Consider the following 57,671-nt stretch of genomic DNA (forward strand, 5'->3'; position numbering starts at 1 on the left):
CGATCGTCGTTTTACCGGTATGGAGGAAGCGCGTAATCTGCAGAATGTTATCCGTTCTTTTTTGGCAATTGCGGCCTGCGGACCGACGTTGAAAGCACCGCAGGCCGAAAATATCTAGATGGGCAGGGATTTCACCGCCGCTGCACCACCCTCTCGGGCGCTTTTCAATGCGGCTACGCCGCAGAGCACGGACATGGCGCCGGCGCGCGAACCCGCCCGCTGCCGCAGCCGGTCGTTCGAACCGGGCTTGAAGATCATGTCGCGCATGCGATTGTCGCCGCCATAATGGCCGCCCGGCTCATGCGGCACCCAGATACGCTCGACACCGCCACCGAAACTTTTTACCAGCAGGATTTCGTCGGCTGGGGGCTCAGTCCACGGCTGCTTTTCATATTGGCGCATCTCGATGCGTCCTTTATGGCCGTTAAACGCGATGTGGTGTCCCTCGATCGGCATATAGGTATTGAGCGAATAGGAGACCTGCACGCCGTTCGCATAGCGAATCGAGGCACTCATCGTGTCGGGGATGTCGATCTCCTCGCGAAAGACGCAGGCGTCACGCATATAGCCATCCACAGTCGACGGGTCCTCGTAAAGCGCGTCCAGGAACGGGTCGGCCCCGAGATCCATGAAATAATCGCACTCGTCCTTGTGCGGACAGGTACGACAGCGCGTTCCGCGGAACGGTCCGTTCTTGCCATAATGCAGCAATTGCCCAAAGCCCTTCACTTCCACCGGGTCGGAATCGAGATACCAGTTCAGAAGATCGAAGTGGTGTGTGGCCTTGTGGACGAACAGGCTGCCTGAATGTTCGGTGAAAGCGTGCCAGCGGCGGAAATAATCCGCACCGTGCTGGTTATCGAGATACCAGTGGAAATCTACCGAGGTAACGGTGCCGATCGCGCCGTCGTCGATCAGCTCCTTGATGCGTGCCGCCGTCGGTGAAAAGCGATAATTGAAGGAAACGTCGACACGGCGGCCGCTTTTGGCCTCCGCCGCGCGGATGCGGTCAATCTTTTCCGGGGTGGTGGTCATGGGTTTTTCGCTGATGACATCGGCACCGCCCTCGAGCGCGCGGATAATGATGTCGTCGTGAGTATCGTCGGGCGTGCAGACGATTACCAGTTCCGGGCGTTGCTCGGCCATCATCCGGTCGAAGTCGTCGTAAAGCGGAGCCGCCGACCCCATCATGGCGCGGGCCCGTTCTGCGCGCATCAGGTTCAGGTCGCAAATGCCGACCAGTTCGACATAGTCGCTCCACCCGGCCAGAAGTTCGCGCCCCCACATGGTGGTGCCACGATTGCCGGTGCCGACCAGTGCATAACGTTTGCGTTTCACCCTTTCAGGCATTTCCTTACTCCCGAACCCAATCAACAAACGGTTTTAAAACGCTCGACGACGGTGGACAGAACCTCGTCCACCGGGCGTGCCTGCCAACGATGCGAAAAAATCTCGACTTCCTGCGGACCGGAAAAGCCGGCGGCCTCGATCATGGCGCGAAATGCCTTCAGGTCAATCACGCCATCGCCCATCATGCCGCGATCGTTGAGCGGATCGGTGGTCGGCACCAGCCAGTCGCAGATATGGTGTGCCAGTATCTGCCCGTTTCGCCCGGCGCGCGCCACCTGTTCCTCCAGCTCCGGGTCCCACCAGACGTGATACACGTCGATGGCCACACCGGTTCCGGCACCCAGCCGGTCGCAGAGGTCGAGCGACTGTTTCAGAGTGTTGAAGCAGGCGCGGTCGGCGGCATAAAAGGGGTGCAACGGTTCAATGGCGAGCGGCACGCCGGCTGCCCTCGCATAGGGAAGAAGTTCGGCCATGCCGTCCTCCACCATCTGCCGTGCACCTTTCAAGTCTCGAGAACCGGCGGGCAGGCCGCCCACGACAAGCACCAGGCAATCTGCCTTCATGGCGGCGGCTTCGTCCACGGCGCGTTTATTGTCCTCAATGGCGCGGCTGCGGCCTTCTGCATCGGGGGCGGGGAAAAAGCCGCCCCGGCAATGGCCGCTGAGACGAAGGCCGTTCTGCTCGACAATGCGTGCTGCTTCAGCAAGGCCTGCAGCGTGAACCTGCTCGCGCCAAGGAGAGATGGTGGTGATGCCATGCGCAAGGCATGCATCCACGATTGCCCCGAAGGAACTCCCCTGCCGCACGGTGGCAAAATTTATTGAAAGGCCCTCAACGCCCATAACGGTACTCCTCCCTTTTGCGAAGGCCTCCAGCCACCTTCGCTCTCGCGCTTAACCAATGCCTCTGACAGCCAGAAACTGCTTCATGCGATGCGTCGCCACATCCGGTTCGGCAAGCACATTGGCCTTGTCCGCTAGCCGGAAAAGCTCGGCGAAATGCCGCGTGGAGCGGGCGCTTTCCTGCCCGCCAACCATGGTGAAATGGTCCTGCAAGCCGTTGAGATAGGCGAGAAACACCACGCCGGTTTTGTAAAAGCGGGTCGGCGCCTTGAAGATATGGCGCGAAAGCGCCACCGTTGGCTCCAGAATGTCGAAGAATTCATTATCCGCACCGCGCTTCAGGCTGGCGAGCGCCTTGGATGCCGCCGGAGCAATGGCATCGAAAATGCCGAGCAACGCGTCCGAATGACCTTTTTCGTCACCGGCGATCAGTTCGGCATAATTGAAGTCGTCGCCGGTATACATGCGAACACCAGCGGGCAGGCGGCGGCGCATGACGATTTCCTTTTCCTTGGATAGAAGCGAAATCTTGATGCCGTCGATCTTGTCTGCATTCTCCTCGATCATGGCAAGGCAGGTGTCCATCGCCGCCATATGGTCGCGGGCACCCCAGTAGCCCTCAAGCGCAGGATCGAACATTTCTCCCAGCCAGTGGATAACCACCTTGTTCTCGGCACGGGAAAGAACCCTGGCATAGGCCTCGAGATAATCGTCCGGGGAGCGGGCGGCAGCGGTGAGCGCCCGGCTTGCCATCAGGATCACGCGCCCGCCTTCTCCCTGAACAAAATCAAGCTGTTCCAGGTAGGAGTCGATAATCTGCTTCAAGTCATATACGCCGCCGTCAAGATGATCCGTGCCGACGCCGCAGGCGATCAGCGCGTCCTTGCGGGTGGCCGCTTCCTTCAGCGAACGGGAGATCAGTTCCTGCGCCTGCGGCCACGCCAGTCCCATGCCGCGCTGGGCCGTATCCATGGCCTCCGCAACACCCAGGCCGAGGTCCCAAAGGCGGTGACGGGAGCGCAGGGTAGCGTCCCAGTCGATGGCGGGCGTCAACCATGGATCGTTGTCAGCGAGGGGATCGGCCACCACATGGGCGGCAGCGAAGGCGACTCGATTGAAATCCGCCGCATTTCGTTTCTCGATGGCGACCGGCGCGCCTGATAGCCTGTAGACCTCGATGCTGCGGTCGTCCTTTGGAAGCTTGAGTTCGCTCACTGTCGCCTCCTCAGGAAAGTGCGGGAACGTCGAGCCAGCGGCGTTCCTTCCATGATCTCAGCCCCAGTTCGGCCAATTGCACGCCCTTCACGCCCTCCATCAGCCCATAGGGCCATGGGTCGTTGTCGACGAGGTGACGCACGAACATTTCCCACTGCGCCTTGAAACCGTTGTCATAAGTGACGTTGTCAGGCACTTCCTGCCAGGTCTTGTAGAAATCGATGGTCTGGGGCTGGTCAGGGTTCCACACCGGTTTCGGCGTATTGGTGCGGTGCTGGGTCCAGCATTTGGTGAGACCCGCCACGGCCGAACCATGCGTGCCATCAACCTGAAACGTGACGAGATCGTCGCGGCGCACACGCACCGCCCAGGAAGAGTTGATATGGGCGATGGCGCCGCCTTCCAACTCGAAGGTGGCGTAGGCGGCATCGTCGGCATCCGCTGCATAGGCGTGGCCCTGTTCGTCGAAACGCTCGGGGATATGGGTGGCGCCGAGGCAACTTACGGATTTCACCGGTCCGAATAGATTATCGAGCACATAACGCCAGTGGCACAGCATATCGAGGATGATACCGCCGCCATCCTTCAGGCGGTAATTCCACGAAGGACGCTGCGCCGGCTGCCAATCGCCTTCGAAAACCCAATAGCCGAACTCGCCGCGCACCGAGAGGATCTTGCCGAAAAAGCCGCTGTCACGCAGCATCGCCAGCTTGCGAAGGCCGGGCAGGAACAGCTTGTCCTGCACCACGCCGTGTTTGATACCGGCGCTTTCGGCCAGTCTGGCAATTTCCAGCGCCTCTGCCACGCTGTCGGAAATCGGCTTTTCGCAATAGACGTTCTTGCCCGCCTTGATGGCTTTTTCGAGCAGGCTGCCACGCATCTGCGTCGTGCCGGCGTCGAAGAAAAGCGTGTCATCCGGGTTCGCAAGGGCGGCGTCGATGTCGGTCGTCCAGCGCGCGACATTGTGCTTTTTAGCGATTTCCTCGATTTTCGCACCGTTTCGGCCGACCAGAATGGGGTCGAGCATGACCTTTTCGCCGCTCTTCAAAACCACGCCGCCCTGATCGCGAATGGCGAGAACGGAGCGCACGAGGTGCTGGTTGTAACCCATGCGGCCGGTGATGCCGTGCATGATGACGCCGATACGTTTCATGAATTTCCTCCCAAGGCGGCCTTTTCCCGAAAGCCGCTTCCGTCAAACATGGCAATTTGTAACCATTTGGTTATTTGTGATCGTGAAGGATGCGATCTGTCAAGGTGTTTTTGGCAGGAAATTCACATGCACTTGCGGCGGCAGAAATCACGGGTTTGTGCCGCGCCGCAAAAGGAAAAGACGCGCTTCGCGGATGCGAATGGCGCGTCGTCGCTGTTGTTAAAGGGAAATTCGGTTTTTACGGCTCAGACCGGCCGCACCGCAGCAAGCAGGGTATCTACGATATGCTGGCCCCAGCGTTCAAGTTCGGCGGGGTCGGTCAGGTCGCGCTGGAAGATCGTCGACAGCGTGAATCGGTTCGAAAGATAAAAGGCGCCGAGCGAGGCGATCGTCAGATAGACGTCGATCGGATCGAGACCGTCACGGAATTCGCCAGTGTCGCGGCCGCGCCGCAGCACGTCCTCAAGCTCGGAAATGAAGTTCGAATGCATCGCCGCAATCGTAGCGGATTGCCTGAGATATCGGGCTTTATTGAGGTTTTCTGTTGCGAGAATGCTCAGAAATTCCGGGTGATCCAGAAAATAATGCCAGGTGAAAAGCGCAAGTTCCCGCAAGCCTTCCGAAGGCGCCTTGCGGGTCAGGTCCAGCCGCCGTTCGGTGTGGCGGATGTGGCGATAGGCGTCCTCCAGAACGGCGAGATAAAGCGCGTCCTTGTCGCCAAAATAATGGTAGATCATCCGCTTGTTGGTGCCGGCACGCCGCGCCACGACATCGATTCTCGCGCCCGCCAAGCCCTTCGCGGCCACCTCGCGGCGGGCGGCTTCAAGAATGGCGGCGCGTGTTCTCTCCGGGTTTCGCACCTGTGCCGCCCCGCGTTTGCGCTTGGGGGCAGGCGTTTCCTCGACGGCCGGATCGGGCAGCTGGTTTTTCGTCGTTTCGTCCATCTTAGCACCCGCTTGACAATGTTGGCGATCGGTGTTCCCATGTAACCAATTAGTTATAAAACGGCAATAGTCGTTTACCCCCATCATCAATTTGGCAGTCAATTAGGGAGGAGTTGCCAATGCCCGTGATGCTTCACAGGAGAAGTGTGCTTTCAGCAGGGCTTGCGGCCCTTTCACTCGCAACATTGGGAGGTGGCTCGGCGCAGGCTCAGGCCGCGCGGCTGCGTATGTTGTGGTGGGGATCGCAGGAGCGTGCGGATCGCACCAACAAGGCGATCGCCGCATATAAGCAAATCAAGCCGGATCTCGATATTGCCGGGGAATTTGCCGGCTGGAGCGACTACTGGCCGCGCCTTGCCACGCAGGTGGCAGGCCGCAACGCGCCTGATCTGATCCAGATGGATTATCGCTACATCTTCGAATATGGCCGGCGCGGCGCCCTTGCTCCCCTTGATGACTATATCGGCAAGGGCCTGAAGATAGAAGATTTCGGCAAGATGAACATCGACTCCGGTCGGGTCGACGGCAAGCTTTACGGGGTTAATCTTGGCGTGAATTCCAGCGCTGTGTTCTTCGACAAGGCGGCCTGGGAAAAATCCGGCGCGACCCCGCCAGCGATCGGGCAGACCTGGGAAGAGTTTGCCGAAAACGCCGCCAAGCTCAGCAAGAACAAGCCCAAGCCCGGCTATTACGCCACGGCCGATGCCAGCGGCGTCGAGCCGAGCTTCGAGAACTGGCTGCGTCAGAACGGCAAATCACTCTACACACAGGATGGCGGTATCGGTTTTGATCCGACCGACGCGACCAAATGGTTCACCATGTGGGCGGATTTGCGCAAGAGCGGTGCATGCGTGCCGGCCGATATTCAGGCGCTCGACCAGTTGAATATTGAAACCAACGCGCTGACGACGGGCAAGGCGGCAACGGCATTTGCCCATTCCAACCAGTTTGTCGGTTATCAGGCACTCAACAAAGCCAAGCTGGCGATGACCTCCTATCCGAAAAGCAAGAAGGATGGCCCTTCCGGTCACTACCTGAAACCATCCATGCTCATCAGCGTCGCCAATGGCAGTGCCGGCATCGAGCAGGCGGTCGGTTTCATCAACTTTCTCGTTGCCGAACCACAGGGCGTCGATGTTCTGGGTGTGGAGCGCGGCGTTCCGGCATCGGAATCGATGCGTAACGCGCTGACCGCCAAGCTCGATGCCGTCAGCAAGAGCATGGTGGAATATATTGCCGAGATTACCCCCGGCGTTGGCGATCTGCCGCCGGCACCCCCTCCGGGTGCAGGCGAATTCGCCTTCGTCCTGAAACGTACAGCGGAAGAGATCGGCTTCGGCAAGATTTCGGCGGCTGAGGGTGGTGACCGGCTCGTCAAGGAATCCGAAACCGTCATTAAACGGAAGTGATGGCAGATGGCCTTTCGATCTGAAACTCTCGTGGAGGAGAGCCGTGGCGCGGCTCTCCCGAAGCGGGCAGGCGTGAAGCGGCTTTTGGACCGCAACGTTCACGCATACCTGTTTCTCCTGCCGTGGCTGATCGGTTTCTTCGGTCTCACCCTCGGGCCTGCGCTGGTGTCGCTTTATCTGTCCTTCACCAATTATGACCTGCTTCAATCCCCGGACTGGGTGGGGGCGGCCAATTATGTGCGCATCGCCACTGCCGACCCTAAATTCGCCGCCGCCATGCAGGTCACCTTTACCTATGTGCTGCTTTCGGTGCCGTTGAAGCTGATCTTTGCACTGCTGGTGGCGCTCGCCTTCAATCGCGGCATAAAGGGGCTCACGCTTTACCGGGCGATCTTCTATCTGCCGTCGCTGCTCGGTTCCAGCGTGGCGATCGCTGTTCTCTGGCGGCAGCTTTTCGCGTCAGATGGCCTCGTCAACATGGTCCTGTGGCAGGTTTTCGGTTATGAGGGGCCGAGTTGGATTTCCAATCCGGACTACTCGCTCTACACGCTGGTGATCCTGTCCGTCTGGCAGTTCGGCTCGCCAATGATCATCTTCCTCGCAGGGCTCCGGCAAATCCCGCAGGATATGTACGAGGCCGCCGATATCGACGGCGCGAGCAAGATGCGGCAGTTCTTCCGCATTACGCTGCCGCTGTTGACGCCGGTTATCTTCTTCAACGCCGTAATCCAGACGATCGATGCCTTCAAGGCCTTCACGCCCGCCTTCATCATTTCCGAAGGCACGGGCGGGCCGATCAACTCGACGCTGTTCTACACGCTCTATCTCTATCAGGAAGCCTTCGGTTTCTTCCGCATGGGATATGCCTCGGCGCTTGCCTGGATTCTTGTGATCATCATCGCGCTGTTCACGGCCTTCTCGTTCCTCAGCGCGAAATACTGGGTGCATTACGATGACTGACGCTGTTACCGCTCCCCGGCCGGGACAAGGCCCGCAACGCTCACCGCTAATGTCGGTTTTGCTGCATGCGGCGCTGATCCTTGCCTCCTTTGCGATGCTTTATCCGATCCTGTGGATGATTTCGGGTTCGTTCCGCCCGCAGGACGAGCTGTTCGGTTCCTCCTCGCTCATTCCTTCGTCGGTTGATTTCGGCGGCTATATTCGCGGCTGGACCGGGCTTCAGGTCAGTTTCGGGCAATTCTTCTGGAACTCGTTCTTCATCTCGGTGCTCGCCACCATCGGCAACGTCGTTGGCTGCTCACTTGCCGCCTTCGCTTTCGCCCGCCTGCGGTTCGGTGGGCGCAATTTCTGGTTCGCGCTGATGCTTGGCACCTTGATGCTGCCCTATCACGTGGTGCTCATCCCGCAATATATCCTGTTTCTGGAAATGGGCTGGGTGAATACGTCGCTGCCGCTGATCGTGCCGAAATATCTGGCAACCGACGCCTTCTTCATCTTCCTGATGGTGCAGTTCTTCCGGGGCATTCCGCGTGAGCTGGATGAGGCAGCGGTGATGGACGGTTGCTCGCCCTTCCGCATCTACTGGAAGATCATGCTGCCCCTCTCTCTGCCGGTTCTGGCAACGGCCGCGATCTTTTCCTTCATCTGGACCTGGGACGATTTCTTCGGTCCGTTGATCTATCTGAACGACATCAACACCTACACCGTGCAGCTCGGCCTCAGATCCTTCGTGGATTCCACCGGCAGCTCGGATTGGACGTCGCTTTTCGCCATGTCCAACCTGTCGCTGGTACCGGTCTTCCTGTTCTTCCTGTTCTTCCAGCGGCTGCTGATTGAAGGCATCGCTACCACCGGAATGAAACGCTGAACGGACGAAACGGGACCGAAAACGAATTGCAGAACATCAACACCGTCGCGGCTGCCTTGTCTGCGGCGCGACGGTCGGGAGAAACAGCATGGCAAGCAGCATTACTCTGGAAAAAATCGTCAAGCGGTTCGGCGCTTTTCCGGTCGTCCACGGCATCGATCTCAAGATCGAGCCGGGCGAGTTCACCGTTTTCGTCGGCCCCTCGGGCTGTGGCAAATCCACACTTCTGCGCATGATCGCCGGTCTGGAGGAAATCTCCGAGGGTGATCTTCGCATCGATGGCGAAAGGGTCAACGAAACAGCCGCTTCCAAGCGCGGTATCGCCATGGTGTTCCAGTCCTATGCGCTTTATCCGCATATGAGCGTTTACAAGAACCTCGCTTTCGGGCTGGAGACGGCGGGTTACAAGAAACCGGAAGTCGAGGCGCGGGTGCAGAAAGCTGCCGATATCCTGCAGATCGGTCCGTTGTTACAGCGCAAGCCGAAGGCGCTTTCTGGCGGCCAGCGCCAGCGTGTCGCCATCGGTCGGGCTATCGTCCGCGAGCCGAAAATCTTTCTGTTCGATGAACCCCTGTCCAACCTCGATGCGGAACTGCGCGTGCAGATGCGTGTCGAAATTGCCAAGCTGCACCAGACGCTCGGCAGCACCATGATCTATGTGACGCATGACCAGGTGGAGGCCATGACCATGGCCGACAAGATCGTGGTCCTGCGTGACGGCCGCATCATGCAGGTCGGCCGCCCGCTTGATCTTTACAACAATCCGGCCAACCAGTTTGTGGCGGGTTTCATCGGTTCGCCAAAGATGAACTTCCTTTCCGCGAAAGTGGCTTCAGGCGACAGCTCCAACCGTACCATCGAGGTCGCCGGCCAGCGCATTCTGCTCGAAAAGCCGGTCGCGGCTGAGGAAGGCGAGCCACTCACTTTCGGCATTCGTCCCGAACACGTAAACCCACAGGCGCAATCGGCCTCGCTTGGCGATGCGTCCATCCAGCTCGTTGAACATCTCGGCGGCTCGACGGTGGTTTATACCAGCACCCCAGATGGCCAGCCCGCTACCCTGCTGCTGGACGGCCAGCGCCATATCCGCATCGGCGAGACCATTCCCTTTGCGTTTGATCTGGCGAAGACGCATCTGTTCGGGGCGGATGGGCGGCGAATATAAGAGGAAAAACCGGGGGGAGGAACAGACCTTCCCTTATTCCTGTGCTTGTCACAGGAGTCCAGCTGACGCGTCTGCGCGGCGATGAAATCAATCAGCCCAAAGACTTGGGCTGGCTGGTTCCCTATAGGGGGTACAGGGATGAGGGCAGTGGGCGGTTGTGATGGATAGCGAATTTTAGTCCGCCGCGTCGGTTTTCGATAAAAAACAAGCGGTTCTAAGAGCGGGCGAGAATCTCGCTCAGCACCGCCGCATCTTCCGAGAACTGGGCGACGTTGTCACCTTTGACGAACTCCAGCATCGCATAAGCCGGTTCTATCCAGTCGCTTGCTGGCAAGGCATCAACGCAAGCCCGCCAATAGTCCGCGCGCTCGCCGAGCGGCAGGCGGCTGGCATCGGCGAGCCAAGCGAAGACGTGCAGGTGGCAGATGCGCGAGCCGAGCGCGGATATTTCCGCAAGGGCGTCATCCAGCGGTAGACCTGGGGCTGGCTGCCAGTAAAAGAACAGGTTAGGCATCGGCAAATCCTGCATGAGCTGCAAGGCCGAGGGCAGCGTGTCGGTCAGCGAATTGGGGTGATATTCGAGGCCGATTGTCATTCCGTAGTCGTCTGCCCGCCGGGCAAGTGCCGCCAACGCGTCGGTTGCCGCACGGCGTTCCTCTGGTGAATAATCCGCGGATGGGCGTTTGCGGCTGCCGGGCCAGATGCGGATATGGCCGGTGCCGAGCGCTTTCGCGGTTTCCAGAACTGCGGTCACATCCTCCGGCGCAAAATCCGGTGCGAAAATGTAGGATCCGTAGGAAGAGACGGTAAGACCGGCTTTCACCGTACGCGCCGCCACATCCCTTGCATTTTCTAAGTCGCCAGGTGGCACATGGATATCGGCACCCCATTCTATCGCCTTGATGCCATTTGCAACGGCAAGGTTAATCACGGCCTGCGGCGTCATGGACCTGAAGGTGACAGAGCAGAGGCCCGGCTCGAAAATTCTCATGCGATCAGTTCCAGATGTTCCGGACGTACCTGCTGTTGCAATGGTTCTGCGCGGCAGAAGCGTTCGATCTCGGCAATCGCCATGTCGCCGAGCCGGGCGCGTTCAAGGCCGACGGCGCCGGCGATATGCGGCGTCAGGAACACGTTCGGAAGGCTGTAGAAAGGTGACTCTGGTGACGGCACTTCCGGATCGGTCACGTCGATGACGGCCTCTATGCGTCCGGTTTTCAGTTCCGCCAGCAGGGCGTCTTCGTCCACTAGCGCGCCGCGGGCCGTGTTGATCAAGGTCGCTCCGTCCTTCATCAGGGCAAGCGCATCGGCGCCGATCATATGCCGGGTTTGCGGCAGGGATGGCGCGTGCAGGGAAATGACGTCGCTTACCGCCATAAGCTCGCGGAGCGATACGAGACGCACACCGAGCTTTTGTGCCTCCACCGCGCTTAAAAACGGGTCGAAAAGGATGAGATCGAGATCGAAGGGCTGCAGCAGATTGATGACCCGACGTCCGATGCGTGACGCCCCGACAATGCCGACGGTCAGGCCGAGATTGCCGATGACCTGCGACTGCAGGCGGTCGACGTTTCGCCGTGCGCGATCCTCTCCGTAGATGCGCCGGAAACCGAAGGTACGCTTGCCGGACAGCAGGATCATTGCCAGCGTAAACTCCGCGACCGGCTGCGCATTCGCCTCGGCCGCGCTGCACACCGTAACGTTTCGTTCGAAAACTGCCTGGGACAGGAAGTATTTCACCGTCCCGGCGGCATGTGAAATCAACCGAAGGTTCGGCATCATTGCCAGTTCCCGCATGTCGATCTCGGGACAACCCCAGCCAGTCAGAAGAATATCTGTTCTCTCCAACTGGGCAGTCACAGCTGGGTCGTGAAAATCGCAGACCGGCCGGGTATCGAGGATGTCGACGCTCTGCGACAGCTTTTCAAGCGCCTGTGGCGTCAGCACATGCTGCGTCCGCTCCGGGTCCATGGCAAGGCTGAGACGCGGACGCGGGCTCATCATTGCGGTTCTCCCGCCGCCGCCATGCTGCTTACCGGAACACCGCGCTCAACAAACAGGCGGTCAAGCGCTTCCCTGTCCGGAAGTGCGGGAACTGTCGCCAAAGCTGTTTCGCTTTCAGGTCCCGCCAGTCCCACAAAGACGGCGCAGGCGAGCAGGGTTTTGCCCGCTGGAATGTCGCCCCGCAATTGCGGCACCGTGGTTTTGGCATTGATGAGATTGGTATTGGGCAGCGCCTTCAACGCCACGCCCTGGCGGGATGCGCTGGAGCCGAGATCGATGATGGCGGATATGTCGGTGCCGCAATCGGCCGTTGCCCGGCCGCTGTCTTCGGTCACCGCATCGCGGTCGCCATCGTTGCGGTTTATCGCAAAGCCGCCTTCGGTGACCAAAAGTGGCCGCGCGGAAGTAATCCGGTGCAACCGGATATGCCACTCTCCCGCGGCAACCAGCGTCGTTTCGACCTCGACATCGGGGAATGGGTTCCAAGTCGCTCGAAGATTGGTGCCAGCCAAGAGCACAGTGCGGTTGGTTTCGCGCACCCGGTAGTGGTGGCCATCTTCGGAAAAGGCCAGCATATTGTCGAAACCATTGGTCTTGAAACCGCGCTCGTCCACTTCCACGCCGAAAGCGTAACGCGAGGAATAGGCGAATTTGGCGTATTTCTCCGGCCCGCCGCGCATGGACAGGTTTTCCTGCCCACTCGTCAGCGCCGTGACGTTGCTCTTACTGCGCATCATCACCATGCCGGGATGAACGAGCGGCCGTGGTTTTGTGGATGTGTCTGGCAGCTTTTCCTCCGCCTGCCAGAAGGGGTGGCTTTCCGGCAGGGCGAGCGGCAGGAAAGCCTTGAAGGCCCAATAGGGCGAACCCGCCGAATTATAGCTTTCCGACATGGTCAGTTGCGGATAGGCGTAACCGATGGAAAGCACGCCGTCGCGGTCGGCAATCGGCTTTCCCGCCCACCAGCGCAGATGTTTCAGATAAAGCCCCTTGATCTCCCCCCAGGGCATCGCTTCCTCATCCGCGAAGGCGAGGGCACCCCAGAAGCCGCCGCAGGCGAAACGGTAGGTCATGGAGCGGCCAAAGGCCAGCGCGCCACCATCCTCATCGAACCAGCTTGCGAAATCCCCGGCAAACAGGCGGGCACGTTCCCGGTAACGTTCGGCGTACGCATCATCCGGTTTGCTGATTTTCGCGTAGATCAGCCCGTAAAAATGCATGGCGAAGGCGATGTAGTGGTCGATGCGGCGATAGTTGCCGTCGCGATACCAGCCGTCGGCGATGTAAAATCCGTCCAGCTCTTTCAGATATGTTTCGGTGAGGCTCCGGTCGAATTCGATACCGAGATGATCGAGCGCCGCATCGACCATCACCCGGAAAAACTTCCAGTTATTGTCGGCATAGATGCGCTCCCGCGCCGCCAGGAGATAATGGCGCACATTCGCCTTTTGCGCTTCGGACAAGGGTTCCCACAGATGTTGCGGCGCAAGCCGAAGCGCAAAGCCGAGGGCGGCCAGTTCCACCAGCCGCTGATCCTTCTGCCGCACATCGCCCCAGTAATCGGCATGGGCGGGATCGGTGCCATTGGCGATGCCTCTGGCCAGAAGCGGCCAATGGGCGAAGGCATCGCCGCTGAGCGCAAGCGGCGCGATGCCCCAGAGTGGTCGCGCAAATCCTTCCAGATCGGCCGCTGCCCGGTCGAAATGCGCGGCGGTGCCGCTTAGCGTCACTCTTGCGCCGCTCTCTGAGAAATAGGGAAGCAGCGGTGCGAAACTGTCGTCCAATGCCCGTCTGACGTCGGCGCGGGTCTTGAGTGGATTGCCGTAAAGCGGATTGAAGCGGGTCATTGGATCATGGTTTGCTGGCTTATGCATCGCGCGCCGCCTTTCCCGTCTTTTTTGCTCGACCGTCGGTCTGTCCTTCCACAAGCTGTACACCCAGCTGAACCTGCCGGGCATTGGCCGATGGCTCCGCCAGCCGGCGGCGCATCAGCTCCACCGCCTCGCGGGCAATCTCGCGGCGGTCTACCCGGATTGTGCTGAGCCGGGGAGTGGAAAGTTCGGCGAAGGGCAGGTCGTCGAAGCCGATGATGGAAAGATCGTCCGGTACCCCGAGGCCAAGCTCTTGTGCTGCTCCCAGCGCGCCGAGCGCGATCGCATCGTTCATGCAGAAAATGCCGGTCAGATCAGGATTTCTGGCCAGCAGCTGACGAACCGCATCACCGGCCTGCCCGAAGCCGCTATCCGCCGTGGAAAGCAGAAACTCCTCATAGGTGGCACCCTCTTCCTCGATGATAACATGCCGAAAGCCCCGCATGCGCTCTCTTATAGTGTGACGGTGTTGCGGACCGATATAGGCGACCTTGCGGTGCCCCAGTTCCAGCAGCCGCCGCGCCGCCATCGCCCCGCCGTAAAAATTGGAGGGCGAGACGCAATCCAGCATCATCGAGGGATCGGCGCTATTGACGAGAACCGGTTGCAGCACACCCTGTGTGATGCGGTGGATGATCTCCTCTTCGGGGTCAAGACCAATGGCGAGAAGGCCATCGACCTCGCAGACCCGCTGTGTAAGGGCGTCGTCGATCTGCCTCTGGTGCAGCAGCCGGATATCGAGTTCGAAACCCTCTGTCTGCGCAAGGCTGCGCAGCATGTCGAAAATATCGTGATAAAAGGCGCCGATATCGCCGGTCGCTCGTTCGGCGGACATGAGGGCGAGGATTTTCTTGCCCTCCAGCGAGATGCCGCCGGTCTGGCTGGTGACTGGCCGCAGCGGATAACCAAGTTCCGCCGCCACGCCCAAAACCTTGGTCTGGATCGATGCGCTGATGCCTTTTTCCCCGGCGAGAACCCGTGAGACCGTGCTGATGGAAACCCCTGCACGCCGGGCGATATCCGACTGGCGCGGGCGGCTGATGTCGGGCGTATCGTTCATGTCTTCTCCTGCGCTTGCAAAAAATTCTATTATGATGCAAATATTGCAAATAATGAAAATTTGCAAGAATTTAAGTGATAAGTGAGAAATTTGCAAAACGCGGGAGGAGCAGATGCAAACTATCGATAGACGTGGATTTTTGGTGACGGCAGCACTGGCAGGTCTTGGCGCGGCGGCGGGCGGTTTCCGCGCGATGGCGGCCGAAACCCGGCTTCGTTGCGTATGGTGGGGTTCGGCTGACCGCAACAAGCGCACCAATGATGTGATTGCCCTCTACCAGAAGGCAGATCCACAAACGGTAATCAGCGGCGAGATGATCGCCGGTTCCGACTATTGGACCAAGCTTGCGACGTCCATGGCGGGACGTAACGTCGCCGATATCTTTCAGCTCGAGCCTTCCACCATTGCCGATTATTCCGGCCGTGGGGCCTGCATGGAACTTGACCAGTTTGTCGGCTCGTCGCTTGATCTTTCCAATTTCGGCAAAAGCGAAGTCGATCTTTGCCGCATCGACGGCAAGCTTTACGGCGTCGGTCTCGGGCTGAATTCGTTCTGCATGATGTATGATGCAGAGACGCTGAAGGAGGCCGGCGTCTCCGTGCCGAAGGAGCAGATCACCTGGAAGGCGCTGGCGGAACTGGCGCGCGATTTCAAGAAGAACGCTCCGGCGCGGCGCAATTATTGGGCGGTGCCCTATGGCGCCCGTTATCACTACGTCTTCGATGTCTGGCTGCGCCAGCGCGGCAAGCTCCTGTTCCAGGACGGCACCATCGGTTTCAACAAGGAAGATGCCAAGGAATGGTTCGCCTATTGGGAGGATCTGCGCGAGAACAAGCTTTGCGTCTCTGCCGATATCCAGACGCGCGATGACAATACCATCGAATCCAACGCGCTGACTCTTGGCAATTCCGCAATCGGCTTTGCCTATTCCAACCAGCTTGTCGGTTACCAGGCGCTCAACAAGAAGACCCTGTCCATTGGCATGCTGCCGGGCGAGGGGGCGGGAAAACCGACCGGGCATTATTACCGGCCGGGGCTTATCTGGTGCATTTCGTCCACCTCCACCACTCCGGAAGCTGCTGCGAAGTTCATCAACTTCTTCGTCAATGATCTGGAAGCGGGCAAGGTTCTCGGCGTCGAACGCGGCGTGCCGCCGGCGAAGAAGGTGCGCGAAGCTGTGTTGCCAAGCCTCAACGAGACCGAACGCAAGACGGTGGATTACATCGAGAGCCTGTCCGGCAAGCTCGATACCTATCCGGAGCCTGCCCCCATCGGCGCCAATGAGTTCGACCGTGGGGTAATGCGTCCGATTGCCGACTCACTCGCCTTTGGCCGCGCCACTGTGGATGAGGCAGCGCAGAATCTTGTCGATACCGGCACCCGCACGTTGCGCAAGCGCGGGTAAGGAAAAAGAGGCAGCGCATGCGGTATCGAAACCGCCTGCGCTGCCTCCATTCGCAATCATTCCTTGCGTGCCTGACTTTGAATATATCGACCCGACAAACAATGCTGGACAGCATAAAATATTTAAGCCAGAAATTCTGATCTAGATCGCTAAATCTGAAGATTAGACAATGGCTCCCAATTTCCTACTTATTGACGCTGAAAAAGAATTCGATGTTTTGAAGGCGGCGGCGTCGCTGATCCGTGTGCAGATATTGAAGCTGCTGCACGAGGCCAACGGTCTCAATGTCAACGAGATCGCGCAGAGGCTGGACCTTCCCCAGTCCACCGTGTCGGCCGGTGTGACCGTTCTTGAAGAGGCGGGGCTGCTGCGAACCGAAACGCGCAAGGCGCGCAAGGGCAGCCAGAAAATCTGTTTTGCGACCTGCGACGAGCTTATCGTTTCGTTTCGAAGCCCCGAGACGCCGGCTGTATCCAACTACATTGCCGTCGCCATGCCGCTCGGCCTCTATACGCAGAGTTCGGTGACGGCGCCTTGCGGCATCTGTTCGCCGGAGGGCATTATCGGACTTCTGGATGTCCCTGATACCTTCATGGATCCCGACCGCATGAAGACTGCACTTTTGTGGTTCACATCGGGTCACGTCGAGTATCAATTCCCCAATAATGCCAAGATTCAGGGCCGAAACGTCGAGGAAGTCGAGTTTTCGATGGAGGTCAGTTCCGAGGTGCCAGGAACGCACAGCAACTGGCCGTCAGACATTACCCTCTCCGTCAACGGCAAGGAGATCGGGGTCTGGACCTCGCCCGGCGATTTCGGCGACAAGCGGGGTACGTTTACGCCCGACTGGTGGAAACTGTCCGGCTCGCAGTATGGAATGCTCAAAACCTGGCGCATTACTGCCAAGGGAACCTATGTCGATGGTACGCGCATTTCCGATGTGACGCTTGCGGATATAGATCTGTCCAGCCACCGCTCAATCCGCTTGCGGATCGAGGTAAAGGCGGATGCAAAGCATCCGGGCGGGCTCAACATCTTCGGCCGGGGTTTTGGGAATTACGATCAGGACATCGTATTGCGTCTGCGCACCGCAGACTGATCGGGCCAATTTCATAAAGTATGATTTTCGCGGTTGACAGGCGCGGCTTCCATTGGCAACTATATTATGAAATATGGTTTATATCATATTTTAAGATATAAATGCGCATGGGAGGAGAGCCTATGAAAGCGCGGGTTTCAGTCCACCGGGACTTCCGGATTGGGCGTATCGACGATCGCCTATATTCCGCCTTCATCGAACATATGGGGCGGGCGATCTATGGCGGGATTTACGAGCCCGGCCATCCGCAGGCGGATGAAAACGGTTTTCGCAAGGATGTGCTGAAATTCGTGCAGGATCTGAAGATTCCGGCGATCCGTTATCCCGGCGGCAACTTCGTTTCGGCCTATCGCTGGGAAGACGGCATCGGCCCCCGTGACAAACGGCCCGTGCGGCTTGATCTTGCATGGCGCTCCAAGGAAACCAACCAGATCGGCGTCAACGAGTTCGCAGACTGGGCGTCGATGGCAGGCATCGAGATGATGCTCGCCGTCAACCTCGGTTCCCGTGGTCTGGATGATGCCCGCAACTTTCTCGAATACGTGAATTTCCCCGGCGGCACCGAGCTTAGCGACCTTCGCCGCAGCCACGGCGCCGAAAAGCCGCATGGCGTGAAGATGTGGTGCCTCGGCAACGAGATGGACGGCCCCTGGCAGATTGGCCACAAGACGGCGGTGGAGTATGGCCGGCTGGCAAACGAAACCGCGAAAGCCTTCAAGGGTTTCGACCCCACCATCGAGGCAATCGTCTGCGGAAGTTCCAACGACGGCATGCCGACCTATCCCGAATGGGAGCGCGAGGTGCTGGAAGAATGCTACGAGAATGTGGACCACATCTCGCTGCATAAATATTTCGGCAATAACAGCCGCGACACGCTGAATTACTTCGGCAAGATCGAAGAAACAGGGCGTTACATTCAGACTATCGCCGGTGTCATCGATTACGTGAAAGCCAAGAAGCGCGCCAAGAACGATGTCTCCATCTGCTTCGACGAGTGGAATGTCTGGTACCATATCCGCGAAGACGACGGTAAACGCATCAAGAGCTGGGACTGGCCGGAAGCGCCTGCACTTCTGGAGGAGACCTACAATTTCGAGGATGCTCTCTTCGTGGCCGGGTTGCTCAACGAGTTCATCCGTCGCTCGGACAGGGTGCGCATCGCCTGCATTGCCCAGCTCGTCAATGTCATCGCCCCCATTCGCGCTGAAAAGAACGGACCGGCATGGCGCCAGACCATCTATTATCCCTATCAGTTCGCCTCGCTTTATGGTCGTGGCGTTGCACTGAACATTGCCGTCGATTGCCCGACCTACGATTGCAACGCGGCCGATGACGTCAAATATCTCGATGTCGCCGGCGTGTTTGATGAGGACGAGGGCGTGGTGACGCTGTTTGTCCTCAATCGTCATCTGACCGAAGCAGCAGAGCTCAATGTCGGTCTCACCGGCTTTTCGCCTGTGTCACTCAGCCTGCATCTTTCCATGGCGGGATATGATCTGAGGATCGGCAACGGTCCGGATCAACCCGACCGCGTCGTGCCGGTGCCGGGCAGCGGCATTGGTGTCGAGGATGGGGCGCTCAAAGGCTCTGTGCCGGCGCTGTCCTATCATGTTCTGCGCGTGAAGGTTCAGTGAGGCGGTGATGGGTGTCCGTCTCAGCAATATCGCCAAGTCCTTCGGCTCCTTTGCAGCCATCCGGGACGTTTCGATGGAGATTCCGACGGGCAGCTTCGCGGTTTTCGTGGGGCCATCCGGTTGCGGAAAATCCACCCTGTTGCGCATGATCGCCGGTCTTGAGGAAACCAGCGGCGGTCACATCGCCATCGACGAGCGCGACGTCACCGCTGTCGAGCCGGCGGATCGCGGCGTTGCCATGGTCTTCCAGAATTATGCGCTTTACCCGCATCTGACGGTGTTCGAGAACATGGCTTTCAGCCTGCGTCTCGCCCGCCGGCCGAAAGCGGAGGTGAATGAGAGAGTGGGGGAAGCTGCCCGCATCCTCCAGCTCGAGGACAATCTGCACAAGAAGCCATCGCAGCTTTCCGGCGGCCAGAGGCAGCGCGTGGCCATAGGCCGCGCGATCGTGCGACAGCCGAAGGTGTTTCTCTTCGATGAACCCCTGTCGAACCTGGATGCGGAACTGCGCGTGCAGATGCGGCTGGAACTGACCCGGCTTCACCGCAAGCTCGGCGCCACGATGATCTACGTCACGCATGACCAGGTGGAGGCCATGACGCTTGCGGACAAGATTTTCGTGCTGAAGGGCGGCATCGTGCAACAGGCCGGCGCGCCGCTCACCCTTTACGACGATCCGGACAATCGTTTCGTCGCTGGCTTCATCGGATCGCCCGCGATGAATTTCCTTGCTGCCGACATCGTCGGGCAGCGGGACGGTATCGTGACGCTTACGCCTGAAGGTGGTGAAAAGCACCTCGAAGCCCGGCTTTCGCATCCGGTTTCCCCCGGTCAGCGGGTCGAAATCGGCATAAGGCCCGAGCATCTGGTGATCACGCAAGAGGGTGCTTTGCCTGTCAATGTCGAGGTGGCGGAGGAGCTTGGCGACCTTTCCTATCTCTATACCCGAACGCGTGCCGGGAAAGAACTTGTCGTGCAGCGGCAGGGCTCGCGCGAGCGGCTGGATGGCCGGTCAGTCTCACTGAGTGCTTCGCCCGATCACATCATGGTTTTCGGCAGCGACGGCAAAAGGTTGCGATAGGCGCGAGGAGGCGCCTTTCGATGCAGTAGTAGACCGCCCCTTGAACGGGGTGTTTCCAACAAACGGGAGGAGTGAACGATGCGACTGATCAAGACATTGCTTGTTGGTACGGTTCTGGGCCTGAGCGCCCTGCCGGCACTGGCGAAGCAGGATATCGTCTGGTGGGACTTTCTGTCGGGCGGCGACGGTGTGCGCATGAAAGCGCTGATTGCTGCCTTCAACAAGGAACACCCTGACATTCAGATCAAGGGAACGACGCTAGAGTGGGGCGTTCCGTTCTATACCAAGGTACGCACGGCGTCCGCCGTGGGTGAGGGGCCCGATGTCATGACCTATCACCTGTCGCGCGCGCCGCTCGGCCTTGATGAAAAAGTAATGAGCGAAATTACCACAAAAGACCTTGATGATGCCGGGTTGAAGACCGGCGACTTTTTCAGCGCACCCGTCGAGGCAGCAACCCATGACGGCAAGCTTTATGCGGTGCCGTTTGATATCCATGCCCTTATTCTCTACTACAACGCCGATCTTCTGAAAGGGTCTCCCTATCTCGATGCCGAGGGTAAGTTGAACGGTATCAAGACGATGGAGGATTTCGAAAAGGCGCTGGCCTGGGCGAAGGACAAGGGCGTTCAGACGCCGGTTACCTATCAGTCGGGTGGCGAAGCCGGTGTCTGGCGTGTCTTTTATACACTGTTCTCACAACAGGGCGGCGAACTGGTCACCAATAACGAGGTGCTTGCCGGCGACAATGCGGAAAAGGCTGCCAAGGCGATCGATACCATGTCGAAATGGCGGGAAAACGGATGGGCGCCCGAGCAGGCGGAATATCCGGCGTCCGTTGCTCTCTTCTCCGCTGGCAAATCTGCCTTCCAGCTTAATGGCGTCTGGGAAGTTCCGACCTACAAGGATCTGGAAAAGAACGGCAAGCTCGGCTTCAAATGGAGCGCTGTGGAAGTTCCGCCTTTCATGGGCAAGCGCGCCACCTGGGCGGATTCGCACGCCTTTGCGATCCCCAACCAGGGTGACAAGACTGTTTCCGGCGAGAAACGCGCCGCTGTCATGACGGTTATTGGCTGGATGGAAAAACACGCCATCAGCTGGGCCGATGCGGGGCATATTCCGGCCTATAAATCGATCACCGAAAGCAGCGAATACAAGGCGATGCAGCCGAATGCCACATATGCCTCGCTGGCGGAGGCGGCAGTGTTCGATCCGAAGACCACGATTACCGGAGTTGCCTCACCCGCTTACGATGCGGCGCTTAATATCATCGCTCCGGCCATCCAGGGCTACATGAGCGGCGCGGATGCGGTCGAGCAGATCAAGTCCGAGCTTCAGGGCAAGCTCAAGTAATCCGAGACTGCCCTCTGGCTGTCAGCCGGAGGGCAGCGTGCAATGCGGGAGGTCCCGGAGGCATTCCATGGCTATGATTGAAAACCGGCGCAAGAAGTCGCTGATCGCACTGTCGATGGTGACGCCATTCATCGTGGTCTTCGCCACGTTCTTTCTTTACCCCCTGATCGAGATGATACGCATCAGCTTCACGGATGCGCCGCTTATCGGCGACGGCAACTGGGTCGGCCTGCAGAACTACATAAAATTGCTGAGCGACCGCCTGTTCGTCACCTCGCTCAAGAATAACGGCTATTTCGTGCTGCTGACGGTGGTGCCAACAACGCTCATCGCCCTGTTGATTGCGCTTGCGGTCAGCCGATTGTCCGGCATCAAGCAGACAATCGCCATGAGCCTGTTTTTCCTGCCTTATGTCCTGCCGGTTTCGGTCGTCACTGAGATCTGGGCCTGGATGCTCGACCTGCAGTTCGGCATTCTCCAACCGGTCATTTCGTTGCTGGCGGGCAAACCCGTCGCGGTTTTCAAGAACCCCAATTGGGTCATGCCGATGGTCGCTGTCGTCACCATCTGGTGGACGAACGGTTTTAACGTTCTGCTCTTCATTGCCGGCTTGCGAAACATTCCGACCGAGCTTTATGAGGCCGCAGCTCTTGATGGCGCAACGACATGGCAAAAGTTTCGGCGCGTCACATGGCCGCTTCTGTGGCCGGTGACCGCGCTGATCCTGACGCTGCAATTGATCCTGCAACTGAAGATATTCGACCAGATCTACCTCTTGAGCGGCGGCGGACCCTTCAATTCCAGTTTCGTGCTTCTCCTCAAGGTCTACCGGGAAGCCTTCCAGATGAACAATGGCGGTTATGCATCGGCCGTGGCGACCGTGCTCTTCCTGTTGATCGTCATCGTATCCGTTCTCCAGTTCCAGTTGCTACGCATCCGGAGGAATTCATGAGCCTGACCAAAAGACTTGAGAACGTCGTCCTGACCCTGCTGACATTTTCGGCAGCACTGGTATGGATTTTCCCGCTTTACTGGGGGTTCGTGACGTCGTTGCGCTCGGACGAGAATGTTGCGGGCAACACGTCGCTACTGCCTGATGAGTTCCAGCTTGGTGCCTATGTGAATGCCATCTTCAATACGCGGCTGTTGACCTGGTACGTGAATTCCATTGGCACTGCCGCGATCGTCACGGTCTCTGTGCTCATCATTTCGATGTTATGCGCCTATGCGCTATCGCAGATCCGCTTTCCGGGACGGCGACTGCTCTATGGCATCGTGCTCGCGAGTTTCATGGTGCCCGCGCAGACGCTTGTCGTGACACAGTTCATCCTGATGAAGAACCTCAACCTCATCAATACCTGGGCGGGCATCATCCTGCCGCAGCTGATCACGCCAATCGTCATCATCGTCTACAAGCAGTTCTTCGACAGCGTGCCCAAGGAGATGCGGGAGGCGGTGGTTCTGGATGGTGGCGGCGAATACACGATCCTGTTCAAGGTGTTTCTGCCGCTGAACTGGGGCATTACGACCGCCATGGCGATCGTGACCTTCATTACGGTGTGGAATGCCTTCTTCTGGCCTTTCCTCGTCATCACGTCCGAAAACATGATGACGATCCCCGTCGGCATCACGCAGGTCAACGACACCTTCGGCATCGTTTATGCACGCCTGATGGCGATTGCCATGCTGGCGGCGCTGCCGGTCATCGTCGCCTACATCATCTTCCAGCGACGCGTGACGGAAGCCATCATGATTTCGTCCGGCGTGAAAGGGTGAGGGCGGCGAAAGATGCCGGCGCCAGTCAGATGACGTGGGCGTTGTGCAGGGCAGTCAGCACCTCGTTCTTGAGGGTGGCGAGTTGCGGCGACCTTCTGTCGCGCGGGCGCGGCTCGTCCACTTCTATCCGCTGCTGGATACGGCCGTCATGGGCACCCATCATGTAAATGCGGTCACCGAGATAAAGCGCCTCGTCAATATCGTGGGTGACGAGCAGGAAGGAAATGCCGCGCTGTTCGACGAGTTTCAGAACTAGGTCCTGCAATCTCATCCGCGTGAAAGCATCGACCGCGCTGAAGGGTTCGTCGAGCAGCAAGATGCGCGGCCGGGTATAGAGCGCTCTTGCTATGGCGACACGCTGCGCCATGCCGCCTGAAAGGGCTTTCGGTAACGCGCTGCCATGGCCGCTCAAGCCCACATCGTTGATCAGTCCTTCTACCCGCTCGACATCATATTTCTTGCCGGCCGCATAACCGATGTTTTCGGCAACTGTCAGCCACGGCATCAGGCGGGGTTCCTGAAAGACAAAGGCGATGGGCGGTGAGTCCGATGCCTGAACTTCCTTTGCCTGCTGAACCTTCACAGCGCCTGAGAAATGCCGATCGAGGCCGGCGGCGATGCGCAGCAAGGTGCTTTTCCCACACCCACTTGGTCCGAGAAGAACCGCCGCTTCACCATCGCCGAGCGTCAGGTGAATATCCTGAAGGACAACCGTGTCTCCGAAGGCTTTTTCGCGAACATCGACATTGAGCAAACTCATCGCAGGCGCCCTCCTTGCTGAAGGGGATAAGTGTCGCGCCATCTGAGGCAACGTTCCTCGACTATCTTGAAGAGGCTGTCGGAAATCTTGCCGAGGACGGCAAGGCAGATAATCGCTATCATCACCAGATCGGGTCGGGAGAGTTCGCGCCCATCGGAAAGCATGTAGCCGATGCCCTCGGAGGCCGCCAGAAGTTCCGCTGCGACAACGCTCAGCCAGGCCAGCGACAGGCCGTAACGCAAGCCCGTGAACAGATGCGGCAAGGAGGCGGGAATGAAAATCCGCCAAACCAGCACTGGCAGCGGCTGGCGATACATCTCGCCCACTTCCACCAACTTGCGGTCGACATTCCTGATGCCGGAGAAGAGGTTGAGATAAACAGGGAAAAACGCGCTTTTGGCGATCAGTACGATTTTCGAGGTTTCGCCAATGCCGAACCAGATCATCAGCAGCGGCACCCAGGCGAGGCTCGGAACCGCGCGTAGCGCCTGAAACGTCGGTTCAATATAACGCTCGGCGGCAACGACCAGCCCGACCAGCGAACCGACGACGATTGCAAGAAGGGAGCCAATGACGAAGCCGACGAAGACACGTGCGGTACTGGCTGCGACATTCGTCCACAAAGGACCCTCGGCGAGCCTTAGAAACGTGTCGTAAAGCTCGGAGGGCGGCGGCAGCACATAGGGGCTTACCCAGCCCACGCGCACAAAGAATTCCAGCAGCAACAATGAGCCGACCGGCACGATCGCGCCGCGCAGGTCGAACCGTCCCAGGAAATTCCCCACTCTTTGCACGAACGGCAGTCGGGCAGGGAGTTGTTTCGTAGTCTGCTTCACGCGCTGAAATTCGCGCGGATGAGAATTCATGCTCCCAGCGCCTTTTTCGCCGGTGCCGGATCGATCAGCGACGAAAGGACGCTGTCGACATTGACGCCAGGACGCAGCACATCGTCGCCAAGCAACGGGGTCACGATACGGATCGAGTTCAGCAGTTCCTCGCCCGGAACTGGATCCTTCCAGTCGCGCTTTTCGATCGTCAGCTTGGTGATCTGGGGATCGTTTCCGGTGACCTTCGTGACGAAATCGATGAATTCGCCGTTGTTTTCACGGATCCATCTTTGTGTCTCGACCCAGACACCGAGGAGGCGTTCGACCGCTTTCGGGTATTTCGCCAGAAACTCCTCGGAAACGCTGAAGACGCTGCCGTCGCGCCAGCTACGCTCATCGAAAATCGCCCTGTCACCGGCAAGTTCTGCCTGGGATGTGTGTGGATCGATGCCGACCCATGCATCAACCTGTCCCTGCTGAAGCGCGTTGAATCCTTCCGGATGCTGCAGGTTCACGACCTTGAGGTCATCGATCGAAAGCTTGTTTTGGGCAAGGGCGCGCAGGAGGGTGAAATAGGGCGCGGTACCCTTGGTGACCGCAATGGTTTTGCCCTTGAGATCGGCGACGGTCTTGACCGGCGAATCCGGGCGAACCTGTATGATGGAAGAACCACCCCAGCTTGCCACATAGATCACCTTCAGCGGCACACCATTGGCGCGGGCCAGAAACGCGGAAAGTGCTGCCGAACCGGCAAAATCCGTCGAGCCGACCTTCAGGAATTCGAGCGAATTGTTGCTTCCGCGGGATTGTACCCAGGTGATCTTGGTGCCGACATCCTTGAACGCTTCCTCAAGCCAGCCCTTGTTCTTTATCAGCAGCGTGTGTGAGGAGTAAAATCCCCAATCCAGCTTCAGCTCAGCAGGAAACTCCTGTGAGCTCTGGGCCTGCGCGCTGCCCGTGGCAAAGGGTGCTGCGAGAGCCCCGGCAATGCTGAGTTTCAGGATCTGGCGGCGAGAATGTTTAGCCTTCATAATAGTGTACCTAATTTATGTAATTTGTGTATTTAAAGGGTATGGGCCGGCGTTTATGAGGTCAATCCAGCCTTCTGGAACCTCATCCCAAACTTCAGGGCGGGCGTGGAAAATCTCCCTACCGCTGGCCGGATCGGCGCGACGGCGCGTTATTCAGGGAAAAAACGATTGGCCGGACGTTGCAAACCGAGATGATCGCGCAATGTCGGTCCCTCATAGTCCTTTCGGAACAGGCCGCGCCTTTGCAGTTCGGGCACAAGCAGGGTCGTGAAATCGTCAAGTCCGGCAGGCAGGAACGGGAAGGTGACGTTGAAGCCATCCGACCCCTCTTCGTATAGCCATTGTTCCATCTCGTCGGCGATGGTTTTTGCCGTGCCGACAAATGCGAGACCCCCATAGCCACCCAGCCGCTGCGCCAGCTGGCGCACCGTCAGCCCCTCGCTCCTTGCAAGTTCGATCACCCTCTCGCGGCTGGATTTGCTTGCATTGGTTTCGGGAATGTCAGGCAAGGGGCCATCGGGATCGAAACTCGAAGCATCGTGGCCGAGCGCAATCGAAAGCGAGGCTATCGCGCTTTCATAATGGACGAGGCTGTCGAGCCTGGCGCGTTTGGCCTTGGCTTCTTCCACGCTATCGCCGACCAGAACGAAAGCGCCCGGCAGGATGACAATGCCGTCGCGGGAACGGCCTGCCGCAACGGTTCTGTCCTTGACGTCCCTGTAGAACGCTTTTCCCGCCGCAAGCGTGGGTGTTGCCGCAAAAACGACCTCGGCAGTTTCGGCTGCAAGCTGGCGCCCCGGCTCTGAAGCCCCGGCCTGAACGATGACGGGCCAGCCCTGCACCGGACGCGCTATATTGAGCGGACCGCGCACGGAAAATTCCGGTCCCTTGTGATTAAGCACATGCATTTTTTCAGGGTCGAAGAACAACCCGCTATCGACATCCCGGAGAAAGGCATCATCGGAAAAGGAATCCCACAGCCCGGTAACGACGTCGTAAAATTCCCGCGCTCTTCCATAACGCTCCGTGTGGTCAGGCTGTTCGTCCCGGCCGAAATTAAGCGCCGCATCCGGATTTGCTGTGGTGACGATGTTCCAGCCGGCGCGACCATTGCTGAGGTGATCGAGTGAGGCGAAACGCCGCGCTACGTGGTAGGGCTCATCGAATGTTGTGGAGGCGGTGGCAACCAGCCCGATGCGGGAGGTGACGGCGGCGAGCGCCGAAAGCAGGGTGAAGGGTTCGAAAGACGTGACGGTATGGCTGCGGCGCAGTGCTTCCGTCGGCATGTTAAGCACCGCCAGATGATCGGCCATGAAAAATGCATCGAATTTCGCGGCTTCAAGCTGTTGCGCAAATCGCGCCAGATGGCCGAAATTGAAGTTCGCGTCCGGGAAGGATCCGGGATAACGCCACGCACCCGTGTGAAGACTGACGGGCCGCATGAAGGCGCCGAGATGCAGTTTGCGATCGTTTGCCATTGGGCTTCACTCTTTCGTTGAAGTTTTGACCCGAGCGTTTTCTCTGTCGGCCGCCAAGGATCGAAGACCGGCTCGGTCCTCATCGCGACGATAGCCTTGCTGGCGGCTCGGTGCGGCAAAGACTATTGCGATTATGATTTCCAAACAGAAAGATTTTTCCTGAAATCATTCATTTCGCAAGATCGCTTTGCCTGCAACGGGTTTGCCTCATCGTGTTGACGTAATATCCGGCAAGCAATGTGCTTCACGTTGTGATCGCCAAGCAAATTTCGACGTATTTCGCGCAATGATTCAAATGAGAAAATGTCGTAAATTCAAAATATTGGTCTATATAGCTAATGTATTGGATGATTTCGAAATCGTAGTTCGAGATCGAAAACGTCGTTTGGAGATCCGGCGTGGTTGGGACACCCCCAAACCGCGCCGGACTGATCCGTGCTCAAACGTCCGCCATCAAACTGCCAGCAGCTTTTCGTTGCCGATGCGGGTTGTCTCGATGGCACCCTCCGTTTCGATGCGCTTGCCGGTGGCCGGATCGAAAAAGTGGAGGTGGGCCGGGGGCAGTTCGAAGTGGATGCGCTGGCCGGGTTTGACCAACAGATCTTCGCCTATGGCTGCGGAGAAAGTTTCGCCGGCGATTTCCGCATGTACGATGCGGCCCGAGCCCAGCTCTTCTACAAAGTCCACGGTTGCGGGCACGCCCGCACCCTCGATGCTGACCAGGCATTGTTCAGGGCGAATGCCGACTGTCACGTCGCGCCCGCGCAGCTCCAGCGCGGTCTCGGGGAAGAGTTTCACCGGCTGGCCGCCCAGCATGACGGATGGAGATTCGACCTCCACCCGCGTGTTGAACAGGTTCATCGCCGGTGAGCCGATGAAGGAGGCTACGAAGGTGCTGGCGGGGCGGTGATAGATATCGAGCGGATGACCGACCTGCTCCACATTGCCCTTGTTCATCACCACCAGCCGGTCGGCCAGCGTCATGGCTTCCACCTGATCATGGGTGACGAAGACGGAGGTGGCCGATAGGCGCTGGTGCAGTTTGCGGATTTCGGCGCGCATCGTCACACGCAGCTTTGCATCGAGGTTGGACAGCGGTTCATCGAACAGGAATACCTGCGGTTCGCGGATGATTGCGCGGGCCATGGCCACGCGCTGGCGCTGGCCACCGGAAAGGGCGGCGGGCTTGCGTTCGAGATAGTCGGAAAGGCCAACGATCTTGGCCGTTTCCTCGATGCGGCGAAGACGTTCAGCCTTGGGAACGCCTGCGACCTTCAGCGCATAACCGATATTGCCTGATACCGTCATATGCGGATAAAGTGCGTAGTTCTGGAACACCATGGCGCAACCGCGCTCGCGCGGCTCCAGCGTGTTGACGACGCGCCCGCCAATGGCGATTTCACCTGACGTGATATCCTCCAGCCCAGCGATCATTCGCAGAAGTGTGGACTTGCCGCAGCCCGAGGGGCCGAGGATGACGACGAATTCGCCGGTTTCGAAAGTGAGATCCACGCCGTGCAGGGTCGGGGTCTTGCCATAGGATTTGCGGACCTGCCGAATATCGATCTGAGCCATGATATTAAGAACCTTGTTGTTGAGAGCCACGCGTCGCGTCGTCACTTGTCGGATGACACTAGACCGCGCACGAACCAGCGTTGCAGGAACGCCACGACGAGAAGCGGCGGCATGATGATGATGAGGGAACCGGCAAGCGTGACGTTCCAGTCCGGCGTGCCGTCCTCCGAAGGCAAAAGGGCACGCAACGACATCATCACCGTCTTGTAGGAGGGGTCGGTGACCATCAGCAGCGGCCACAGATACTGGTTCCACGAGGAGACGAAGAGAATGGTGGTTAGGGCCAGCATGTTGGTGCGCGAGAGCGGCAGCAGCACGTCGAAAAAGAAACGCACGGGGCCGGAGCCATCCATGCGCGCCGCCTCCGCAAGTTCATCAGGTAGGGTCATGAAAAACTGCCGGTAGAGAAAGGTGCCGGTGGCCGTGGCGACAAGCGGCAGCGACAGGCCCGCATAGGAATTGAGCAGGTTCCATTCGATGTTGACTTCGACACCGCTCACCAGCGCTATAAGGTAACGGAACGGCTGGAACACATCCGCTGCCACGGCATAGGTCGGAACGGCGCGAATTTCGAGCGGCAGCATCAGCGTGATGAAGACGGACCAGAAAAACAGGTGTTTCAGCGGCGAGCGGAAAAACACGATGGCGAAGGCGGTCAGAGCGGAAAGGGCTACCTTGCCCGCTGTGACGAGCGAGGCCATCACCAGGCTGTTGAACATGGCGTTGCCCAGATTGGCGCGGTTCCAGGCGGTGCTGAGATTTTTGAAAAGCTCGCCCTGCGGCATGAAGCTGAAGGGCGTGTGGTTCACCTGCTGCACCGTCTGGCTGGCGCCTGCCAATACCACGATGAAGGGGCCGATAAGAAGCAGAAGTCCCGCGACCATGACCACGTAGGTAAAGGCGTCGGCATAGGGCGTGCGCTGTATCATCTCTCAGGCCTCACTTGTAATGGACGCGCCGCTCGATGAAGCGGAACTGGATGAAGGTGAAGACCATGATGAGGCCGATGAGGACGATGGTTTGTGCCGAGGCGCCGGAATAGTTCAGCCCTTCGAAGGCCTCGGTGACGATGCGGTAAACCATCACATCGGTGGCGCGATTGGGGCCGCCCGCCGTCAGCGAATGCACGATGCCGAACGTGTCCTGGCCGACGAAACCCTCGGTCATCATCGTCACCATCAGGAAGAACAGCGTGGGTGCGAGCAACGGCACCTGAATGTCTATGGCGCGGCGGATCGGGCCGGAGCCATCCATCGCCGCAGCTTCCGTCAGCGAACGGGGCACGGATTGCAGGCCGGCAAACAGGAAGATGAAGGTGTAGCCCGCCCATTTCCAGATAAAGATGGCGATGACGAGCGCCAGTGCATGTTCGCCGTATTTCGCCGGGTTCCAGATATCTGGCCAGGCGGCGTTGAGTGAAGCGGCCAACCCGCGTTCCGGCGACAGGATGAAGCGGAAGGCCATGCCTGCGGCGGGACCTGCGATGGCGAAGGGCAGGATATACAGAACCCGGAAAAATCCGGAGCCGGGAAGCTGGCGGTCGACGGAGAGCGCCAGGGTGAGGCCGATGAGGATGGCGACGAAGGGGCCGACGGTCGCGAAGATCAGGCTGACGGTAACGGAATGCCAGTAGAATGGATCAGAGAAGACTTCCTGGAAATTGGCGAAACCAACGAATTCTGCCGCGCCGCCGAAGGGCGGCTGGAGGGTGAAGGCCCAGTTGATCACCGCCGCCACGGGCCAGTAGAAGAACAGGAGGATCAGTGCCAGCTGCGGCAATGCGAACAGCAGCGGCAACCATGTGCTTTTGAAAACGGCGCGCTTTTCCATGAAATATCCGAAACAGAAAATGGCATTAAGGGTTTGCCCGCGCGGAGACGGGCAAACCCAGGCGAAAAGGACCGCTTAGTTCAGCTTGGCGCCGGCATAGGTCTTTTCGAAGCGGCGCAGGCCGGCATTCGAGCGCTCGACAGCCTTGTCGAGTTCGGTCTGAATATCGGCGTTCTGCATGAAGATGGCTTCGAGCGAGGTCGAGACTTCCTTGCGGATCTGCGTGAAGCCGCCGAGGCGGATGCCGCGGGTATATTCGGAAGGCGGCGTAAACGTGAGGCTTTCGATTGCCTTTTCACGGCCCTTGTAGGGCGCCTTGTCGTAGAAGCCGTTGGCCTTCATGGCGTCGAAGCCGGTCTTGGTGACCGGGATGTAGCCGGTAACGGTCGACCACCACTCAACCATATCAGGCTGCGCGATGAAGTTTAGGAATGCGGCCGCACCCTTGTATTCAGCTTCCGGACGACCAGCCATGACCCAGAGCGAAGCGCCGCCAACCAGCGAGTTGTGGCGCTCGGTGCCCTTCCAGATCGGCAGCATGGCGACGTCCCACTTCACGCCCTCAGGCATGGTCTTGCCGACGGTGCCATGGCCGGCAATCGAGGACATGAACATCTGGCAGGTCTGCGAGGTGAAAGCGGGCAGGATATCCATGCCGAGCTGCTTGGTCTTGACGACGAACAGCTTCTCGTCCTGCATCTTCTTGAAGAATTTGACCTGATCAACGAACTTCGTCTTGTTGATCGTCAGTTCGGCGTCGAGGCCCTGATAACCGTTGCCCTTGGTGGCGATTGGCTGGTTGTGGATGGCAGAGAACTGTTCCATCAGCATCCAGGTGTCGAAATTAAAGGCCAGCGGGCATTCGAAACCGGCCGTCTTGAGCTTCCGGGCGGCTTCTTCAACCTGTTCCCATGTGTCGGGCTTGAAGGTGATGCCGGCTTTTTCGAAAGCGGTGACATTGTAATAGAAGACCGCAGTGGAGGAGTTGTAGGGGAAGGAGTTCAGCTCGCCGTCAGCCGTTGCATAATAATTGGCAATGCCGGGGAAATAGTTGTTCCAGTCGATCTTGTAGCCGTTGTCGGCCATCAGCTTCTTGGCGGGAACGAAAGCCTTGGACAACATCATGTCCAGCGTGCCGGCATCGTAGATCTGGGTAATGGCGGGCTGCTTCTTGGCGCGGTAGGCGGCAATGGTGTTCTGCAGCGTGGCGTCGTAGTCGTTCTGCGACGTGCAGACGATTTCGAATTCAGCCTGGGAGTCGTTGAACTTCTTGCAGGTTTCCTGAACGCGGTCGCCGAGATCGCCGGAAAGGCCGTGCCAGAATTCGAATTTGGTCTTTTCTGCGTGGGCAGCCGTGGCGCCGAAGGCGGCGGCAATGGCAACGCCTGCCACGAAAGAGGTCAGAGCGGAAGATTTCATAAGTTGAGCCCCGTTGATGGAGTAATGGCATGACCGGCGAGGACGTCACGTCCCCAACACGAAGCCACGGGCTCTGCTAGCAGCCGTCTTTGACGGATCGCTTACACTTTGTTGAACGTTTTGTGATGAGTGAAGGTACAGGCACGCATAGGCGTCCAGGGAAAATCAGATAAACGGGTTTTATCTGATTTTCCGTTGTTTTTCAGTTCTTTACTTGAAATGTCTTTCTTCGCTACTTGTCGCTGAATGATCTGTTAGCATCAACCCCGACGTGCCGCCTCGATGGTGGCGACGTCGATTTTCTTCATATCCATCATTGCCGCGAAGGCACGTTTGGCCTCGGCGCCACCGGCGGACATTGCTTCCATCAGCACCCGCGGGGTGATCTGCCAGGAGATGCCCCATTGGTCCTTGCACCAGCCGCAGGCACTTTCTTCTCCGCCGTTACCGACGATGGCATTCCAGTATCGGTCCGTCTCTTCCTGATCTTCAGTCGAAATCTGGAACGAGAAAGCCTCGGTGTGCTTGAATGTCGGGCCACCGTTGAGGCCGATACAGGAGACGCCTGCCACCGTGAATTCCACCATCAGCACGTCCCCCTCCTTGCCGGAGGGGTAATCGCCCGGCGCCCGATAGACGGAATTGACGGTGCTGTCGGGAAAGGTCTCGGCATAAAATCTGGCTGCGGCCTCGGCATCCCTATCGTACCAGATGCAGATCATGTTCTTCTTCACGGCGTGTTCCTCCCAAAAGAAAGCCCCATTCGGTAAACAATGTCGCCATGCGCCGATCGTTCCGAAAGGAGGCGGGAAGGTGCAATTTTGCAAAGGAATAAAGGTTGTGCGTCATGACGGTGCCGGCGCGATGATCAAACACGACGCGCATGGATATTTAAATCCAGCGCCTCACCCTTCGGCGATAGGCATCATATGCCGGGCCCAGCCGCGCCCGTTCTGAAGAATAAATATGAAACAATGTCTCTTTGTAACGTGAAGCGCGTGCTTGACCTAATATGCAGATTTTTGCGGCAGGAAGACGCGTATTGCCCAAATTTCGCCCGTACCATCAACTCGCGTGATCAACGTCAAGATTATCCTTAAATATTATTTAATAATGCAATCATATTGTTGGTGAACGATTTTCAGTAGAAACTGTCCAGCTGCCATCGGAGGATCGCGCGTGAGTTTTCTTGATCGTGGTGCCAATGCTTTCGCGGTTCTTGCCGCGCTCTCCAAATCTCAAGCCATCATCGAATTTGATATGGCCGGAAAGATTCTCGCCGCCAACGAGAATTTCTGTCGTGCGCTCGGTTACGAGCTGGCGGAAATAGTCGGCAGACATCACAGCATGTTCGTTGAACCTGAAGTCGTGTCATCGCAGGACTACAAGGCCTTCTGGTCAAAGCTTTCGGCCGGCCAGTTCGATCAGCGGCAGTACAAGCGCATTGGCAAGGGTGGCAGGGAAGTCTGGATCGAGGCCTCCTATAATCCGGTGTATCGTCGCGGCAAGCCGGTCAAAGTGGTCAAGATCGCCACTGATATTACCGAGCGCAAGCTGAAGGCGGCGGAAGATGCGGGCAAGATCGACGCCCTGTCGCGGGCGCAGGCCATCATCGAGTTCTCTCCGAACGGCGAGGTCCTGACGGCCAACGAGAATTTTCTGGCGGCGCTCGGCTATTCGCTCGCCGAGGTGCAGGGAAGGCATCATTCGATGTTCTGCGAACCCGCCTACACACAGTCCCCGCAATATGCGCAATTCTGGAAAAGGCTTGCCGGCGGCGATCTGGTGGCGGATGAATTCATGCGGCTTGGCAAGGGCGGTCGCAAGGTTTTCATTCAGGCCTCCTATAATCCGATCTTCGATTTGTCCGGCAAGGTGTTCAAAGTCGTCAAATTTGCCACCGACGTGACCGGACGTGTTGAAAATGTCGAAAAGCTCGCGCAGTCCCTGACCAATCTGGCTGACGGTGATCTTTCGCAGAGCATCGACAAACCCTTTATCCCCTCGCTTGAAAGATTGCGGTCCGACTTCAACGCAGCCTCGAAAAAGCTCAAGAAGGCCATGACGCTGGTCTCTGAAAATGCCGGCGCCATTTCTTCGGGGTCGAATGAAATAAGGTCCGCGGCCGACGATCTCGCCAGACGTACGGAACAGCAGGCCGCCTCTATCGAGGAGACGGCTGCAGCCCTCGAGGAAATCACCACCACCGTCAATGATTCAAGCCGCCGTGCGGAAGAGGCTGGAAAAATCGTCGGCCGTGCCCGCGACCACGCCGAACATTCAGGTCAGGTTGTGCGCGATGCGATCAGTGCCATGGACCAGATCGAAAAATCGTCGCGTGAGATTTCGAATATTATCGGCGTTATCGACGAGATTGCCTTTCAGACCAATCTGCTTGCGCTGAATGCAGGCGTGGAAGCTGCCCGCGCAGGCGAAGCAGGCAAGGGTTTTGCCGTGGTCGCGCAGGAAGTTCGCGAACTTGCGCAACGCTCGGCGACTGCCGCAAAGGAAATCAAGAGCCTGATCAACGCGTCTGGCACGCAGGTTGAAAACGGCGTTGGCCTTGTTACCAAAGCGGGCTCTGCCTTGCAGGAAATCGCGGAACAGGTGCGCGACATCAACACCAATGTCGTAGCGATCGTCGATGCCGCGCGCGAACAGTCGACCGCGCTCGCCGAGATAAATCAGGCAGTCAACACCGTTGACCAGGGAACGCAGCAGAATGCCGCGATGGTTGAGGAGCAGACGGCTGCCAGCCACAGCCTTGCACGGGAAGCGGCAGCGTTGTTTGAGCTTCTAGGGCAATTCCGGTTCGATGACGCATCGCACTCGACATCGTCGTCGCGGAGCGGCTTCGAGCAGCAGGCTACCTTTGCCACTCCGCGTCGCCCGGCATCCCGCCCGCTTGCGGTGCGCGGTTCCGCTGCAGTCGCCGTCGAACATGAGGATTGGCAGGACTTCTAAGCACACAAGATGGCCTTGCCGACGCGGAAATGCGACCTTTATTCTGGACGCATGGAAGCCTCGGCAAGGCCCAAACCGAAGCTTCCATTGAAGAAGAGCCCTAGGTCTGGGCATATCTTGCAGAATGCCTGATAATCGGCGTATCGGGCGTGGGATTTGCGGGGAGTTTTGCTTGGCGGTGATATCGACACGCTGCGTGAGTCTTGCTCTGTGGTTGCTGGCGCTTGCCAGTGGCACGACCGGGGCCGAGGAGAAGGTCGATGGCAAAGTCTCCTGCGCCTACACCCATGATGTCGCGCCGGAATTGTGCATCCGTGTCGAAAGCTACAATAACGACCTGTGTCACGCCATCGAGGTTCTGGCCGGGCGCCACGCCGTTCCGCCGGATTATTTCGCCCGGCTCATCTGGCGGGAAAGCCTGTTCCGGGCCAATGCGGTCAGCCCGAAGGGCGCGGAAGGCATAGCACAGTTCATGCCTGGAACCGCAAAGCTGCGTGGTCTCAAAGACAGCTTCAACATAATCGCCGCACTCGAGGCCTCTTCCCGGTATCTGTCCGAGTTGAATAAGCAGTTTGGCAATTTCGGTCTCGCCGCCGCAGCTTATAATGCGGGCGAGGCGGGATTGCGGAATTTTATCGCGACCGGTCGGCTGCCGACGGAAACCCGGGATTATGTGTTTGCGATAACGGGATATCCGGTTGAGAAATGGAAGGACAACCCGCCGGAAAAGGCGGCCCCGGCATTGGATGAGACCCGCTCTTTCATCGATGCCTGTCTGCGTCTGGCCGATACGCGAACGATGAACGATCCTGTCCTCATCTCGTCGGCCGACTGGGCGCCCTGGGGCGTGCAGCTTGCCGCGCATTATAATCCGGCGGTGGCGAACCGGCTTTTTACCCGCGCCATTGGCCAACTATCCGGGCCGCTTAATGCCGAGCGGGCTTTGATCGTGCGGCAGCGAGGCGGCAATTTCGGTTCGCGCCCGCGTTATGCCGCCCGCATCGGCCGCGATACACGCGCCCAGGCCAACGAGCTTTGCGGCGAAATCCGCCAGGCCGGCATTCCCTGCACCGTGTTCCGCAACAGATGAGAACACCTGTATGACCCTGTCGATCATAACAAGTTGATCAGCATCTGGGTCGCACCTCCTTTCAGAGCAAAATTATCGAGCCTAGATTGCAACGCTGACGACGGAACGTGTCGGCTGATGGTATTCTGTGAGGGAAGAAAACTGAAAATGAGATGGCTTGAAGCGGGATGTCTGGTCGGCGTGCTGGCCGCCATTTCTGGGTGCGCCACGACCGGGCAGACGGACGCATCGCAAACGGTGGCGAGCCTCGTGGGCCAGCCCCTGGATGCGGCTATCGCCAGACTCGGCCGTCCTAACAAGGTGATCATCGAAAAGGGCGCGACGGAATCCTATTGGCTGAAGGTGGATGTTGAGACCTATGCCGGCCTCTCCAACAAGCGGGAAATCCGCACCTTGAACGGGCAGGTGCGGATATCGGAAACGGAAGGCATGAAGATCAAGGAGCATCGCCGCGACTGCATCATCAAGATCACCGCGGATCCCGCTTCCACCATCAAGACCAGCGAAATCATCGGCAATCCGGCCAATTGCGAGAACATTATCAATCGCCCAAACACCTGAGGCGGTCGCATTCGAGACTGTTGCATCGCTTCGAACGACCGAACCACCGTAAGAGGTGGATTGTGGGCGATCTCCTAATATGCGACCATCCGTGCCGGAGGATGCGTGCATGGTATCGACGCTGTCGCATATACGAGAGATCGAACGTGTCGGCATGGGCGCGGTCAGCCCCCGTGATACGCCGGTCATCCAGTCCTGGCTGCGCTGCCTCAATGACTACAAGCTCGACCCAACGATTGCGCAGGAAGCCTATATCGTGCCCGAGCTGAAGCTTCGGGAGCATCGCGAGCAGGCCGAGGAGCTCATCCGTATCGGCCGCTCCGGTCTCGAAGCCCTGTTCAACCAGATTGCCGAGCAGAATTACGTCCTGCTGCTGTCGGATGCGCGCGGCGTTACCGTCGATTTCATGGGCGACCCGACCTTCGACAACCAGTTGCGGAGGGCGGGGCTTTACCTTGGCTCGGAATGGTCGGAAAACCGGGCCGGCACCTGCGCTGTTGGCGCCTGCCTCGTTTCCGGCGAGCCGGTGATCATCCATCAGGATGACCATTTCGATACCAGCCATATCGGGCTGACCTGCACTGCGGCGCCCGTCTTCGATACGCTCGGCGATCTCACCGCCGTGCTCGACATTTCCCAGCTGCGCTCGCCGACGGCCAAGGCCAGCCAGCAACTGGCGCTGCATCTCGTTGCCTCCACCGCGCGGCGCATCGAGCTTGCCAATCTCATGACCCGCACCCGCAATGACTGGGTGTTGCGTCTTGCACGTTCACCTGAGTTTCTTGACGTCGATCCCGATGCGGCGATCGCCCTTGATGGCAGCGGACGTATCACCGGCATGACCCATGGTGGCTTCGGGGCGCTGGCGCGCTCCATGAACATGCACGGCCTTGCCACCCGCGATTTTCTCGGCCAGCCGATTTCCTCGGTCTTCGATATCGATGTGGACGACCTGCCGCGCTTTATGCGCGGGCGGCCGAATGGCGAGCGGCTTTTGCGCGCCCGCAACGGTCTGGTGCTTTTTGCCAGCGCGATCGCGCCCGCCGTCAGCATTCGCGCTCCTGTCACGCCAGAGCCACGCTTGCCGCGAGCGCTGAGGGACATGAGCAACGGCGATCCCGCGATGGAAAAGGTGCAGGCGCGGGCAGCAAAGCTTGCCGCCCGCGATATTCCCATCCTCATTCAGGGTGAGACGGGCAGCGGCAAGGAATATCTGGCACGGGCGATCCATGACAGCTGCAACAGCGACGGCAATTTCGTCGCCGTCAATTGTGCGGCGATCCCGGAGCATCTGATCGAATCTGAATTGTTCGGTTACACACCCGGTGCCTTCACCGGCGCCAGCCAGAAGGGCAAGCGCGGTCTCATCGAGGAGGCAAGTGGCGGCACTTTGTTCCTGGATGAGATTGGCGACATGCCGCTTTCTCTTCAAAGCCGCCTGCTGCGCGTGCTTTCGGAAAACGAGGTGCAGCCGGTTGGCGCATTGAAAGCCAAGCCGGTGCGTCTGAGAGTACTGTCCGCATCGCACCGCGATCTTGCCGAGCTGGTGAAGGAAGGCCGTTTCCGGCAGGACCTCTATTATCGCCTGAACGCCGCAACGGTGACGCTGCCGGCGCTGCGGGAGCGCGAGGATCTCGGCTGGCTGATCGATCAGTTTCTCCGCCGCATCGAGAAGGAAAACGGCGAGACCTACAGGATCGATAAGGCGGCACGGGCAATTCTGCTTGACCATGACTGGCCAGGCAATCTGCGCGAACTCTTCAATGCACTGCGGGTTGCAGCCGCGCTTTCCGATGGCGGCAAGATCGATCCGGGTTGCCTGCCTGAACACCTCTTTGCCGAAGTCGCGACCGATGATGCTTTGCGCGATGACGACGATCTGCGCCGGGCGCTGAAGGACTGCGGCAACAACGTCTCGGCGCTGGCGCGAAGCCTCGGCGTCAACCGCTCCACCATTCACCGCCGTCTCAAACGCCTGAATTGACTGCGGCCGAACCGGTGCGACCATTGCAACACCTGTTGCACGGAACCTGTTGCATTCTGCCGGCGAGCCTCAGAGCTGAATTTGTAACCAATTGAAAATACGTCAAGATATGGCGCAAGCCAATCTGGCATGCCGCTTGCTGATCCTTCTGTGCAAGAACTACAGGAGGAAATGCAATGAAAGCACTGCGCTTTCACGCCGCCAAGGACCTACGCATCGAGGATGTGGATATGCCGCCCGAGCCCGGTCCGGGTGAGGTGCTCGTCGAAAACAAGTTCTGCGGCATCTGCGGCACGGACCTGCACGAATATGCCTATGGCCCGATCTTCGTGCCGAAGGAGCCGCATCCTTTCACCGGCGCGCACGGGCCGCAAATTCTCGGTCATGAATTCGGCGGTGTCGTCAAGGCCGTAGGCGAGGGCGTTAGCCATGTAAAGCCCGGCGACCGGGTATCGATCCAGCCGCTCATCATGCCGCGCCATGGCGACTATTATGCTGATCGCGGTCTTTATCACCTGAGTAAAAATCTCGCTCTCGCCGGTCTGTCCTGGCATTCCGGCGGCATGGCGCAGGCCGCTCTTCTCAACGACTATAACGTACAGCCGATACCCGATGCGCTTTCCGATCAGGAAGCGGCCCTCATCGAGCCGACGGCAGTCGCGGTTTATGCCTGCGACCGTGGCGGTGTCACGGCCGGCAGCAGCGTGCTTGTGACCGGTGCCGGGCCGATCGGCATTCTCGTCGCCATGGCGGCCAGGGCGGCCGGTGCCTCGCAGATATTTCTTTCCGATCTCAACGACACGCGTCTGGCGCTGGCGCGGGCGGCGCTTGGCGAGGTGCGCACGATCAATCCCAAGACGGAAAAGGTGGGCGATGTCATCCGTGCCGAGACCGAAGGCAATGTTGGCTGCGATGTTGCCATCGAATGCGTCGGCAATGAATATGCGCTGAAGAACTGCGCCGATGCCGTGCGCAAGCAGGGCGTTGTGGTGCAGACCGGCCTCCACCCCGGCGAAAACCCGCTGAACTGGTTCGACGTGACTTTCAAGGACATCGATATCCGCGGCTCCTGGGCCTATCCGACTCACTACTGGCCGCGTGTTGCCCGGCTGATTGCCAGCGGCCAGATCCCGGCGAGCCGGATCGTTACCAAAAACGTTTCACTCAGCGAGGCGGTCACGGAAGGGTTCGACCAGCTGCTCGACCCGGCCGGCAAGCATCTGAAGATCCTGATCGACCTGTCGCGATAGGCCGATTTGAAGTGCGGGGCGGTTGAGGAGCCGTCCCGTTTCCACATTGAGCAGGAGGAGGAATACATGCTCGACAAGACCCCCACCACCCGCCTTCAGGCGCTTCTCGATACGTTCGGGGCAGCACTCGAAGCTGGCCGCATCGATGATGCCGTTAATCTGTTTGCCGAGGATTGCTACTGGCGCGACCTCGTTGCCTTTACCTGGAACATCAAGACCGTTGAAGGTCGCGATCAGGTGCGCGACATGCTGCAGGCGCAGCTTTCGACGGCCAGACCCACAAACTGGCGCATCGCTACCGGCGAGGAGGCAACGGAGGCGGATGGTGTGCTTGAAAGCTGGATCACCTTCGAGACGGCGACAGGGCGCGGCTACGGCCTCGTGCGCTTCAGGAACGGGCAGATATGGACGCTGCTGACGGCGCTTTCCGAACTGAAGGGCCATGAGGAAAAATCGGGCTTCACCCGCCCGCTCGGCGCAAGGCACGGCCAGAACCTTGGTGCCAAAACCTGGATGGAGGAGCGCGAGGAGGAAGCGCGCACGCTCGGTTATGACAAGCAGCCCTATACCGTCATCATCGGCGGTGGGCAGGGCGGCATCGCGCTCGGTGCCCGGTTGCGCCAGCTCGGCGTGCCGACGATCATACTCGAAAAGAACGAGCGGCCGGGTGATAGCTGGCGCAAGCGCTACAAGTCGCTCTGCCTGCATGACCCGGTCTGGTACGACCATCTGCCTTACATCGATTTTCCGAAGAACTGGCCGGTCTTTGCTCCCAAGGACAAGATCGGCGACTGGCTCGAATTCTACACGAAGGTGATGGAACTGAACTACTGGACCCGCTCCACTGCCAAATCCGCCAAGTGGGACGAGGCGGCGAAGGAATGGTCGATCGTCGTCGATCGCGATGGCGAGGAAGTCGTGCTCCGGCCAAAGCAACTGGTCTTTGCCACCGGCATGTCGGGCAAGGCCAATATTCCGGATTTCAAGGGGCGCGAGCGCTTCAACGGCGATCAGCACCATTCCTCGCAGCATCCGGGGCCGGATGGGTACAAGGGCAAGAAGGTCGCAGTGATCGGTTCCAACAATTCGGCCCATGATATCTGCGCCGCACTCCACGAAGCGGGTGTCGATGTGACCATGATCCAGCGCTCGACGACCCATATCGTCAAATCCGATACGCTGATGGATATAGGGCTCGGTGCGCTCTATTCCGAACAGGCGTTGGCGAATGGGGTGACGACGGCGAAGGCCGATCTCATCTTCGCGTCGCTGCCCTACCGGATCATGCATGAGTTCCAGATCCCGCTTTACGACAAGATGCGGGAGCGCGACGCCGATTTTTACGCCGCACTGGAAAAAGCCGGGTTCCAGCTAGACTGGGGTGCGGATGGCTCGGGCCTCTTCATGAAGTACCTGCGGCGCGGCTCCGGTTATTATATTGATATCGGCGCCTCGCAGCTGATCATCGATGGCAAGGTGAAGCTTGCCGCCGGTCAGGTGGACGAGATCACCGAAAATTCGATCAAGCTCGCTGACGGCAAGGAGATCCCTGCTGACGTCATTGTCTATGCGACGGGATATGGTTCGATGAATGGCTGGGTCGCTGATCTCATCGATCAGGAAACGGCAGACAGGGTCGGCAAGGTCTGGGGTCTCGGTTCGGATACGCCGAAAGACCCGGGGCCGTGGGAAGGCGAGCAGCGCAACATGTGGAAGCCGACGCAGCAGGAGGCGCTTTGGTTCCACGGCGGCAACCTGCACCAGTCGCGGCATTATTCGCAATATCTCGCGTTGCAGTTGAAAGCGCGCATGGAGGGGCTTCCTACACCTGTCTATGCATTGCAACCGGTTCACCACACACGCTGACCACGGGTATTTCGATCGATAACGGTAATGCAGAAAGGGGGCGGAACATTCCGCCCCCTTTCTGAATCCGATGCAGGCAATGCCCCCGGTTTCTGTGGATCACGGCAACCGCTGTTGTTAGTGTGAGCCTCTGCGCATATGTTGGAAAACTCAATATCGATTTCCGGCCAAAGCGGACAGAAGAACAATGACCTCCCAGTTGGATTTTTTCGCTTCCGCGACGGCGCGGCTTCCTCAGGCTGAGCGCGGGCGAAAAGCGGGTGGTCGTGAAACGACGCTGAAATCGGTTCCTGATGATGAGGCCTTGGTCGGATATCTCGAATCCACAGGCAATTACCGCGTCCTGCGCAAGTTGCAGCCGCGCGCGATATGCGAGCAGCCGCGACCGGGGTTTCCACGTCAGGGCGTGATCCTCGACACCGAGACCACGGGCCTCAACCACCGAACTGACGAGATCATCGAAATCGGCGTCATTACCTTCACATTCGACGATCAGGGCACGATCGGCGATGTCACCGGGGTCTATGGCGGTCTGCGACAGCCGGGCACTTCCATTCCGGAAGAAATCACGCGCCTGACGGGTATCACCGATGAAATGGTTGCCGGACAGACGATAGACATCGACCGGCTGACCTCCCTGGTTGAAGGTGCTGATCTGATCATTGCCCACAATGCCGGCTTCGATCGTCCGTTTTGCGAGGCCTTCTCGCCGATCTTCCGCAATAAGGCCTGGGCCTGCTCCGTCTCTGAGGTTGACTGGAGTGGTCGGGGTTTTGAGGGCAGCAAGCTCGCCTACCTCATCGGGCAATCCGGCTATTTCCATGACGGCCACCGAGCAGTCGACGATTGTTTCGCTCTGCTGGAGGTGCTGGAACAGGTACGCGCCGGCCAAAGCGGGACGCCCTTCATGGAACTCCATGAAGCCAGCCAGCACTCCCGGGTTCGCATTTACGCGGAGAACAGCCCGTTCGACATGAAGGATCATCTGAAAAAGCGGGGCTATCGCTGGTCTGATGGTTCCGATGGCCGGCCGAAATCCTGGTGGGTGGAACTGGCGGAGGAAAAGCTCGAAGAAGAGCTGCATTTCCTCCGAACCGAAATTTACCGCTGGGACGCCGATCCCACGGTCAAGTATCTGACGGCATTCGACCGGTTCAAAGCCGGCTAGAAAGAAACCGCGACGGCCATACCGTCAAGTTTGCACAGCTCTGCGTTTTTTTTGATGTTTGTCGATTTTCTTGCTCAAAATTTGAGCGAGTAGGCGCGAGCTTTTTCGCGGCATTTTGATTTTAAAACAATATCTGTTCTGGCACGGGCCTTGCTTTCAGTCTTGTATGCAAGATTTACATACCAAGCAGGACCGTCAGATAAACATCGAAGAAGCCATCGTTTCCGGCATTCTTTCGGCGCGCATCCGGCCGGGCACGCGGCTCAGCGAAAATCAGCTGGCTGGACTCTTCTCCGTTTCACGTACGCGGGTACGGGAGGCGATGATGCGGCTGGAAACACGTGGCATCGTCCATGTCAGCGCGCGGCGAGGGTGGTTCGTCGTCGAGCCCTCCGCCGAGGAGGCGATGACCATCTATGAGGCGCGGCGGATTATCGAATCCGGATTGCTTCGCAGCATGCGGATGCTGTCGGAGGAGGGGCGCAAGGTCCTCGTCGCACATCTTGAGGAAGAGAAAGTCGCAATAGCCGCAGGTGACCGCCAGCGCCTTACCTGCCTCATGGGCGATTTTCATATCCGCATCGCCGAGCTTTGCGGCAATGCCGTGCTCATCGAGCTGCTACGCGATCTGACCGCCCGGACAATTCTGATCTCCATGCTCTACCAGTCGGAGTTTCATGCCCTCCAGTCCCATGAGGGGCATTGCCGTATCTTCGACGCGATGGCTGCGGGCGATTTCGTGAGAGCGGCGGAGCTTTCCATCGAGCATCTGGACGAGGTGGAAACCGGCCTCGACCTCACTCGACGCCCCGATCCTCTCGCCGGCCTTCGCCGGTCGCTCGCCCTACCGGAAATGAATGGCGGCGATCCGGATAAAATTCACATGCAACACAATCAACACAAGGAGAATGACATATGATCTTCAGACGGACCCTCATCGCTGCCGCCGCCATGGCTGCCGCCTTTGGTCTTTCCGCGCCCGCCAAGGCGGATGCCCTTGCCGACATCACCGCACGCGGCACGCTGCGTGTGGCCGTACCGCAGGATTTCCCGCCCTTCGGCAGCGTTGCTGCTGATATGACCCCGCAGGGCTATGACATCGACATGGCCAAGATGATCGCCGACAAGCTGGGCGTGAAGGTGGAACTCGTCCCGGTCACCAGTGCCAACCGTGTTCCCTATCTCCAGACCAACAAGGTCGATCTCGTTATCTCCAGCCTCGGCAAGAATGCAGATCGTGAAAAAGTTATTGATTTCTCTGATGCTTACGCGCCTTTCTTCAACGGCGTTTTCGGCCCGGCCGACGTCGCGATCTCCAAGGCCGAAGACCTTAAGGGCAAGACCATCGCCGTCACGCGCGGTGCCGTCGAGGATCTGGAACTGACGAAGGTCGCGCCTTCGGACGCCACCATCAAGCGTTACGAGGACAATAACGGCACCATCTCTGCCTTCCTTTCGGGCCAGGTGGAAGTTGTCGCGACAGGCAACGTGGTTGCAGCCGCCATCCTCGCCAAGAACCCCCCGAAGCGTCCGGAATTGAAGTTCCTCATCAAGAACTCTCCCTGCTACATCGGCCTCAACAAGAACGAGCCGGCCTTACTGGAAAAGGTCAACGCCACCGTAGCTGCAGCCAAGGCCGACGGCTCGCTGAATGCGATCGCCACCAAGTGGCTTGGCCAGGATCTGCCGAAAGACCTTTGATCATCGTTTGCCATGGTCATCCCGGATCCGCCGGGATGACGCCTTTCTCCACCGGCGCAAGGGGACTGTTTCTTGAGCTATCAATTTGATTTCCTGTGGCTTGGCGAATATTGGCCACAAATTGCCAAAGGCATCGCCATTACCAGCCAACTCACGCTGGTCGGCGGCGTGGTCGGCGTTTCACTTGGCATCGCCTGCGCCTGGGCCCGGGCGCTCGGACCTTCATGGTTGAAGCCCATCGTCGGCACCTATGTGGAGCTCATCCGCAATACGCCTTTTCTGATCCAGTTGTTTTTCATCTTCTTTGGCCTGCCTTCACTTGGTTTCAAGCTTACAGAGCTGACCGCGGCAAATCTGGCGATGATCGTCAATCTGGGCGCCTATAGTTGCGAGATCATCCGCGCCGGTATTCAGGCGACGCCGAAGGGCCAGTTCGAGGCGGGCGCGAGCCTTGCCATGACGCGCTTCGAAACGTTTCGCCACGTGGTGCTCACACCCTCGCTGCAACGCATCTGGCCGGCGCTTTCTTCGCAAGTGGTGATCGTCATGCTCGGCTCGGCCGTCGTTTCGCAGATTGCGGTGGAAGACCTGACCTTTGCGGCGAACTTCATCCAGTCGCGCACGTTCCGCGCCTTCGAAGCCTACATCCTGTCAACTGTCATCTACCTGCTGCTCGCCATCCTGTTGCGGCAGGGCATGCTGGCGCTCGGCAGCTTTCTTTTCCCGAGGAGGGCGGCACGATGACTGAATTCACCTTTTGGGACATTCTGCGCAACCTGCTGCTCTCCACCCGCTGGACGCTGTTGCTATCGCTCGTTTCCTTCATCGGCGGCGGTATGGTGGGCATCGTGCTTTTGTGGTTGCGCATCAGTCCGCGCCGGGCTTTGAACCGTGCTGCCCGCATCTATATCGAAGTCTTTCAGGGCACCCCGCTGCTTATGCAGCTTTTCATCGCTTTTTTCGGCCTAGGTCTCCTCGGGGTTGATGTTCCGGCCTGGCTTGCGGCTGGCGTGGCGCTTATCCTCTGGACCGCTGCCTTCCTTGCGGAAATCTGGCGCGGCTGCGTTGAGGCGATTGCGAAGGGCCAGTGGGAGGCGTCCGCCAGCCTTGCCATGGGCCGCCTGCAACAGATGCGTTACGTCATCCTGCCGCAGGCGCTGAAGATTGCCATTCCGCCAACGGTCGGTTTTTCCGTGCAGGTCGTCAAGGGCACAGCACTCACCTCCATCATCGGTTTCGTTGAACTGTCCAAGGCCGGCACGATCGTCACCAATGCCACCTTCCAGCCCTTCACCGTCTATGGGCTGGTTGCTCTCATCTATTTCGCCCTCTGCTGGCCGCTGTCGAAATCCAGCCAGTTCCTAGAAAGGAAGCTCAATGTCGCTCATCGAAATCACTGAAGTCCACAAGAGCTTTGGCGACAATGAGGTGCTGAAGGGCATAAATCTGGATGTCGAACCCGGCGAGGTGATCGCCATCATCGGCAAAAGCGGCTCTGGAAAATCGACGCTGCTTCGCTGCATCAACGGACTGGAGACGATCAGCGCCGGCTCGATCCAGGTGGCAGGTGCGCAGTTGCTGGACGATGAGCTGCATCTGAAGGCATTGCGGCTGAAGGTCGGCATGATCTTCCAGCAATTCAACCTCTTTCCGCATCTGACGGCCGGCGGCAATGTCATGCTTTCGCAGATGGTGGTGAAAAAGGTCACCAAGCCGGAGGCCGAGGTGACGGCGCGCAGGATGCTGGAGCGTGTCGGGCTGGCGCACAAGTTCGATGCCTATCCGGATGAACTGTCCGGCGGCCAGCAGCAGCGCGTGGCGATTGCCCGCGCCCTTGCCATGCAGCCTATCGCCCTTCTCTGTGACGAGATTACCTCGGCGCTCGACCCTGAACTCGTGTCTGAGGTGCTGGCCGTCGTGCGCGAACTGGCAAAGGAAGGCATGACGCTGCTGATGGTGACGCATGAAATGAAGTTTGCCCGCGACGTCTGCTCGCGCGTTGTTTTCATGCATCAGGGCCGCGTGCACGAGATCGGCCCGCCGGAAGATGTTTTTGCCAATCCCCAGACGCCGGAACTCAAGCAGTTCCTTGGCATGATCTAAGCACAGTACCGACGCACGCGACCGGAGCGGTGCGTGCGTCGGCAGTAGCCTTTGTGTTGTGTTTGCCGGGAAAATGTCCGCTATTCCAGTGGTGTCAGCCAGTTCGTTCCGATGGCGCTCTTTTCCCGATTTCATGTTCCCCTGTCGGTCGCTCGGATCGCATACAATTTCCGCACCAAATCGAAAACAATCGATGGAAATTTGAGCAGACCGATGGCGGGACTGGTGGACACATCGAAATTCCCGTTTTATATCAATGGCAAAGCCGATTGGCACGGCTCCTGCATGACAAAGACGTCGCAGGAGAGTGTTCATGAGCAAAGCCGCAGCAATCGACATCGCTTCCGTTTCCAAGATTTATGGCAACACCACCGCGGTGCATGCCATAAGCCTCAAGATACCGGCAGGAAGTTACTGCTGCCTGCTTGGTCCTTCGGGCTGCGGCAAGACCTCGACACTGCGAATGATCGCCGGCCACGAAAGCATTTCAAGCGGCGATGTCAGGCTTGGTAATGTGGTCGTCACCGATCTGCCGCCCGCTAAACGCGGCACGGCAATGATGTTCCAGTCCTATGCGCTGTTTCCGCATCTTGATCTCGTCGACAACGTTGCCTTCAGCCTCAAGATGAAGGGGGTGGACAAGGAAGCGCGCCGCGCCAAGGCGCTGGAGATGCTGCGGCTGATGCAGCTCGAACCCTATGCCACCCGGCGCCCGGCCCAGCTTTCCGGCGGGCAGCAGCAGCGTGTGGCGTTGGCTCGCGCGCTTATCACCGACCCCGAGGCGTTGCTGCTAGATGAGCCGCTTTCAGCACTCGATCCTTTCCTCAAGATCCGTATGCGGGCCGAGCTGAAGAAGCTGCAAACCGCGCTCGGCATCACCTTTGTTCACGTCACACACAGTCAGGAAGAGGCAATGGCGCTGGCCGACGTCATCGTCGTCATGAATGATGGCCGCATCGAGCAGGCAGCGACGCCGCGCGAGCTGTTTGAGCGCCCGGCCACCGCTTTCGTCGCCCGCTTCATGGGCGATCACAATGTCATTTCCGGCCGGTTCAAGGAAAAGAACGGCGATCTCGTCACGCTGGAGGTTGCGGGCGGCGGCACCTTCACGGCAGGCGGCGTTGCCCCGGATGACGGCGCGGTCGATATCGCCGTTCGTACCGACCGTGTGCGCGTCGGCGAGGCGGATCGACCCGGTTTCGGTTTTACCGGCATCGTCTCGAATGTCGAGTATCGCGGTGCAAGCGTGAAGATCGCCGTGACCGGCGCGGGCATTGAGGATTTCAACGCCATCCTCAGCGACGTCGCCTTCTTCGAAAAGCCGGTAAAGACCGGCGACGCCATACCGCTTTCATGGAATGCGGCCGATGCCATCGTGCTCGGCCGGGTAGAGAAGTGACCCCAAAAATAACCAGAGGAGAACTTTGAAATGACCGACAACTCCAACAGCAACAAGGGCCTGTCCCGCCGTGGCCTTCTAAAGGCAGGTGCCGCCGCAACAGGCGCGGCCATCGGCTCCGGCCTTGTCACCGGTTTCCCGACCATATGGGCGCAGAACCCGATCACGATCCGCCAGTTCGGCACGGGTGTTTCGAACCTCAATGCGATTGCCGAAAAGTGCAAGGCTGATCTCGGTATCACACTGGAGATGACGGCGACGGATTCGGATGCGGCCGCGCAGCGCGCCGTGACCCAGCCGAACTCCTACGATATCGCCGATATCGAATACTGGATCCTGAAGAAGGTCTACCCGGCGGGTGTCATTCAGCCGATGGAAATCAAGAAGCTGAAATATTACGACAAGATCGTTCCGCTGTTTAAAAACGGCAAGCTGACGCCCGATAGCGTCGTGGCCCAGGGTACCGCCCCGCACACGGTCGGTTTCGTCGAAAAGCCCGGCGACAAGAAGTTTGCGAAAAGCGAAACCGATTATTTCACCATGGTTCCGACCATCTACAATGCCGATACGCTCGGCATTCGCCCCGATCTCGTCGGCCGCGATATCACCAGCTGGGCCGATATCATGGACCCCAAGTTCAAGGGCAAGGCCTCTATCCTCAACATCCCCTCCATCGGCATCATGGATGCGGCGATGATCATGGAAGCCATGGGCAACATCAAATATGCCGACAAGGGCAACATGACGAAGGAGGAGATCGACAAGACCATCGACTTCCTCATCAAGGCCAAGAAGGACGGCCAGTTCCGCGCTTTCTGGAAGAGCTTCGATGAAAGCGTCAACCTCATGGCGTCGGGTGAAGTCGTGATCCAGTCCATGTGGTCGCCCGCCGTCGCCGCCGTTCGCTCCAAGGGCATCGCCTGCAAATACCAGCCGCTCAAGGAAGGCTATCGCTCATGGGGCGGCGGCCTTGGCCTTGCCAAGCACCTCTCCGGTGCCAAGCTGGATGCGGCCTATGAGTATATCAACTGGTACACCTCCGGCTGGGTCGGCGCCTACCTCAACCGTCAGGGCTATTACTCCGCCGCCATGGATACGGCCAAGGAACATATGTCGGCCGACGAGTGGGGTTACTGGGTCGAAGGCAAGCCCGCGCAGGGCGATATCATCGCGCCTGATGGCAAGGTCATGGAAAAGGCCGGAGCAGTGCGCGACGGCGGTTCGTTCCAGGAGCGAATGGGCAAGGTCGCCTGCTGGAACTCCGTCATGGACGAGGACCGCTACATGGTTCGTCGCTGGAACGAGTTCATCGCGGCTTGATCTTCTCGCCTTTCGCAGACATGAGGCCGCGCCGACGCGGCCTCTCTTTCACAGGCAGCCAGCAGGAGAAAAGCCTTGGTGACAGTCAGATTCATCGGCGTGAGCGAAAAAAAGGACAAGCCGTCCCGCAGCTTCGCCCTGCCGCAGAAGCTTGTGTCCTATATTCAGGCCACACCGCTTTTCCTGATCCTCGGCTTTTTCCTGCTTTTACCGATCGTCATGATCGCCGTCGTCAGTTTCTGGGATTATGATTTTGCCCAGATGTATCCGGGTTTCGTGACCTTCAACTATACCGAGACGCTTGGTTCCTGGGTCACGTGGCAAACATATATCAACACGCTGAAATTCGCCGCCATCGTCTGGGCGATCACGCTGTTCTGCGGTTTCTGGGTCGCTTATTTCCTCGCTTTTCATATCCGCACTACCACCATGCAGATGGTTCTGTTCCTCGTCTGCACCGTGCCTTTCCTGACGTCGAACATCATCCGCATGATTTCCTGGATTCCCGTTCTCGGGCGCAACGGGCTGGTCAACAGCGCGCTGGTCAGCGCCGGCATCGTACCTGCGCCAATCGAATGGCTGCTCTATTCGGATTTTGCCGTGGTGCTGGCCATGGTGCATCTTTATACGCTTTTCATGGTCACACCCATCTTCAACACGCTGATGCGCATCGACAAATCGCTGATCGAAGCGGCGCGCGATGCCGGGGCGACTGGCTGGCAGACCCTCTGGAACGTTATCATTCCGCTTGCCAAACCCGGCATGGCGATCGGCAGCATCTTTGTCGTGACGCTTGTCATGGCCGATTTCTCCACGGTTCAGGTGATGTCCGGTGGGCAGAGCGCGTCGGTGGCACTGATGATGAAGAACCAGATGTCGCTGCTGCAATATCCCGCGGCGGCCGCAAATGCCGTCATCCTGCTCATCCTCGTTCTTCTGATGGTCGCGGGCATCCTGCGCATCGTCGATATCCGCAAGGAGCTGTGACCCATGCATTCGGAAAAACGCGGCCGTGAATTCTATGTCCTCGCCTTCTTTTTTCTGCTCTTCGTGCTGTTCCTCTACGGCCCGCTGTCGGCGATCCTCATCCTTGCCTTTCAGGGGCCGAATGGCGGACTGACCTTTCCACTCAACGGCGTTTCGCTGCACTGGTTCGGAAATCTTTTCGAACAGCAGGCGGTCGGCGATTTTGGCGGCTCGTTCCGCCGTTCCTTCGGGCTTGGCGTCATGGTCATGGTCGTCACGGTGCTCGTCTCGCTTCTGGCGGGTCTCGCTTTCCGGCGCAAATTCATCGGCGCGACGCCGCTATTCTATCTTTCCGTCGCAAGCCTCGTGGTGCCATCGATCATCATATCACTCGGTATCGGCGTTCTTTTCCAACAGCTTGGGCTGGAACCTTCATGGTATACATCAGCATTTGGCGCGCACCTGACCTGGACGCTGCCATTCGGCGTGCTCATCATGCTGGCGGTTTTCAACCGTTTTTCTCCATCCTATGAAGAAGCCGCCCGCGATCTCGGGGCATCCGCCTGGCAGACGTTTGCCCATGTGGTGCTTCCGATGATTGCACCGAGCCTGATCGGCGTCTGCCTGTTCGGCTTTACGCTTTCCTATGACGAATTTGCCCGTACGCTGATGACGTCAGGCACCTACAACACCCTGCCGCTGGAAATCTACGGCATGACCACCAACGTCACGACGCCGGTGCTTTACGCGCTCGGAGCCGTCACGACCCTTTTCTCCTTCCTGGTTATTGCGGCCACGCTTGGCCTGATCGTCACTCTGAACCGTCGCCATTCGCGTTGATGAAAAAACAGAACATGCGCATCCTCGTCATTAATCCGAATACGACGCAATCCATGACAGCGACGATCGCCGACGCGGCGACGCGGGCGGCCAGCTGCGATACGGAAATCCTGGCAGTGACCTCTTCCATGGGGCCTGTCTCCATCGAAGGATATTACGATGAGGTTTTCGCGGTACCCGGCCTGCTGCTCGAGCTTGCCAAGGCGCCGACGCTTGGTGCCAGGGCAGCCGTCATCGCCTGTTTCGACGACACCGGGCTCGATGCGGCCCGCGCGCTCGCCGACATACCCGTAATTGGGATTTGCGAAGCGGCGGTTTCAGCCACGGCATTCATCGCGCAGAGGTTTACGATCGTTACGACGATGGAGCGTTCGCGGCTGCCGCTCGAACATCTCGTTCACCGTTATGGCATGTCTGCCCGCTGCAATGTGCGTGCCGCCGATATTCCCGTCCTGTCGCTGGAAGATCCGGCATCAAATGCCAGGGAGAGGCTGCGGGAGGAGATTTCACTGGCCCTGCGTCAAGATCGCGCCGAAGCGATCGTGCTTGGCTGCGCCGGTATGGCGGATCTGACCGCCGAGCTGCGCAGCGAATTCGGCGTGCCTGTTATCGATGGCGTCGCTGCGGCGGTGAAACAGGTGGAATCGCTGGTATCGATGGGGCTTTCGACCGCCAAGCGCGGCGCCTATGCCACGCCACTCGCCAAGCCCTATCGCGGATTGCTTGAAGCGTTCGGGCCGGACAGGCTTGCCGGGGTATCTGTGGATAGTTGAAACAGCCGTTCCAATGTGTTCGGACGGTGCCGCGGTCTGCCGTAAAGTGCACGCGAATATTTCCCAGAAATCGGCGACGGATTTTGCGCGGGTCTGCGTTAAAGTGGCAAGGTGCGGGACATCCTCACTGAAGCCGCCGTCATTCCGCATGGATTTCGCCCGTGTCCGACAGGACAGTACGGAGACAAACCCCGATACATGGTAAGCGATCCGGATGCAGATTTGGTGACGGATGTCGCTGCGGGAGATGTCCGCGCGATGCAGGCTCTGGTGACGGCCAAACTGCCGAGGATCATGGCGCTTGCCACGCGTATGCTGGGTGATCCGGCAGAGGCGGAAGACATCGCGCAGGAGACCTTCCTGCGCATATGGAAACATGCAGGCACGTGGCGGCAGGGGCGTGCGAAATTCGACACATGGATCCACCGGGTGGCGCTGAACCTCTGTTACGACCGGTTGCGAAAGCGCCGGGAAATATCGGTTGCTGAGCCGCCCGAACAGATTGACGGCAGTGTGCTGCCCGATGCCGCCCTGCCATATGATGGTGACGAGAGCGGTGCCGTGGCGCGCGCCTTGCAGGCCATACCCGCGCGACAAAGGGAGGCGATCGTTCTGGTCTATTATCAGGAGATGTCGAACCGCGAGGCGGCTGATGTCATGCATGTCAGTGTGGACGCACTGGAAAGCCTTCTGGCGCGTGGCCGCCGGGCACTCCATGCGATTTTGAATGAGGGCGACCAATGAACGGGGCGAAGAAGACGCTCATGGATAACAAGGTTTTTTCCGATCTTGTGGCGGCCTATGGTGCCGATCCACAACGCTGGCCGGAAGACCGGCGGCCGGAGGCCATGGCTTATGCGGAGACGGCAGACGGCAGGCGCCTGATTGCGCAGGCGGCGCCTCTCGATTTTACGCTGTCGGCATATCGTCTTCGCGACCCTTCGGCCATGCTCAACGCGAAGATCATGGCGCAGGCAAAGGCGCAGACCACCAGACGCAGATGGATCGTCCGGTACGGGCTGGGTGCGGGCATGATCGGCATCAGCCTTGCGGGTGCGCTGACGGGAGCGGTTGCCGTCATCAACCTCACGCCACCGCCCGCCCTGACATTGGGCGATACGTTGACCGCGTTCGGAAACCTGCAAACCGAAAACGAAATGACCGAGGAGACGAAATGAGCGATCAGAATTTCCGCTGGATAGTCGTTGTCCTTCTCGTCGCGAATACATTTTTTGTCTGCGCGCTTGCCGGTGCAGGGTTCGTTTATCTGCGGAACGACCCGGCCGCTGCCGCTGCCCGCATGCCGCTTGCGGGCGAACAATTGCCAAAGACCGAAAGGGAGGCCTTCCGGCGCAGCCTTAGCGATGCACGCAGGACCATGCGGGAAACCTCCGCCGAGGCGCGCCAGGCGCGTATCGAGGCGGCGTCCCTGATGGGGGCAGAAACGCTTGACCCGGAGGCATTGTCCGCAGCGCTCGAGCGTGCCCGCAAGGCGGAATATGAGGTCCGCGCCGCAACCGAGATGCAGGCCGTGGAGTTCGCCCGCACATTGTCGCTAGAGGCGCGGCGCCGGCTGGCGGAAGGCTTGCTCGCCCGTGAGGCGCCGAAACCGGCCACGAAATAGTCACATTTCAACAGCGACGGATTTTGGCCCTGGCGCCCGTTGAATGGTCGATAACGAAACGGAGTTCGTATCGGCCATGTCAAATTCCAGGGAATTGGATGCAGCACTCTGTCTGTGGCGTTTCGGCCTCGGCGCGCGTGAAGGCGATATCCAGGCGATCAAAGACGACCCGCGCGATCTGTTGCGGCTGGAAATTACCGAACGCGCCACACCAATTCCTGTCGGCGCACAGCTTCATTCCAGCGCCGATCTTCTGATATCGCTGATGGCGTATAACAAGGAGATCAAGGCCGAGCGTGAAAAACCTGCTGTCCTTGCCGTCGCGGCCACCACCGGCGCCGCGGGTGCGACCGCAGGAGCCATGAGCCCACCATCGCCGGCAATGGCAACTGCCGCAAACGCTATGGACAATGCGGGCATGGTGCCGCCTGCCAGTGCTTCACAGGACAAGAAGCCGGACGTGCCGGCCACCAAGCGCCCCTATTTTCCCCAGCAGATACTGCTTGCGGAGGCGGACGCCCGCTTCAACGGCACGATACGCCAGCCGCCGATCGGTTTTGGCGAGCGGTTGGCAATGTTCTGGGCCAATCACTTCGCGGTTGCCACCGGCAAGGGCGGTGATGTGCACATTCTCGCCGGCGCTTTCGAGCGTGAGGCGATCCGTCCGCATGTCTTTGGCAATTTCGAGGATATGCTGGTCGCAGTCGAGACCCATCCCGCCATGCTGTATTTTCTCGACAATCAGCAATCGATCGGACCGAATTCGCAGGCCAACAGGAATGGCAAGCGCGGACTCAACGAAAACCTCGCGCGCGAAATCATGGAACTGCATACGCTCGGGGTGGATGGCGGCTATAGTCAGGCCGACGTTACAGCACTTGCCCGCATCATCACCGGCTGGAGCGTCTATCGCGACGAGAAGCGTCCGGGCCCGCTTGGCCGATTTTCCTTCAACGCCAACAACCATGAACCCGGCGACCATGCCGTGATGGGCATCACCTATGGTGAAGCGGGGGTAGAGCAGGGGCGGCGGGCGCTGCGAGATCTCGCGCATCATCCAGCGACGGCCAGCCATCTCGCTTACAAGCTGGTACGGCATTTCGTTAGCGACCATCCACCACCGGAACTGGTGGCGAAACTTGCTGCCGCCTACACCAAGAGCCACGGCGATCTTTCCGCCACCTATATGGCGCTTATCGAGGCTGAACAGTCTTGGAGCCCGGCGCTGACCAAGCTCAGACCCCCGTTAGATTTCGTGACGACCGTCATCAGGGCGAGTGGAATAGTGCCAAAACCCGAGCAGGTAATTTCAGTGCTCAACGCATTGGGTCAGCCGCTGTGGAACCCCTCCGGCCCGAACGGTTTTGCCGATGTCACCGATAGCTGGGGTTCTTCCGAGGGGCTGGCGACGCGTATCGATGCCGCCAGTCTGTTCGCCCATCAGGTTGCGGGTTCAACCGATCCGCGCGACTTCGTCGCAGACCGGCTGGGGCCGCTTTTGTCCGAGGAGACGAAAAAGGCCGTGCAGCGGGCTGAGAGCAAACCGCAGGGACTGACGATTGCTTTCCTTTCCCCCGAATTCCAGAGGCGTTGACCATGCTGTGTGAACATCTTTCCCCAACCCGCCGCGCTCTTCTTGGCACAGGCGGCGCGCTTTTTGCCTGGGCCTTCATGCCGCGTTTTGCTTTTGCTGCCGGCGGGCGCGACCCACGTTTCGTCACCATCATCCTGCGCGGCGCGCTCGACGGGCTGACCGCCGTGCCGCCCGTCGGCGACCCCGACTATGAGGCGCTAAGGCAACAGATCGCCATGCGCACTGAAGGCGACAATCCAGCCCTCGGGCTGGATGGTTTCTTTGCGCTCCATCCATCCCTTCGCAATTTCCAGCGGCTGTACCGGAAGGGCGAGGCAGCGGTGGTCCACGCCAGCGCAACCGGTTATCGTGACCGTTCGCATTTTGATGGCCAGGATGTGCTGGAATCTGGTTTTCCGACCCCCGGCCATGTCGAGACGGGTTGGCTGAACCGTCTGCTCGAACAGCTGCCGGCGGGTGAAACCATCAATCCAGCTGCGGCCGGGCAGCGGGTGAGCGGCCTTGCCATTGGCGCCAGCGCTCCGCTTGTCATTCGCGGCAAGGCACCGATATTGGGATGGGCGCCATCCGTTCTCAAGCCCGCCGATGGCGATCTCGCCCCGCGCCTTGCCGATCTCTACGGCCAGACGGACCCGATGCTGGCGGCATTGCTTGCCGAGGGCATCGAAACCGGCAGGATCGCCTCCGGCGTCGATATCAAGGCGCGAGGTGGTCCGGGTGATCCTGTTGGCATGGAGCAGATGGCGCGGGGTGCAGCACGGCTGATTGCGCACCCGGAAGGGCCGCGCGTTGCGGCGCTGGCCTTCGAGGGTTGGGACACCCATGCCCATGAGGTCGAGCGTCTTTCAAAATTGTTGAGCGGGCTGGACAATGCGTTTGCCGCCTTCGAGCAGGAGCTGGGGCCGGTCTGGAAGGATACGGCCATATTGGTCGCGACGGAATTTGGCCGTACCGCCCGTATCAACGGTACGGAAGGAACTGACCACGGAACGGCAACAACGGCCTTTCTCGCCGGCGGCAGCATCCGTGGCGGGCGTGTCATCGCCGATTGGCCCGGCCTCAAGCTCGCGCAGTTGCGGGATGGGCGGGACCTTGCGCCCACGACGGATATTCGCGCGATCATCAAGGGCCTCGCGGTCGATCATCTCGGCGCAAGCGCTGTCATGCTCGACAAGGCGGTCTTTCCCGGTTCGGAGGCCATCCGGCCCATGAAGGGACTGATCGTCTGAGGCTCGAAAAGGCGTGAAAACAAATATATGGAGCGCGTCCAACGACCCCGGCCATTCCGGATGCGCTCCCGCCTCTTCATATCCCTGTCATAATAGTGTCTGATATCGATATCGTTTTTGATACGGACATTGTGTAGACGAACAGCCGTTGCACGCTCAGGGAGCTTTTTCGTGAAGTCGTCAACGCAAACCATCCGCACTGAAGCGGCCACCCCTCGAAGCGGCACGCCCGGCGAAGTTTTTACGGCGTTCCTGAAGCTCGGGGTCACCTCCTTCGGCGGTCCCATCGCCCATCTCGGCTATTTTCGCGATGAGCTGGTTGTGCGGCGCAAATGGATCGACGAGGCGGGTTATGCCGATCTCGTGGCGCTCTGCCAGTTCTTGCCGGGGCCGGCCTCCAGCCAGGTCGGTTTTGCACTTGGGTTGCTGCGGGCAGGGCCGCTCGGTGCGCTGGCGGCCTGGACGGCCTTCACCCTGCCGTCCGCCATTCTTCTCTTGCTATTCGCCATGGTTGCGGCGTCCATAGAAGGACCTGTCGGCAACGGCCTGTTGCATGGCCTCAAGATCGTTGCGGTCGCCGTGGTGGCGCAGGCTGTCTGGGGCATGGCAAAGAGCCTTGCCCCAGATAGACAGCGTGCCAGCATCGCGCTCGTCGGCATCATCTGCGTCGTGTTTGTCGCGGGGGCTTTTGGCCAGATTCTGGCGCTTGCCGTGGGCGCCATTGCGGGGCTTGTCTTCTGTCGCACTGATACCGTGCAGGAGGCTACTCATCTCGCATTCCGGGTGCCGAAAAGTGTCGGATACATTGCGCTTGCCACTTTCGCGCTCCTGCTGGCCTTCCTGCCGGTCTTCGTGGCGATGGCCGGCTCGCAAGGCCTCTCATTGTTCGATGCGTTCTATCGTGCCGGCGCCCTTGTCTTTGGTGGCGGCCATGTGGTGCTGCCGTTGCTCCAATCGGCAGTGGTTTCCACGGGCTGGGTGACGGAAGATGCGTTTATCGCCGGTTACGGTGCAACCCAGGCCGTTCCCGGCCCGCTGTTCACCTTCGCGGCCTACCTCGGCGCTGTGGTGGGGCCGCACCCGAACGGTATTGCGGGAGCAGGCATTGCGCTTGTCGCGATTTTTTTGCC

At 59.0% G+C, this 57,671-nt stretch carries 53 protein-coding genes (1 of these 53 only partly in view); 34 read left to right on the plus strand and 19 right to left on the minus strand.

All coding sequences use genetic code 11. The annotated features are described in order from the left end of the window. Positions 1-114: 114 nt before the first annotated feature. The 5 genes from AC5SEO_RS04010 to AC5SEO_RS04030 all read right to left on the minus strand — a co-directional run bounded on the left by AC5SEO_RS04010 (position 115) and on the right by AC5SEO_RS04030 (position 5,504). On the minus strand, positions 115-1,350 hold the full coding sequence (locus tag AC5SEO_RS04010; RefSeq protein WP_025595955.1) for a Gfo/Idh/MocA family protein: 1,236 nt from the start codon (positions 1,348-1,350) through the stop codon (positions 115-117). A 20-nt stretch (positions 1,351-1,370) separates the two neighbouring features. Next, positions 1,371-2,192, minus strand: a complete 822-nt coding sequence (locus AC5SEO_RS04015; protein WP_111804090.1) for a sugar phosphate isomerase/epimerase family protein — start codon at positions 2,190-2,192, stop codon at positions 1,371-1,373. A 51-nt stretch (positions 2,193-2,243) separates the two neighbouring features. Then, the gene (locus tag AC5SEO_RS04020; RefSeq protein WP_495363733.1) at positions 2,244-3,407 is read right to left on the minus strand and encodes a dihydrodipicolinate synthase family protein; all 1,164 of its coding nucleotides are present in this window, start codon (positions 3,405-3,407) and stop codon (positions 2,244-2,246) included. A gap of 10 nt (positions 3,408-3,417) precedes the next feature. Further along, complete coding sequence (locus tag AC5SEO_RS04025) at positions 3,418-4,560, minus strand: Gfo/Idh/MocA family protein (protein ID WP_320187708.1); 1,143 nt, start codon at positions 4,558-4,560, stop codon at positions 3,418-3,420. A 245-nt stretch (positions 4,561-4,805) separates the two neighbouring features. Then, positions 4,806-5,504, minus strand: coding sequence for a TetR/AcrR family transcriptional regulator (locus AC5SEO_RS04030; RefSeq protein ID WP_003517856.1), 699 nt, complete (start codon positions 5,502-5,504; stop codon positions 4,806-4,808). A 119-nt stretch (positions 5,505-5,623) separates the two neighbouring features. On the opposite strand from AC5SEO_RS04030, the gene AC5SEO_RS04035 reads away from it, so the two are divergent. From AC5SEO_RS04035 to AC5SEO_RS04050, 4 genes are all read left to right on the plus strand, one after another. After that, positions 5,624-6,913 carry an ABC transporter substrate-binding protein gene (locus AC5SEO_RS04035; RefSeq protein ID WP_013761393.1) on the plus strand — a complete coding sequence of 430 codons (1,290 nt, stop codon included), beginning with the start codon at positions 5,624-5,626 and terminating at the stop codon, positions 6,911-6,913. 6 nt (positions 6,914-6,919) lie between these two features. Further along, positions 6,920-7,873 carry a carbohydrate ABC transporter permease gene (locus tag AC5SEO_RS04040; RefSeq protein WP_003517854.1) on the plus strand — a complete coding sequence of 318 codons (954 nt, stop codon included), beginning with the start codon at positions 6,920-6,922 and terminating at the stop codon, positions 7,871-7,873. Then, positions 7,866-8,741 carry a carbohydrate ABC transporter permease gene (locus AC5SEO_RS04045; RefSeq protein WP_013761392.1) on the plus strand — a complete coding sequence of 292 codons (876 nt, stop codon included), beginning with the start codon at positions 7,866-7,868 and terminating at the stop codon, positions 8,739-8,741. Before AC5SEO_RS04040 ends, AC5SEO_RS04045 begins: the two co-directional genes overlap by 8 nt. A gap of 88 nt (positions 8,742-8,829) precedes the next feature. Next, the gene (locus AC5SEO_RS04050; RefSeq protein ID WP_003517850.1) at positions 8,830-9,906 is read left to right on the plus strand and encodes an ABC transporter ATP-binding protein; all 1,077 of its coding nucleotides are present in this window, start codon (positions 8,830-8,832) and stop codon (positions 9,904-9,906) included. Between the two features lie 214 nt (positions 9,907-10,120). Here AC5SEO_RS04050 and AC5SEO_RS04055 read toward each other — a convergent pair whose 3' ends face one another. Genes AC5SEO_RS04055 through AC5SEO_RS04070 form a run of 4 tightly spaced genes read right to left on the minus strand, consistent with a single transcriptional unit; the run spans position 10,121 to position 14,841 of the window. Beyond that, a complete protein-coding gene (locus tag AC5SEO_RS04055) occupies positions 10,121-10,897 on the minus strand; it encodes a sugar phosphate isomerase/epimerase family protein (protein WP_038493790.1) in 777 nt (258 codons plus the stop codon). Continuing rightward, positions 10,894-11,910: a hydroxyacid dehydrogenase gene (locus AC5SEO_RS04060; RefSeq protein WP_038493786.1), complete on the minus strand. Its 1,017-nt coding sequence runs from the start codon at positions 11,908-11,910 to the stop codon at positions 10,894-10,896. Before AC5SEO_RS04060 ends, AC5SEO_RS04055 begins: the two co-directional genes overlap by 4 nt. Further along, positions 11,907-13,784: a DUF2264 domain-containing protein gene (locus tag AC5SEO_RS04065; RefSeq protein ID WP_019566452.1), complete on the minus strand. Its 1,878-nt coding sequence runs from the start codon at positions 13,782-13,784 to the stop codon at positions 11,907-11,909. The genes AC5SEO_RS04060 and AC5SEO_RS04065 overlap by 4 nt, the downstream gene beginning before the upstream one ends. Then, on the minus strand, positions 13,777-14,841 hold the full coding sequence (locus AC5SEO_RS04070) for a LacI family DNA-binding transcriptional regulator (protein WP_495363734.1): 1,065 nt from the start codon (positions 14,839-14,841) through the stop codon (positions 13,777-13,779). Before AC5SEO_RS04070 ends, AC5SEO_RS04065 begins: the two co-directional genes overlap by 8 nt. Before the next feature lie 112 nt (positions 14,842-14,953). Between AC5SEO_RS04070 and AC5SEO_RS04075 the strand changes: the two genes are divergently transcribed. The 7 genes from AC5SEO_RS04075 (at position 14,954) to AC5SEO_RS04105 (ending at position 23,189) form a co-directional block, all read left to right on the plus strand. After that, positions 14,954-16,246, plus strand: a complete 1,293-nt coding sequence (locus AC5SEO_RS04075) for an ABC transporter substrate-binding protein (protein WP_080850077.1) — start codon at positions 14,954-14,956, stop codon at positions 16,244-16,246. A gap of 169 nt (positions 16,247-16,415) precedes the next feature. Beyond that, a complete protein-coding gene (locus tag AC5SEO_RS04080) occupies positions 16,416-17,345 on the plus strand; it encodes an ArsR/SmtB family transcription factor (RefSeq protein ID WP_495363735.1) in 930 nt (309 codons plus the stop codon). A 122-nt stretch (positions 17,346-17,467) separates the two neighbouring features. Further along, positions 17,468-18,979 (plus strand): arabinosylfuranosidase ArfA, encoded by a 1,512-nt coding sequence (gene arfA / locus AC5SEO_RS04085; protein WP_013761387.1) that lies wholly within the window; start codon positions 17,468-17,470, stop codon positions 18,977-18,979. Between the two features lie 7 nt (positions 18,980-18,986). Further along, positions 18,987-20,060 (plus strand): ABC transporter ATP-binding protein, encoded by a 1,074-nt coding sequence (locus tag AC5SEO_RS04090; protein WP_003517841.1) that lies wholly within the window; start codon positions 18,987-18,989, stop codon positions 20,058-20,060. 78 nt (positions 20,061-20,138) lie between these two features. Further along, positions 20,139-21,413 carry an extracellular solute-binding protein gene (locus AC5SEO_RS04095; protein WP_495363736.1) on the plus strand — a complete coding sequence of 425 codons (1,275 nt, stop codon included), beginning with the start codon at positions 20,139-20,141 and terminating at the stop codon, positions 21,411-21,413. A 67-nt stretch (positions 21,414-21,480) separates the two neighbouring features. Further along, the gene (locus AC5SEO_RS04100; protein ID WP_162724358.1) at positions 21,481-22,365 is read left to right on the plus strand and encodes a carbohydrate ABC transporter permease; all 885 of its coding nucleotides are present in this window, start codon (positions 21,481-21,483) and stop codon (positions 22,363-22,365) included. Next, entirely contained in the window at positions 22,362-23,189 is an 828-nt protein-coding gene (locus AC5SEO_RS04105) for a carbohydrate ABC transporter permease (RefSeq protein ID WP_112959750.1), read from the plus strand. Before AC5SEO_RS04100 ends, AC5SEO_RS04105 begins: the two co-directional genes overlap by 4 nt. Positions 23,190-23,214: 25 nt before the next feature. Here AC5SEO_RS04105 and AC5SEO_RS04110 read toward each other — a convergent pair whose 3' ends face one another. From AC5SEO_RS04110 to AC5SEO_RS04155, 10 genes are all read right to left on the minus strand, one after another. Next, positions 23,215-23,949, minus strand: a complete 735-nt coding sequence (locus tag AC5SEO_RS04110; RefSeq protein ID WP_112959749.1) for an ABC transporter ATP-binding protein — start codon at positions 23,947-23,949, stop codon at positions 23,215-23,217. Next, positions 23,946-24,815 carry an ABC transporter permease gene (locus AC5SEO_RS04115; RefSeq protein WP_495363737.1) on the minus strand — a complete coding sequence of 290 codons (870 nt, stop codon included), beginning with the start codon at positions 24,813-24,815 and terminating at the stop codon, positions 23,946-23,948. Before AC5SEO_RS04115 ends, AC5SEO_RS04110 begins: the two co-directional genes overlap by 4 nt. Continuing rightward, positions 24,812-25,807 (minus strand): aliphatic sulfonate ABC transporter substrate-binding protein, encoded by a 996-nt coding sequence (locus AC5SEO_RS04120; RefSeq protein ID WP_112959747.1) that lies wholly within the window; start codon positions 25,805-25,807, stop codon positions 24,812-24,814. The genes AC5SEO_RS04115 and AC5SEO_RS04120 overlap by 4 nt, the downstream gene beginning before the upstream one ends. Positions 25,808-25,956: 149 nt before the next feature. After that, a complete protein-coding gene (locus AC5SEO_RS04125; protein ID WP_112959746.1) occupies positions 25,957-27,285 on the minus strand; it encodes an LLM class flavin-dependent oxidoreductase in 1,329 nt (442 codons plus the stop codon). Positions 27,286-27,738: 453 nt separating this feature from the next. After that, positions 27,739-28,860: a sn-glycerol-3-phosphate import ATP-binding protein UgpC gene (locus AC5SEO_RS04130; protein WP_025595982.1), complete on the minus strand. Its 1,122-nt coding sequence runs from the start codon at positions 28,858-28,860 to the stop codon at positions 27,739-27,741. Positions 28,861-28,901: 41 nt separating this feature from the next. Further along, entirely contained in the window at positions 28,902-29,789 is an 888-nt protein-coding gene (locus AC5SEO_RS04135) for an ABC transporter permease subunit (RefSeq protein ID WP_003517820.1), read from the minus strand. 10 nt (positions 29,790-29,799) lie between these two features. After that, complete coding sequence (locus AC5SEO_RS04140; protein WP_003517818.1) at positions 29,800-30,690, minus strand: carbohydrate ABC transporter permease; 891 nt, start codon at positions 30,688-30,690, stop codon at positions 29,800-29,802. A 75-nt stretch (positions 30,691-30,765) separates the two neighbouring features. After that, on the minus strand, positions 30,766-32,109 hold the full coding sequence (locus tag AC5SEO_RS04145; protein ID WP_003517816.1) for an extracellular solute-binding protein: 1,344 nt from the start codon (positions 32,107-32,109) through the stop codon (positions 30,766-30,768). 260 nt (positions 32,110-32,369) lie between these two features. Then, a complete protein-coding gene (locus tag AC5SEO_RS04150; RefSeq protein ID WP_112959744.1) occupies positions 32,370-32,843 on the minus strand; it encodes a VOC family protein in 474 nt (157 codons plus the stop codon). Beyond that, entirely contained in the window at positions 32,809-32,994 is a 186-nt protein-coding gene (locus tag AC5SEO_RS04155) for a hypothetical protein (RefSeq protein WP_019566439.1), read from the minus strand. The genes AC5SEO_RS04150 and AC5SEO_RS04155 overlap by 35 nt, the downstream gene beginning before the upstream one ends. Positions 32,995-33,288: 294 nt before the next feature. Here AC5SEO_RS04155 and AC5SEO_RS04160 point away from each other — a divergent pair, with 294 nt between their 5' ends. The 23 genes from AC5SEO_RS04160 to chrA form a co-directional block, all read left to right on the plus strand. Then, on the plus strand, positions 33,289-35,073 hold the full coding sequence (locus AC5SEO_RS04160) for a methyl-accepting chemotaxis protein (RefSeq protein ID WP_003517811.1): 1,785 nt from the start codon (positions 33,289-33,291) through the stop codon (positions 35,071-35,073). A 196-nt stretch (positions 35,074-35,269) separates the two neighbouring features. Continuing rightward, entirely contained in the window at positions 35,270-36,163 is an 894-nt protein-coding gene (locus tag AC5SEO_RS04165; RefSeq protein WP_112959772.1) for a transglycosylase SLT domain-containing protein, read from the plus strand. A gap of 147 nt (positions 36,164-36,310) precedes the next feature. Continuing rightward, entirely contained in the window at positions 36,311-36,724 is a 414-nt protein-coding gene (locus AC5SEO_RS04170) for a hypothetical protein (protein ID WP_112200858.1), read from the plus strand. Positions 36,725-36,833: 109 nt separating this feature from the next. Next, positions 36,834-38,708, plus strand: a complete 1,875-nt coding sequence (locus AC5SEO_RS04175; protein WP_003517806.1) for a sigma-54-dependent Fis family transcriptional regulator — start codon at positions 36,834-36,836, stop codon at positions 38,706-38,708. 176 nt (positions 38,709-38,884) lie between these two features. Beyond that, complete coding sequence (locus AC5SEO_RS04180) at positions 38,885-39,958, plus strand: 2,3-butanediol dehydrogenase (RefSeq protein WP_035199305.1); 1,074 nt, start codon at positions 38,885-38,887, stop codon at positions 39,956-39,958. A gap of 66 nt (positions 39,959-40,024) precedes the next feature. After that, complete coding sequence (locus tag AC5SEO_RS04185; protein ID WP_003517801.1) at positions 40,025-41,824, plus strand: NAD(P)/FAD-dependent oxidoreductase; 1,800 nt, start codon at positions 40,025-40,027, stop codon at positions 41,822-41,824. A 187-nt stretch (positions 41,825-42,011) separates the two neighbouring features. Beyond that, entirely contained in the window at positions 42,012-42,992 is a 981-nt protein-coding gene (locus tag AC5SEO_RS04190; RefSeq protein ID WP_013761373.1) for a 3'-5' exonuclease, read from the plus strand. A 166-nt stretch (positions 42,993-43,158) separates the two neighbouring features. Continuing rightward, entirely contained in the window at positions 43,159-43,911 is a 753-nt protein-coding gene (locus AC5SEO_RS04195; RefSeq protein WP_003517798.1) for a GntR family transcriptional regulator, read from the plus strand. Then, entirely contained in the window at positions 43,908-44,693 is a 786-nt protein-coding gene (locus AC5SEO_RS04200; protein WP_060642688.1) for a transporter substrate-binding domain-containing protein, read from the plus strand. Before AC5SEO_RS04195 ends, AC5SEO_RS04200 begins: the two co-directional genes overlap by 4 nt. Before the next feature lie 72 nt (positions 44,694-44,765). Further along, positions 44,766-45,437 carry an amino acid ABC transporter permease gene (locus AC5SEO_RS04205; RefSeq protein WP_003517793.1) on the plus strand — a complete coding sequence of 224 codons (672 nt, stop codon included), beginning with the start codon at positions 44,766-44,768 and terminating at the stop codon, positions 45,435-45,437. Beyond that, positions 45,434-46,093 carry an amino acid ABC transporter permease gene (locus AC5SEO_RS04210; protein ID WP_019566432.1) on the plus strand — a complete coding sequence of 220 codons (660 nt, stop codon included), beginning with the start codon at positions 45,434-45,436 and terminating at the stop codon, positions 46,091-46,093. Before AC5SEO_RS04205 ends, AC5SEO_RS04210 begins: the two co-directional genes overlap by 4 nt. Beyond that, positions 46,071-46,796 (plus strand): amino acid ABC transporter ATP-binding protein, encoded by a 726-nt coding sequence (locus AC5SEO_RS04215; RefSeq protein ID WP_019566431.1) that lies wholly within the window; start codon positions 46,071-46,073, stop codon positions 46,794-46,796. Before AC5SEO_RS04210 ends, AC5SEO_RS04215 begins: the two co-directional genes overlap by 23 nt. A 313-nt stretch (positions 46,797-47,109) precedes the next feature. Next, positions 47,110-48,195, plus strand: coding sequence for an ABC transporter ATP-binding protein (locus tag AC5SEO_RS04220; protein ID WP_035199302.1), 1,086 nt, complete (start codon positions 47,110-47,112; stop codon positions 48,193-48,195). Between the two features lie 30 nt (positions 48,196-48,225). Continuing rightward, positions 48,226-49,515 (plus strand): ABC transporter substrate-binding protein, encoded by a 1,290-nt coding sequence (locus AC5SEO_RS04225; protein ID WP_003517786.1) that lies wholly within the window; start codon positions 48,226-48,228, stop codon positions 49,513-49,515. A 75-nt stretch (positions 49,516-49,590) separates the two neighbouring features. Next, positions 49,591-50,502, plus strand: a complete 912-nt coding sequence (locus AC5SEO_RS04230) for an ABC transporter permease (RefSeq protein WP_019566429.1) — start codon at positions 49,591-49,593, stop codon at positions 50,500-50,502. 3 nt (positions 50,503-50,505) lie between these two features. Further along, positions 50,506-51,321: an ABC transporter permease gene (locus tag AC5SEO_RS04235; protein WP_495363738.1), complete on the plus strand. Its 816-nt coding sequence runs from the start codon at positions 50,506-50,508 to the stop codon at positions 51,319-51,321. A 14-nt stretch (positions 51,322-51,335) separates the two neighbouring features. Next, the gene (locus AC5SEO_RS04240) at positions 51,336-52,094 is read left to right on the plus strand and encodes an aspartate/glutamate racemase family protein (RefSeq protein WP_495363789.1); all 759 of its coding nucleotides are present in this window, start codon (positions 51,336-51,338) and stop codon (positions 52,092-52,094) included. A 198-nt stretch (positions 52,095-52,292) separates the two neighbouring features. Further along, positions 52,293-52,838 carry an RNA polymerase sigma factor gene (locus AC5SEO_RS04245; protein ID WP_035199299.1) on the plus strand — a complete coding sequence of 182 codons (546 nt, stop codon included), beginning with the start codon at positions 52,293-52,295 and terminating at the stop codon, positions 52,836-52,838. A 20-nt stretch (positions 52,839-52,858) separates the two neighbouring features. Further along, positions 52,859-53,272, plus strand: a complete 414-nt coding sequence (locus AC5SEO_RS04250) for a hypothetical protein (RefSeq protein ID WP_236735840.1) — start codon at positions 52,859-52,861, stop codon at positions 53,270-53,272. Continuing rightward, positions 53,269-53,718 (plus strand): periplasmic heavy metal sensor, encoded by a 450-nt coding sequence (locus tag AC5SEO_RS04255; RefSeq protein ID WP_035199298.1) that lies wholly within the window; start codon positions 53,269-53,271, stop codon positions 53,716-53,718. The genes AC5SEO_RS04250 and AC5SEO_RS04255 overlap by 4 nt, the downstream gene beginning before the upstream one ends. A gap of 76 nt (positions 53,719-53,794) precedes the next feature. Then, positions 53,795-55,312: a DUF1800 domain-containing protein gene (locus AC5SEO_RS04260; RefSeq protein ID WP_495363739.1), complete on the plus strand. Its 1,518-nt coding sequence runs from the start codon at positions 53,795-53,797 to the stop codon at positions 55,310-55,312. Between the two features lie 2 nt (positions 55,313-55,314). Then, positions 55,315-56,541: a DUF1501 domain-containing protein gene (locus tag AC5SEO_RS04265; protein WP_495363740.1), complete on the plus strand. Its 1,227-nt coding sequence runs from the start codon at positions 55,315-55,317 to the stop codon at positions 56,539-56,541. A 171-nt stretch (positions 56,542-56,712) separates the two neighbouring features. Next, positions 56,713-57,671, plus strand: partial view of a chromate efflux transporter gene (gene chrA, locus AC5SEO_RS04270; protein WP_112959739.1) — the 5' portion only. Its footprint extends 271 nt past the window's final position; only the first 959 of its 1,230 coding nucleotides appear in the window; the start codon lies at positions 56,713-56,715; the stop codon falls past the right edge of the window.

Source organism: Agrobacterium sp. K11, from assembly GCF_059429395.1.

Coding starts and splice junctions, on each gene's coding strand:
- AC5SEO_RS04065 (WP_019566452.1), bottom strand. CDS start 13,784: ATGCATAAGCCAGCAAACCATGATCCAATGACCCGCTTCAATCCGCTT.
- AC5SEO_RS04250 (WP_236735840.1), top strand. CDS start 52,859: ATGGATAACAAGGTTTTTTCCGATCTTGTGGCGGCCTATGGTGCCGAT.
- AC5SEO_RS04035 (WP_013761393.1), top strand. CDS start 5,624: ATGCCCGTGATGCTTCACAGGAGAAGTGTGCTTTCAGCAGGGCTTGCG.
- AC5SEO_RS04025 (WP_320187708.1), bottom strand. CDS start 4,560: ATGAAACGTATCGGCGTCATCATGCACGGCATCACCGGCCGCATGGGT.
- AC5SEO_RS04240 (WP_495363789.1), top strand. CDS start 51,336: ATGCGCATCCTCGTCATTAATCCGAATACGACGCAATCCATGACAGCG.
- AC5SEO_RS04115 (WP_495363737.1), bottom strand. CDS start 24,815: ATGAATTCTCATCCGCGCGAATTTCAGCGCGTGAAGCAGACTACGAAA.
- AC5SEO_RS04040 (WP_003517854.1), top strand. CDS start 6,920: ATGGCCTTTCGATCTGAAACTCTCGTGGAGGAGAGCCGTGGCGCGGCT.
- AC5SEO_RS04140 (WP_003517818.1), bottom strand. CDS start 30,690: ATGGAAAAGCGCGCCGTTTTCAAAAGCACATGGTTGCCGCTGCTGTTC.
- AC5SEO_RS04210 (WP_019566432.1), top strand. CDS start 45,434: ATGACTGAATTCACCTTTTGGGACATTCTGCGCAACCTGCTGCTCTCC.
- AC5SEO_RS04255 (WP_035199298.1), top strand. CDS start 53,269: ATGAGCGATCAGAATTTCCGCTGGATAGTCGTTGTCCTTCTCGTCGCG.
- AC5SEO_RS04130 (WP_025595982.1), bottom strand. CDS start 28,860: ATGGCTCAGATCGATATTCGGCAGGTCCGCAAATCCTATGGCAAGACC.
- AC5SEO_RS04110 (WP_112959749.1), bottom strand. CDS start 23,949: ATGAGTTTGCTCAATGTCGATGTTCGCGAAAAAGCCTTCGGAGACACG.
- AC5SEO_RS04125 (WP_112959746.1), bottom strand. CDS start 27,285: ATGGCAAACGATCGCAAACTGCATCTCGGCGCCTTCATGCGGCCCGTC.
- AC5SEO_RS04135 (WP_003517820.1), bottom strand. CDS start 29,789: ATGATACAGCGCACGCCCTATGCCGACGCCTTTACCTACGTGGTCATG.
- AC5SEO_RS04175 (WP_003517806.1), top strand. CDS start 36,834: ATGGTATCGACGCTGTCGCATATACGAGAGATCGAACGTGTCGGCATG.
- AC5SEO_RS04265 (WP_495363740.1), top strand. CDS start 55,315: ATGCTGTGTGAACATCTTTCCCCAACCCGCCGCGCTCTTCTTGGCACA.
- arfA (WP_013761387.1), top strand. CDS start 17,468: ATGAAAGCGCGGGTTTCAGTCCACCGGGACTTCCGGATTGGGCGTATC.
- AC5SEO_RS04170 (WP_112200858.1), top strand. CDS start 36,311: ATGAGATGGCTTGAAGCGGGATGTCTGGTCGGCGTGCTGGCCGCCATT.
- AC5SEO_RS04245 (WP_035199299.1), top strand. CDS start 52,293: ATGGTAAGCGATCCGGATGCAGATTTGGTGACGGATGTCGCTGCGGGA.
- AC5SEO_RS04225 (WP_003517786.1), top strand. CDS start 48,226: ATGACCGACAACTCCAACAGCAACAAGGGCCTGTCCCGCCGTGGCCTT.
- AC5SEO_RS04185 (WP_003517801.1), top strand. CDS start 40,025: ATGCTCGACAAGACCCCCACCACCCGCCTTCAGGCGCTTCTCGATACG.
- AC5SEO_RS04105 (WP_112959750.1), top strand. CDS start 22,362: ATGAGCCTGACCAAAAGACTTGAGAACGTCGTCCTGACCCTGCTGACA.
- AC5SEO_RS04195 (WP_003517798.1), top strand. CDS start 43,159: ATGCAAGATTTACATACCAAGCAGGACCGTCAGATAAACATCGAAGAA.
- AC5SEO_RS04055 (WP_038493790.1), bottom strand. CDS start 10,897: ATGAGAATTTTCGAGCCGGGCCTCTGCTCTGTCACCTTCAGGTCCATG.
- AC5SEO_RS04120 (WP_112959747.1), bottom strand. CDS start 25,807: ATGAAGGCTAAACATTCTCGCCGCCAGATCCTGAAACTCAGCATTGCC.
- AC5SEO_RS04015 (WP_111804090.1), bottom strand. CDS start 2,192: ATGGGCGTTGAGGGCCTTTCAATAAATTTTGCCACCGTGCGGCAGGGG.
- AC5SEO_RS04190 (WP_013761373.1), top strand. CDS start 42,012: ATGACCTCCCAGTTGGATTTTTTCGCTTCCGCGACGGCGCGGCTTCCT.
- AC5SEO_RS04100 (WP_162724358.1), top strand. CDS start 21,481: ATGGCTATGATTGAAAACCGGCGCAAGAAGTCGCTGATCGCACTGTCG.
- AC5SEO_RS04010 (WP_025595955.1), bottom strand. CDS start 1,350: ATGCCTGAAAGGGTGAAACGCAAACGTTATGCACTGGTCGGCACCGGC.
- AC5SEO_RS04070 (WP_495363734.1), bottom strand. CDS start 14,841: ATGAACGATACGCCCGACATCAGCCGCCCGCGCCAGTCGGATATCGCC.
- AC5SEO_RS04050 (WP_003517850.1), top strand. CDS start 8,830: ATGGCAAGCAGCATTACTCTGGAAAAAATCGTCAAGCGGTTCGGCGCT.
- AC5SEO_RS04090 (WP_003517841.1), top strand. CDS start 18,987: ATGGGTGTCCGTCTCAGCAATATCGCCAAGTCCTTCGGCTCCTTTGCA.
- AC5SEO_RS04155 (WP_019566439.1), bottom strand. CDS start 32,994: ATGCGCGTCGTGTTTGATCATCGCGCCGGCACCGTCATGACGCACAAC.
- AC5SEO_RS04060 (WP_038493786.1), bottom strand. CDS start 11,910: ATGATGAGCCCGCGTCCGCGTCTCAGCCTTGCCATGGACCCGGAGCGG.
- AC5SEO_RS04215 (WP_019566431.1), top strand. CDS start 46,071: ATGTCGCTCATCGAAATCACTGAAGTCCACAAGAGCTTTGGCGACAAT.
- AC5SEO_RS04235 (WP_495363738.1), top strand. CDS start 50,506: ATGCATTCGGAAAAACGCGGCCGTGAATTCTATGTCCTCGCCTTCTTT.
- AC5SEO_RS04030 (WP_003517856.1), bottom strand. CDS start 5,504: ATGGACGAAACGACGAAAAACCAGCTGCCCGATCCGGCCGTCGAGGAA.
- AC5SEO_RS04180 (WP_035199305.1), top strand. CDS start 38,885: ATGAAAGCACTGCGCTTTCACGCCGCCAAGGACCTACGCATCGAGGAT.
- AC5SEO_RS04095 (WP_495363736.1), top strand. CDS start 20,139: ATGCGACTGATCAAGACATTGCTTGTTGGTACGGTTCTGGGCCTGAGC.
- AC5SEO_RS04075 (WP_080850077.1), top strand. CDS start 14,954: ATGCAAACTATCGATAGACGTGGATTTTTGGTGACGGCAGCACTGGCA.
- AC5SEO_RS04260 (WP_495363739.1), top strand. CDS start 53,795: ATGTCAAATTCCAGGGAATTGGATGCAGCACTCTGTCTGTGGCGTTTC.
- AC5SEO_RS04220 (WP_035199302.1), top strand. CDS start 47,110: ATGAGCAAAGCCGCAGCAATCGACATCGCTTCCGTTTCCAAGATTTAT.
- AC5SEO_RS04145 (WP_003517816.1), bottom strand. CDS start 32,109: ATGAAATCTTCCGCTCTGACCTCTTTCGTGGCAGGCGTTGCCATTGCC.
- AC5SEO_RS04200 (WP_060642688.1), top strand. CDS start 43,908: ATGATCTTCAGACGGACCCTCATCGCTGCCGCCGCCATGGCTGCCGCC.
- AC5SEO_RS04080 (WP_495363735.1), top strand. CDS start 16,416: ATGGCTCCCAATTTCCTACTTATTGACGCTGAAAAAGAATTCGATGTT.
- AC5SEO_RS04045 (WP_013761392.1), top strand. CDS start 7,866: ATGACTGACGCTGTTACCGCTCCCCGGCCGGGACAAGGCCCGCAACGC.